This window comes from Haloarcula mannanilytica (assembly GCF_005406125.1).
GTDB lineage: Archaea > Halobacteriota > Halobacteria > Halobacteriales > Haloarculaceae > Haloarcula > Haloarcula mannanilytica.
This window is the reverse complement of the sequence record NZ_BIXZ01000001.1, coordinates 1,226,775-1,282,291: the sequence shown is the minus strand read 5'-3', so window position 1 is coordinate 1,282,291 and position 55,517 is coordinate 1,226,775. Positions and strand designations below refer to the sequence as shown.

At 63.9% G+C, this 55,517-nt stretch carries 57 protein-coding genes (2 of these 57 cut by a window edge); 32 read left to right on the top strand and 25 right to left on the bottom strand.

Annotated features, from left to right (window positions below):
• Together Harman_RS06550 and Harman_RS06545 are read left to right on the top strand one after the other, a co-directional pair.
• Positions 1–845 carry the 3' portion of a signal recognition particle protein Srp54 gene (locus tag Harman_RS06550; RefSeq protein ID WP_137682990.1) on the top strand. Its footprint begins 568 nt before the window's first position, so only the last 845 of its 1,413 coding nucleotides appear in the window; its start codon lies off the left edge, out of view; its stop codon occupies positions 843–845.
• 109 nt (positions 846–954) lie between these two features.
• On the top strand, positions 955–1,353 hold the full coding sequence (locus Harman_RS06545) for a universal stress protein (RefSeq protein ID WP_137682989.1): 399 nt from the start codon (positions 955–957) through the stop codon (positions 1,351–1,353).
• 8 nt (positions 1,354–1,361) lie between these two features.
• On the opposite strand, the gene Harman_RS06540 is transcribed toward Harman_RS06545, so the two are convergent.
• The 6 genes from Harman_RS06540 to Harman_RS06515 form a co-directional block, all read right to left on the bottom strand.
• Entirely contained in the window at positions 1,362–2,045 is a 684-nt protein-coding gene (locus tag Harman_RS06540) for a thioredoxin family protein (protein ID WP_137682988.1), read from the bottom strand.
• Positions 2,046–2,789: an ABC transporter ATP-binding protein gene (locus tag Harman_RS06535; protein WP_137682987.1), complete on the bottom strand. Its 744-nt coding sequence runs from the start codon at positions 2,787–2,789 to the stop codon at positions 2,046–2,048.
• Positions 2,786–3,544, bottom strand: a complete 759-nt coding sequence (locus Harman_RS06530) for an ABC transporter ATP-binding protein (protein ID WP_137682986.1) — start codon at positions 3,542–3,544, stop codon at positions 2,786–2,788. The genes Harman_RS06535 and Harman_RS06530 overlap by 4 nt, the downstream gene beginning before the upstream one ends.
• The gene (locus Harman_RS06525; protein WP_137682985.1) at positions 3,541–4,632 is read right to left on the bottom strand and encodes a branched-chain amino acid ABC transporter permease; all 1,092 of its coding nucleotides are present in this window, start codon (positions 4,630–4,632) and stop codon (positions 3,541–3,543) included. Before Harman_RS06525 ends, Harman_RS06530 begins: the two co-directional genes overlap by 4 nt.
• Positions 4,629–5,567: a branched-chain amino acid ABC transporter permease gene (locus tag Harman_RS06520; protein WP_137682984.1), complete on the bottom strand. Its 939-nt coding sequence runs from the start codon at positions 5,565–5,567 to the stop codon at positions 4,629–4,631. Before Harman_RS06520 ends, Harman_RS06525 begins: the two co-directional genes overlap by 4 nt.
• A 130-nt stretch (positions 5,568–5,697) precedes the next feature.
• Entirely contained in the window at positions 5,698–7,092 is a 1,395-nt protein-coding gene (locus Harman_RS06515) for a substrate-binding protein (RefSeq protein ID WP_137682983.1), read from the bottom strand.
• 130 nt (positions 7,093–7,222) lie between these two features.
• Here Harman_RS06515 and Harman_RS06510 point away from each other — a divergent pair, with 130 nt between their 5' ends.
• The 4 genes from Harman_RS06510 to Harman_RS06495 all read left to right on the top strand — a co-directional run bounded on the left by Harman_RS06510 (position 7,223) and on the right by Harman_RS06495 (position 10,413).
• Entirely contained in the window at positions 7,223–8,071 is an 849-nt protein-coding gene (locus tag Harman_RS06510) for a hypothetical protein (protein WP_137682982.1), read from the top strand.
• Between the two features lie 55 nt (positions 8,072–8,126).
• Positions 8,127–8,705: a magnesium transporter gene (locus Harman_RS06505; protein WP_137682981.1), complete on the top strand. Its 579-nt coding sequence runs from the start codon at positions 8,127–8,129 to the stop codon at positions 8,703–8,705.
• Positions 8,706–9,272, top strand: a complete 567-nt coding sequence (locus tag Harman_RS06500) for a magnesium transporter (protein ID WP_137682980.1) — start codon at positions 8,706–8,708, stop codon at positions 9,270–9,272.
• A 94-nt stretch (positions 9,273–9,366) separates the two neighbouring features.
• Complete coding sequence (locus Harman_RS06495; RefSeq protein WP_137682979.1) at positions 9,367–10,413, top strand: nucleoside recognition protein; 1,047 nt, start codon at positions 9,367–9,369, stop codon at positions 10,411–10,413.
• A 20-nt stretch (positions 10,414–10,433) separates the two neighbouring features.
• On the opposite strand, the gene Harman_RS06490 is transcribed toward Harman_RS06495, so the two are convergent.
• Positions 10,434–11,168 (bottom strand): GNAT family N-acetyltransferase, encoded by a 735-nt coding sequence (locus tag Harman_RS06490; RefSeq protein ID WP_137682978.1) that lies wholly within the window; start codon positions 11,166–11,168, stop codon positions 10,434–10,436.
• Between the two features lie 133 nt (positions 11,169–11,301).
• Positions 11,302–12,195 (bottom strand): CBS domain-containing protein, encoded by an 894-nt coding sequence (locus tag Harman_RS06485; RefSeq protein ID WP_137682977.1) that lies wholly within the window; start codon positions 12,193–12,195, stop codon positions 11,302–11,304.
• An 87-nt stretch (positions 12,196–12,282) separates the two neighbouring features.
• On the opposite strand from Harman_RS06485, the gene Harman_RS06480 reads away from it, so the two are divergent.
• The 3 genes from Harman_RS06480 (at position 12,283) to Harman_RS06470 (ending at position 14,920) form a co-directional block, all read left to right on the top strand.
• Positions 12,283–13,245 (top strand): lamin tail domain-containing protein, encoded by a 963-nt coding sequence (locus Harman_RS06480; RefSeq protein WP_200830833.1) that lies wholly within the window; start codon positions 12,283–12,285, stop codon positions 13,243–13,245.
• A gap of 51 nt (positions 13,246–13,296) precedes the next feature.
• Complete coding sequence (locus tag Harman_RS06475; RefSeq protein WP_137682975.1) at positions 13,297–14,352, top strand: molybdopterin-dependent oxidoreductase; 1,056 nt, start codon at positions 13,297–13,299, stop codon at positions 14,350–14,352.
• 220 nt (positions 14,353–14,572) lie between these two features.
• A complete protein-coding gene (locus Harman_RS06470) occupies positions 14,573–14,920 on the top strand; it encodes a hypothetical protein (protein ID WP_137682974.1) in 348 nt (115 codons plus the stop codon).
• A 29-nt stretch (positions 14,921–14,949) separates the two neighbouring features.
• Here the strand turns inward: Harman_RS06470 and Harman_RS06465 are convergent, their stop codons facing one another.
• The 8 genes from Harman_RS06465 to Harman_RS06430 all read right to left on the bottom strand — a co-directional run bounded on the left by Harman_RS06465 (position 14,950) and on the right by Harman_RS06430 (position 21,494).
• The gene (locus Harman_RS06465) at positions 14,950–15,855 is read right to left on the bottom strand and encodes a hypothetical protein (protein WP_137682973.1); all 906 of its coding nucleotides are present in this window, start codon (positions 15,853–15,855) and stop codon (positions 14,950–14,952) included.
• A gap of 162 nt (positions 15,856–16,017) precedes the next feature.
• Positions 16,018–16,641, bottom strand: a complete 624-nt coding sequence (locus Harman_RS06460) for an HAD family hydrolase (RefSeq protein ID WP_137682972.1) — start codon at positions 16,639–16,641, stop codon at positions 16,018–16,020.
• The gene (locus Harman_RS06455; protein WP_137682971.1) at positions 16,638–17,060 is read right to left on the bottom strand and encodes an RNA-binding domain-containing protein; all 423 of its coding nucleotides are present in this window, start codon (positions 17,058–17,060) and stop codon (positions 16,638–16,640) included. Before Harman_RS06455 ends, Harman_RS06460 begins: the two co-directional genes overlap by 4 nt.
• Complete coding sequence (locus Harman_RS06450; protein ID WP_137682970.1) at positions 17,057–17,620, bottom strand: AAA family ATPase; 564 nt, start codon at positions 17,618–17,620, stop codon at positions 17,057–17,059. The genes Harman_RS06455 and Harman_RS06450 overlap by 4 nt, the downstream gene beginning before the upstream one ends.
• 45 nt (positions 17,621–17,665) lie before the next feature.
• Entirely contained in the window at positions 17,666–18,508 is an 843-nt protein-coding gene (locus tag Harman_RS06445) for a polyprenyl synthetase family protein (RefSeq protein ID WP_137682969.1), read from the bottom strand.
• 61 nt (positions 18,509–18,569) lie between these two features.
• On the bottom strand, positions 18,570–19,520 hold the full coding sequence (locus Harman_RS06440) for an electron transfer flavoprotein subunit alpha/FixB family protein (protein ID WP_137682968.1): 951 nt from the start codon (positions 19,518–19,520) through the stop codon (positions 18,570–18,572).
• On the bottom strand, positions 19,520–20,311 hold the full coding sequence (locus Harman_RS06435) for an electron transfer flavoprotein subunit beta/FixA family protein (RefSeq protein ID WP_137682967.1): 792 nt from the start codon (positions 20,309–20,311) through the stop codon (positions 19,520–19,522). The genes Harman_RS06440 and Harman_RS06435 overlap by 1 nt, the downstream gene beginning before the upstream one ends.
• 85 nt (positions 20,312–20,396) lie before the next feature.
• The gene (locus Harman_RS06430; RefSeq protein WP_137682966.1) at positions 20,397–21,494 is read right to left on the bottom strand and encodes a helix-turn-helix transcriptional regulator; all 1,098 of its coding nucleotides are present in this window, start codon (positions 21,492–21,494) and stop codon (positions 20,397–20,399) included.
• Positions 21,495–21,648: 154 nt separating this feature from the next.
• Between Harman_RS06430 and Harman_RS06425 the strand changes: the two genes are divergently transcribed.
• A complete protein-coding gene (locus Harman_RS06425) occupies positions 21,649–22,881 on the top strand; it encodes a DUF7094 domain-containing protein (RefSeq protein ID WP_137682965.1) in 1,233 nt (410 codons plus the stop codon).
• A gap of 219 nt (positions 22,882–23,100) precedes the next feature.
• On the opposite strand, the gene Harman_RS06420 is transcribed toward Harman_RS06425, so the two are convergent.
• Positions 23,101–23,721 (bottom strand): methyltransferase domain-containing protein, encoded by a 621-nt coding sequence (locus Harman_RS06420; RefSeq protein ID WP_137682964.1) that lies wholly within the window; start codon positions 23,719–23,721, stop codon positions 23,101–23,103.
• A 114-nt stretch (positions 23,722–23,835) separates the two neighbouring features.
• Here Harman_RS06420 and ahaH point away from each other — a divergent pair, with 114 nt between their 5' ends.
• From ahaH to Harman_RS06365, 11 genes are all read left to right on the top strand, one after another.
• Positions 23,836–24,168, top strand: coding sequence for an ATP synthase archaeal subunit H (ahaH, locus tag Harman_RS06415; RefSeq protein ID WP_137682963.1), 333 nt, complete (start codon positions 23,836–23,838; stop codon positions 24,166–24,168).
• Positions 24,155–26,407 (top strand): V-type ATP synthase subunit I, encoded by a 2,253-nt coding sequence (locus tag Harman_RS06410; protein WP_137682962.1) that lies wholly within the window; start codon positions 24,155–24,157, stop codon positions 26,405–26,407. The genes ahaH and Harman_RS06410 overlap by 14 nt, the downstream gene beginning before the upstream one ends.
• A 221-nt stretch (positions 26,408–26,628) precedes the next feature.
• Positions 26,629–26,889 carry a F0F1 ATP synthase subunit C gene (locus Harman_RS06405; RefSeq protein ID WP_137682961.1) on the top strand — a complete coding sequence of 87 codons (261 nt, stop codon included), beginning with the start codon at positions 26,629–26,631 and terminating at the stop codon, positions 26,887–26,889.
• Positions 26,890–26,911: 22 nt separating this feature from the next.
• A complete protein-coding gene (locus Harman_RS06400; RefSeq protein WP_137682960.1) occupies positions 26,912–27,496 on the top strand; it encodes a V-type ATP synthase subunit E in 585 nt (194 codons plus the stop codon).
• Positions 27,493–28,566, top strand: a complete 1,074-nt coding sequence (locus tag Harman_RS06395) for a V-type ATP synthase subunit C (protein WP_137682959.1) — start codon at positions 27,493–27,495, stop codon at positions 28,564–28,566. Before Harman_RS06400 ends, Harman_RS06395 begins: the two co-directional genes overlap by 4 nt.
• Entirely contained in the window at positions 28,563–28,886 is a 324-nt protein-coding gene (locus Harman_RS06390; RefSeq protein ID WP_008311106.1) for a V-type ATP synthase subunit F, read from the top strand. Before Harman_RS06395 ends, Harman_RS06390 begins: the two co-directional genes overlap by 4 nt.
• A 2-nt stretch (positions 28,887–28,888) precedes the next feature.
• Positions 28,889–30,649, top strand: coding sequence for an ATP synthase subunit A (locus Harman_RS06385; RefSeq protein ID WP_137682958.1), 1,761 nt, complete (start codon positions 28,889–28,891; stop codon positions 30,647–30,649).
• A 2-nt stretch (positions 30,650–30,651) separates the two neighbouring features.
• Positions 30,652–32,070 carry an ATP synthase subunit B gene (locus Harman_RS06380; RefSeq protein ID WP_137682957.1) on the top strand — a complete coding sequence of 473 codons (1,419 nt, stop codon included), beginning with the start codon at positions 30,652–30,654 and terminating at the stop codon, positions 32,068–32,070.
• 99 nt (positions 32,071–32,169) lie between these two features.
• Entirely contained in the window at positions 32,170–32,922 is a 753-nt protein-coding gene (locus tag Harman_RS06375; RefSeq protein ID WP_137682956.1) for a bacteriorhodopsin, read from the top strand.
• Between the two features lie 97 nt (positions 32,923–33,019).
• Complete coding sequence (locus Harman_RS06370) at positions 33,020–33,712, top strand: V-type ATP synthase subunit D (protein ID WP_137682955.1); 693 nt, start codon at positions 33,020–33,022, stop codon at positions 33,710–33,712.
• Positions 33,713–33,768: 56 nt separating this feature from the next.
• Positions 33,769–34,161, top strand: coding sequence for a DUF6276 family protein (locus Harman_RS06365; protein ID WP_137682954.1), 393 nt, complete (start codon positions 33,769–33,771; stop codon positions 34,159–34,161).
• A 33-nt stretch (positions 34,162–34,194) separates the two neighbouring features.
• Here the strand turns inward: Harman_RS06365 and Harman_RS06360 are convergent, their stop codons facing one another.
• Together Harman_RS06360 and prf1 are read right to left on the bottom strand one after the other, a co-directional pair.
• Entirely contained in the window at positions 34,195–36,579 is a 2,385-nt protein-coding gene (locus Harman_RS06360) for an RICIN domain-containing protein (protein ID WP_137682953.1), read from the bottom strand.
• Positions 36,580–37,063: 484 nt separating this feature from the next.
• Positions 37,064–38,320: a peptide chain release factor aRF-1 gene (gene prf1 / locus Harman_RS06355; RefSeq protein WP_137682952.1), complete on the bottom strand. Its 1,257-nt coding sequence runs from the start codon at positions 38,318–38,320 to the stop codon at positions 37,064–37,066.
• Between the two features lie 238 nt (positions 38,321–38,558).
• Between prf1 and Harman_RS06350 the strand changes: the two genes are divergently transcribed.
• Complete coding sequence (locus Harman_RS06350; RefSeq protein ID WP_137682951.1) at positions 38,559–39,377, top strand: MinD/ParA family ATP-binding protein; 819 nt, start codon at positions 38,559–38,561, stop codon at positions 39,375–39,377.
• Positions 39,378–39,433: 56 nt separating this feature from the next.
• Here Harman_RS06350 and Harman_RS06345 read toward each other — a convergent pair whose 3' ends face one another.
• Positions 39,434–40,120, bottom strand: a complete 687-nt coding sequence (locus Harman_RS06345; protein WP_137682950.1) for a helix-turn-helix domain-containing protein — start codon at positions 40,118–40,120, stop codon at positions 39,434–39,436.
• Positions 40,121–40,250: 130 nt separating this feature from the next.
• Here Harman_RS06345 and Harman_RS06340 point away from each other — a divergent pair, with 130 nt between their 5' ends.
• A complete protein-coding gene (locus Harman_RS06340) occupies positions 40,251–41,042 on the top strand; it encodes an alpha/beta fold hydrolase (protein WP_137682949.1) in 792 nt (263 codons plus the stop codon).
• A gap of 69 nt (positions 41,043–41,111) precedes the next feature.
• Here Harman_RS06340 and argS read toward each other — a convergent pair whose 3' ends face one another.
• Both argS and Harman_RS06330 read right to left on the bottom strand, forming a co-directional pair.
• The gene (argS, locus tag Harman_RS06335; RefSeq protein WP_137682948.1) at positions 41,112–42,851 is read right to left on the bottom strand and encodes an arginine--tRNA ligase; all 1,740 of its coding nucleotides are present in this window, start codon (positions 42,849–42,851) and stop codon (positions 41,112–41,114) included.
• Positions 42,852–42,899: 48 nt separating this feature from the next.
• Positions 42,900–44,666: a site-2 protease family protein gene (locus Harman_RS06330; protein WP_137682947.1), complete on the bottom strand. Its 1,767-nt coding sequence runs from the start codon at positions 44,664–44,666 to the stop codon at positions 42,900–42,902.
• Between the two features lie 125 nt (positions 44,667–44,791).
• Between Harman_RS06330 and Harman_RS06325 the strand changes: the two genes are divergently transcribed.
• Positions 44,792–45,688, top strand: coding sequence for a universal stress protein (locus Harman_RS06325; RefSeq protein WP_137682946.1), 897 nt, complete (start codon positions 44,792–44,794; stop codon positions 45,686–45,688).
• Positions 45,689–45,761: 73 nt separating this feature from the next.
• Positions 45,762–45,938 carry a hypothetical protein gene (locus tag Harman_RS21430; RefSeq protein ID WP_200830832.1) on the top strand — a complete coding sequence of 59 codons (177 nt, stop codon included), beginning with the start codon at positions 45,762–45,764 and terminating at the stop codon, positions 45,936–45,938.
• Between the two features lie 134 nt (positions 45,939–46,072).
• Here Harman_RS21430 and lysS read toward each other — a convergent pair whose 3' ends face one another.
• Both lysS and pyrH read right to left on the bottom strand, forming a co-directional pair.
• A complete protein-coding gene (lysS, locus tag Harman_RS06320; RefSeq protein ID WP_137682945.1) occupies positions 46,073–47,710 on the bottom strand; it encodes a lysine--tRNA ligase in 1,638 nt (545 codons plus the stop codon).
• Entirely contained in the window at positions 47,711–48,397 is a 687-nt protein-coding gene (pyrH, locus tag Harman_RS06315; protein ID WP_137682944.1) for a UMP kinase, read from the bottom strand.
• Positions 48,398–48,815: 418 nt separating this feature from the next.
• On the opposite strand from pyrH, the gene Harman_RS06310 reads away from it, so the two are divergent.
• Both Harman_RS06310 and Harman_RS06305 read left to right on the top strand, forming a co-directional pair.
• On the top strand, positions 48,816–49,064 hold the full coding sequence (locus Harman_RS06310; protein ID WP_004518404.1) for a DUF7123 family protein: 249 nt from the start codon (positions 48,816–48,818) through the stop codon (positions 49,062–49,064).
• Between the two features lie 96 nt (positions 49,065–49,160).
• Positions 49,161–50,396, top strand: coding sequence for a site-2 protease family protein (locus tag Harman_RS06305; RefSeq protein WP_137682943.1), 1,236 nt, complete (start codon positions 49,161–49,163; stop codon positions 50,394–50,396).
• 30 nt (positions 50,397–50,426) lie between these two features.
• Here the strand turns inward: Harman_RS06305 and thiL are convergent, their stop codons facing one another.
• A complete protein-coding gene (gene thiL, locus Harman_RS06300; protein WP_137682942.1) occupies positions 50,427–51,293 on the bottom strand; it encodes a thiamine-phosphate kinase in 867 nt (288 codons plus the stop codon).
• Between the two features lie 96 nt (positions 51,294–51,389).
• Here thiL and Harman_RS06295 point away from each other — a divergent pair, with 96 nt between their 5' ends.
• The 5 genes from Harman_RS06295 to hisS all read left to right on the top strand — a co-directional run.
• Positions 51,390–52,424, top strand: a complete 1,035-nt coding sequence (locus Harman_RS06295) for a lysylphosphatidylglycerol synthase transmembrane domain-containing protein (protein ID WP_137682941.1) — start codon at positions 51,390–51,392, stop codon at positions 52,422–52,424.
• A gap of 117 nt (positions 52,425–52,541) precedes the next feature.
• Complete coding sequence (locus Harman_RS06290) at positions 52,542–53,003, top strand: 30S ribosomal protein S19e (RefSeq protein ID WP_064287375.1); 462 nt, start codon at positions 52,542–52,544, stop codon at positions 53,001–53,003.
• Between the two features lie 86 nt (positions 53,004–53,089).
• Entirely contained in the window at positions 53,090–53,434 is a 345-nt protein-coding gene (locus tag Harman_RS06285) for a DNA-binding protein (RefSeq protein ID WP_137682940.1), read from the top strand.
• Positions 53,435–54,052, top strand: coding sequence for a DUF7411 family protein (locus tag Harman_RS06280; protein ID WP_137682939.1), 618 nt, complete (start codon positions 53,435–53,437; stop codon positions 54,050–54,052).
• 169 nt (positions 54,053–54,221) lie between these two features.
• Positions 54,222–55,517 carry the 5' portion of a histidine--tRNA ligase gene (gene hisS, locus Harman_RS06275; protein ID WP_137682938.1) on the top strand. It continues 12 nt past the right edge of the window, so the window shows 1,296 of its 1,308 coding nt (coding positions 1–1,296); it begins with the start codon at positions 54,222–54,224; the stop codon falls past the right edge of the window.

Genomic DNA, 55,517 nt, shown 5'->3' with positions numbered 1-55,517 from the left:
GTCTGAACGAGGAACTCATCGAGCAGATCGAGCGCATCGAGCAGGAGGTCCAGCCCGACCGCGACCTGCTCGTGCTGGACGCGGCGATGGGCCAGAGCGCCAAGAGCCAGGCCGCCGACTTCGAGGAAGCCATCGGCATCGACGGCGTCATCATCACGAAACTCGACGGGACGGCGAAAGGTGGCGGCGCGCTCGCCGCCGTCAACGAGACTGACTCCACCATCGCCTTCCTCGGCGCCGGGGAGACAGTCAAGGATATCGAGCGGTTCGAACCCTCCGGGTTCATCTCCCGCCTGCTCGGGATGGGCGACCTCAAGCAGCTCACCGAGCGCGTCGAGCGCGCGATGGAGGAGACCCAGGGGGACGACGAGGAGGACTGGGACCCCGAGGACATGCTGGAGGGGCAGTTCACCCTCAAAGACATGCGCAAGCAGATGCAGACGATGAACAACATGGGGCCGCTCGACCAGGTGATGGACATGATCCCCGGCCTGGGCGGCGGGCTGATGGATCAGCTCCCCGACGACGCCATGGACGTGACCCAGGAGCGGATGCGCGATTTCGATGTCATCATGGACTCGATGACCGAGGAGGAGCTAGAGAACCCCCGCGTCGTCGGCCAGTCCCGGACCGAGCGCATCTGCCGGGGCTCCGGCAAGCCCGAGGAGCGGGTACGCGAACTCCTCCAGCAGCACAAGCAGATGGAGCAGATGCTCAAGCAGTTCCAGGGCATGGGTGACGGCGACATGGAGCGGATGATGAAACAGATGCAACAGGGCGGCGGTGGCGGTGGCGGCGGCATGGGCGGCATGGGCGGCGGTGGCCCGGGACCGTTCGGCGACTGAGCTCTCTGTGTCGAGCTGATGGGTTGGATATCCAACGTTGTTTTTGATGATTTATGTTCGAAATCCGGGCCAGAACTAAGGGTTGGCCCGTCCTACGGACGAAGCGAGCATGTACGAAATTGTCGCTGGGATAGACAAAAGTGAGGCTCGTGGGACCGCTATCGCGGAAGCGATAACCGAGATACCGATGGACGCAAGCCAGGTTCGCGTCACACTGTTGCACGACTTCGAGGAAAACCCCGAGGGGGCGTCGGTCGATCAGGTGGCGTCCGTGCGCCGGGCAAGGGACGTTCTTGAGGAAGCCGACATCGAGGTGGCCCTGGAGGAATCAAGCGGCGAACCGGCCGACGCGATCCTCCGGCTGGCCGACGAGCAAGACGCCGACATGATCGTCGTCGCGGGCCGCAAGCGAACGCCGACGGGCAAAGTACTGTTCGGCAGCGTCACACAGAGCGTGATTCTGGGCACGGATCGCTCCGTGCTGGTCTGTAGCGGCGAAGAAAACTAACTCCGCAGTCAGTTCCCGTACACTTCTTCGACCCGTGCAGCGAGCGCTGAGGGGTCCGTCCGGCCGGTGATCCGTTCGACGGGTTCGCCGTTTTCGAACAGCACGAACGCCGGCGCTGCGTTGACGCCGACCGACTGGCAAAACTCTGGGGATCGCTCGCCGGCGACGCCGCCGACCGGAACGCCGTCCGGGAACGCGGCCAGCACGTCGTCTAACTGCGCTTTCATCGCTTCGCAGGGGTCACAGAACAGCTTCCACACCGTGACGACACACCGCTCGTGAGCATCGACGAAGGCCTCGTAGCTGTCGTCGTCTAAGTGTTCGACGCCGTCGGGGACCGGCGTCTCCGGTCCAAGTTCGGTCGCCATTTGTGCCATCGTCGTCAGTTCCGCGGTGGTGTAGGAGTCCTCGACGGTCGACCGCAGGGTCAGAAACGTCGCGAACTCCTCGCGGGAAACGCCGAGGTCCTCGACCCGCTCGGCCGCTTCCGCCGCCGAATCGAGGCCGAACACGTCTGCGACGGACTCGTGGAACTCCGCATCGGCCATCGTCACGTACGTGTCGTAGTACACCTCGCGGTCGGCCTCGAACGCTTCCGTCGTGCTGACCGCGTCCGTTTCCGCGTCGATGACGACGATCCCTTCCGTCTCCAGCGCGTCGAGCAGCGCCTCGGGGGACTGTGTTCGTGACATTTAGACACCGAGGTACTTGTCGCGGGTCTCTTGGTCGTTCTGCAGTTCCTCGGCAGGCCCCTCGAAGACCACTTGCCCGCGGTCCAGCACGTAACACCGGTCGGCGATCTTCATCGCTGCCACGGCGTTTTGTTCGACCAGCAGTATCGTCGTCCCGTCCTCGCTGATGCGCTCGATGGCGTTCTCGACGGACTCGATGATCTGCGGGGCCAGCCCCTCGTATGGCTCGTCGAGCATCAGCAGGTCGGTGCTCTGGTGGAGCGCACGCGCGATGGCGAGCATCTGCTGTTCGCCGCCGGAGAGTGTGCCCGCCTTCTGGGAGCGCCGTTCGTCGAGCCGCGGGAAGTACTCGTAGATCTCTTCGGTCGACATGCCCTCGTCGCGGAAGTCGAGTTTCCGCCGCCAGGTGTTCGATTTGTTGCGGACGGTGTCGGCGAGGTGGAGATTCTCGGCGACGGTGAGATCCGTGAACACGCGCCGTTCCTCGGGCACCAGCGAGATGCCACGGACGGCGATGTCCTCCGGCGGGTCGTTGGTGATGTCGGTCCCGTCGAAGCGAATCGAACCGCTGCGGACATCCGGCGGGGTCGCCCCCGAGATACACCGGAGCGTCGAGGTCTTCCCCGCGCCGTTGCGGCCCAGCAGGGCCGTGATTTCGCCGTCATCGACGTTCATCGATACGTCCTGAATGATGTGGCTCTCGCCGTAGTAGCCGTTGATGTTCTCGATGTCTAGCAGCGTCATTCCTCGACACCTCCCAGGTACGCTTCCTGTACTGCAGGGTCGTCCTGCACTTCGTCGGGCGTCCCCTTTGCGATCACCGAGCCGCGGTTGAGGACGACGATGCGGTCGGAGATGTCGAAGACGATCTCCATGTCGTGTTCGACCAGCAGGAAGGTCAGGTCGAGTTCCTGCTTGACCCGCTTGATGAGTTCGACGGTCGATTTCGTCTCGTCGGGGCTCATCCCGGCGGTCGGCTCGTCCATCAACAGCATGTCCGGTTCGGCGGCCAGTGCGATACCGAGTTCGAGCCGGCGCTTGTTCCCGTAGTCGAGACTGTCGGCTTGGTTCTCACGTTCGCTGTAGAGTCCAACCGACTCCAGGACTTCGTTTGCCAGCTCCTCGACCTCGGGGTAGCTGTTCTGGTTCCGGAAGAAGTTGAACCGGAACGAGCCGTGTTCTGCCGCCAGCGCAGCGATAGTGGCGTTTTCCTTGACCGTCAGCTCCGGGAAGATAGAGGCCGTCTGGAATGATTTGCTCATCCCCATCTGGACGACCTCGTGGGGGTCGAGTCCAAGAATCGAGTTCCCCTGGAAGGTTATCTCCCCGTGGGTCGGCTCCAGCCGCCTGGTGACGAGGTTGATGAACGTGGACTTGCCAGCGCCGTTGGGGCCGATAAGGCTCACGCCCTCGCCCTGTTCGATATTTAGGTTCACCTCGTCGACGGCCGTGAGGCCACCGAACTGCTTGGTGAGTCGCTCGGTTTCGAGAACCGTCATTTGTCTTCACCTCCGGCGACCTTGTCGCGGACGTAGTCGATACCGCCCCAGATGCCGTCCGGGAAGACAACCACGGCGACGACGAACACGACGCCGAGGATGAGATGCCAGAAGGGTCCAAGCGTCGGGAACCCGCTGACGATGTTCTCGATGTACAGGTACAGGCCGGCACCGAACAGCGGCCCGAACAGCGACCCGACACCGCCCAGCACAGTCATGATGACGATCCGCCCGGACTCGGTCCAGTACAGCGACTCCAGGGGCACGTAGTTCCCCTCGATGGCGAACAGGCTGCCAGCGATTCCGGCGAAGGCCGCCGAAATGATGAACGCCATCAGCTTGTACCGCCAAACATCGAGGCCGACAAACTCCGCCCGCCGCTCGTTCTCCCGAATCGCACGGAACACGGTTCCGTACGGCGAGTGGAGGATACGGTTCGCCATCGCGACAGACAGCACCGTCATGACGGCCACGAACACGTACAGCATGTTGTCGACCAGCATCGTCAGCGGGAACGGCACCCCGCCGTGGATGTCGATGACGCCCAGCAGGTGGCCGATGTCCACGGAGGTGAAGCCGTTTTCGCCGTTCGTGAGGAAGGCAAGCGGCGACGCCGCCAGGTAAAACGACATCTGGCCGAACGTCAGCGTCAGGATAGCGAAGTAAATCCCGCCGCGGCGCAGCGACAGGAACCCGACGATCCACGCCAGCAACACGGCAAACGCCGTGCCGGCGAGCAACACCAGCAGCGGCGAGCTACTGACGCTCGCGCTGAAGATACCGGCGGCGTAGGCCGCACCGCCGAAGAAGACGGCGTGACCGAACGACAGCAGGCCGGTGTACCCCAGCAGGATGTCGAACCCGACGGCGAAGATGCCGTAGATGAGCATCAGCGTCGCCAGCTGCGTGTAGCCGTCGAGGAAGTTGTTGAACAGGAACGGGAAGACGGCCACGCCCACGACCGTGAGCAGCACCGTCGATATCTCCCGGTCGCGGAAGCTGGCCCACCGGTCGGCGAGGCCGCCGGTGACCTCCGCGTCGGCGTCGGCCGCCGCCGTCGCGGTCGCGTCGCGCGGTTCGTCGCTCATGAGACATCCACCTCCGAGCCCAGCAGTCCCTGCGGACGCACCAGCAGGATAATCGCAGCGAGCGCGTAGATGCCGACCTGACTCCAGGCGGCATAGCCGGTCTGGATGAGGAGTACCTGTAGCGTCCCCAGCATCAGCCCGGCGACGACGGCACCCTCTATTTTCCCGACGCCGCCGATGACGACGGTCAGGAACGCCGGCACCAACTGCTCAGTACCGATGTTGGGGTTAACGTTGGCGAGCGGACCGCCGACAACGCCGGCCACGCCGGCGAGTGCGGCACCGATACCGAAGACGACGAGGTACGGTCTGCTCAGTTTAATTCCCAGGAGGCGGACCATTTCGCCGTCGAGGGTACCGGCCTGGACGATGAGCCCGAAGTCAGTGTACTCGACGAGGCCGTACACGCCCAGAACGAGAACCGCTGTAATTGCGATGACGCCGAGCCGCCAGCGCGGGAAGTTTCCGACCACGGGCAGCGCAATGGGGCCGGATGCCCACGAGGGCTGTGGGAACGGCTGACTGCTCCCGCCCAGCAGCGCCCGGAGCAGTTCCTGGACAATAATTGCGAGCCCGAACGTGACGAGAATCTGGTCGGTGTCGGGGCGGTCATAGAACGCCTGTGCGACGAACCGCTCCATCAGCAGGCCGATGACGAACACGACAATCGGCACGATGATTAACGCGGCAATGAAGCCGAGTCCGATGCCGTACGACTGGATGCCCCACTCCGCTAACTGGCCGTTGTTGAGCGGCACCTGGCCAGTTATGAACAGCCCCAGATACGCACCGAGGAGGTACAGCGCCCCGTGGGCGAAGTTGACGAACTTCAGCGTCCCGAGGATAATCGACAGTCCAACCGCAAGCAGAACGTAGATAGCGCCCTGCTGCAGTCCATTCAACAGGATGGTGAGGATATCCGCAAGTAGCGTCACGCCGGATTCCCCCCACCGCACTCTTCTCGACCTATTTGCTTATTCCTAATCATGCTAGTTTTTGTGTATCAAGTAAGGCGAACTCATGCACTATAAATTATGAGGAAGACGCCCGTGTCCGGATTGTGGCCTATTCGTCCCCGTACTCGCCGAGTTCGCACTCCGCGGCCGGCCCGGAATCGCATCCGTATCCGACATCGTCCCGCGACGTGATCTCGACAATCTCGATGAAGTTCCCGCCGCCCTGCTCGCTCTCCGGGAGCCCCCGGGCGACCGGAATGTCCCGCTGGGCCTGGTGGTCGCAGGCACGCATCGTTTCCTCGCCCATGCCGATGTTGCTGTACTCGTAGTCTTCCAGTTCGCGGATGACCTCCGGCGGGTAGAACGTGCCCGCTCGTTCGGCGGCGGCCGCGTACTGGAGCGTCTGTGCGTACGCAAGCTGGGCCGGCCCGGATGGGATGCGGTCGTACTCGTTCTGGAACACTTCGGTGAACGCGTTCGACGCTTCGTTGTCGATCTGGGAGTCCCAGGCAATCGTGCCGAACACGCCGTCAATGGACCCTCCAGCAGCCTGTGCCATCGGGCGGTTGTACAGCGGCACGACGATTTCCATGTCCTCGTCGATACCGGCGTCGACAGCCTGTTGCACGGAGTTCGCGCCGTCCAGCCCGTAGTGGTCCAGCAACAGCACGTCGGCGCCACTGTTTGCCGCCTCCGAGAGATACGACGAGAAGTCGCTGGTCCCCAGCGGCGTGGGTACGCTGTCGACCTGCTCCCAGCCGATCTCCGTGAGGAACTGGTTCATCGACTCCTGGACGGTCTGGCCCCAGGAGTAGTCGGCGTACAGCTGGTAGAACTGATTGTCCGACCCGTACTCGCTTTCGAGCACCGGCGCGAGTGCCTGCCCGGTCATGTAGGCGTTGAACATCTCCCGGAACCCGTACCGGGCACAGTCTTTCCCGGTGGTGTCGTTGGAGTGGGTCAGGCAGGCCATGAACATGACCCTCTCCTCCTGACAGAGGCCCTGGACGGCGATGGCCACTGCACTAGAGGAACCGCCCGAGATCATCACTACGTCGTCCCGGTTTATCATCCGCGAGGCGGACTGTCGGGCGGTGTCGGCGTCGGTCGCCGTGTCGCCGTTTACCGACTCGACCGTGTAGCCGAGCACGCCGTCGCCACTGAGGTCCTCGAAACTGTCCACCCAGCCACCCCCGTTATTGAGGTGCTTTTGCGCGAGTTCGTACGCCCGGAGCTCGTCCTGGCCCTCCGAGGAATACGGCCCGGACTGCGGGACATTGAACCCGAACGTGACCGTGTCGCCCTCGACTGGGAAGTTACCCAGCGATGGATAGTCCGTTCCGCCACCGTCGCCACCGTCACCACCACCGTCGCCGCCGTCGCCACCGCCATCGCCACCGTCGCCACCGGAACAACCGGCCAGTCCCGTCAGGCCTGCCACACCTGCAACGCCCGTACTCTTCAGCAACTGTCGTCGGTTGACCGAACTGCCATTAGTTGGCATGTTCCATACGGTGGCTCAATCTATCATAATAGTTTCGGTAGGTTAATCAACTATTTCACATGTAGGCACCGATATGGTCCGGCGGAACGGGGATGGGTAGCCTTATCTCACAAGAATGGTTTGTTATACCATGGCGAGGTGCACAGGACGGTACCTGCTCGTCATTGCGGTCGTCGTTACCGCCGGTTGTGGCGGGTTCGGGCTCACTGGCGGTGACGACCCGTCGGCAACGGTGACGCCCGCCCCAGTGCCGACCAGTGACGAGTCGACGTATCCTCCGGGCGTCAGATCGACCGGTATTACCAGCCCGTCGCTTCTCGGCTCGGTTCACGGCGACCACCTCAACGGCACCGGCTACACGCTGGTGTCGAACCGGACTGTCCGGTATGCAAACGGGTCGCTGCGCTCACAGCTCCGGATCCGCGTCGCAGTGGGCGCGAATCGGACGTATCTGGCAAACGTCTCCGTCCGCGGACCTGGGGCCCCGGTTCTCCTCGGCCGGCCGCCGGCGACGGCGTCGTTCTGGTCCGACGGCGACACCTACCTCCGCCGGCTCACGCGGGACAATCGGACTGTCTACAACGAGTACGACCCGCCGGACAGCTACGCCGGCACGTGGCGGTACTGGGTCCACACCGCCGCGTTGAACGGCCGCCCTGCCGTCGACGTGACACGGACGGTCGCCCCGTTTCACACCCGGACAGTGGAGGCCCGGGGGTCAGGGGAGACTGCCTACGTCGTCAGGGGCGACCGGCTTCGGGACGACCCACCGTCGGTGGCGTGGGAGTCCCGACACAACGCCTCTCTTGTCGCACACGTCACTCGGTCGGGGTTCGTTCGCGACTACCGGACCGCGTATACCATGACGGTGGACGGCGAGCGGGTCAACGTGAGCAGAACCGTCGAATTCACCGCGGTCGGGAACACGACGGTCGGGCCGCCGCCATGGGCCGACAGGGCTCGGTCGACCGCCGGCTGAGCCGTCGTCGTCGGTATCAGGGGGCTTTTTTTCGCTCGCTGCCGTTCGCCCTGCAATGACTGTCCGCGAGGTAGCACTCGAAGCCTACCGGGAAGCGCTCCCGGTACTGGCACTCAGTGCGGTCGGCGGTCTCTTCGCGGGCGTTGTTCTCGGCGGCATGGACGCGGAGCTACAGGAGGTCCCCGGCCTGCTCGTGTTGGTCCCGGCGCTGCTTGCCACACGAGGGAACGTCTACGGCTCGCTCGGCGCACGCCTCGGTTCGGCGCTCCACCAGGGGCTTATCGACCCCCGATTCTCGTTCGCTGACGACCGTATCAACGCCGCCGTCGCGGCGGCGCTGGCAAACGGCGTGCTCATCAGCGGCGTCGCCGCAGTGATGGCCGCCGTTCTGCTTGCGCTGGTTGGGCGGCCGTCGGCCCCGCTCGCAACGCTCGTCGCCATCGCGCTCATCGCGGGCTTTGTCTCCGGACTGTTGTTGACCATCGCCGTCGTGTCGGTCGTGTTCGTCGGCTACCGTCGCGGGCTCAATCCCGACACGCTCGCCGGCCCGGTTGTGACGACGACGGGCGACGTGGTCGGCATCGCGACGCTGCTCGGTGCGACCCGACTGGTCCTCGCGCTGGGGGGTGGCTGAATGGCGGATTTTGCCTCCCAGTGGTCGGTGTCGGGTATCGTTCGGACGATGTTCCCGATTCTGGTCGTACTCACCGCTATCGAACTCGGGAGCGGTCTCGTGCTGGATACCTTCGAGGGCACGCTGCTCCAGTACCCGTCGCTACTCGTGCTCGTTCCGGTGACAATCGGGATGGCGGGCAACCTCGGCAGCATCCTCGCGGCGCGGTACTCGACGGCCTTTCACCTCGGCCTGCTGTCCTTTGCCCCGAGCGACGACCGACTCGCCGGCAACGCTGTCGCAACCGTCGCCCTCGCGGTGACGCTGTTCCCGCTCGTCGGTGCGGGCGCGTGGCTCCTCCAGACCGTCATCGGCGGGACTGCGCTCCCGCTCCGGACAGTCGTCCTCGTCGCGTTCGTCAGCGGAAGCCTGCTGGCGGTACTGGCTATCGTCGTGACGACGGTGACGACCTACGCCGCCTACCGGTTCGAACTGGACCCCGACGACGTAGTCATCCCCGTCGTCACGAACGTCTGTGACGTACTCGGCGTGGTGGTGCTGTTCGGCGCTGTCCGCGTGTTCGTGTGATTGGGTGAACTCGGCTGTGGGACTCGCTGACGCGACCGCTCGCTCGACTGTCGCTACCGATGGGCCTTTGCCGGCCAGACTCCTACTTTCGGCCGTGCAGTCGCTCGTTGCCGCCGTGCTTGGTCACCCGGCTGTTGCGATCCTCGGTGAGGTCGCCGTCCGCGTCCTGCGTATCACCGTCTTCCTCTCTCTCGGCGTGTTCCTCGCGGAGCTTGCGGTCGCGTTCGGCCTGGTCGAGAAAATCGCTGTCGTGTCGCGCTATCTCACGTCGCCGGCGAACCTCCCGGACGAGGTCGGCACCGCTATCCTGACGACGACGGCGTCGACGACCGCCGGCTACGGGATGCTCGCCGACTTCCGGGAGTCAGGCGTGCTGTCCGACCGCGCGACGATAATCGCCGTGACCATCAACACGTTCTTCGGCTTCGCACAGCACATCATCACGTTCTACGCGCCCATCCTCATCCCGATCCTGGGATTTAGAGTTGGGGTGCTGTACGTCGCTACCCGGGGACTCATCGCGCTTGCGATAACGCTGACTGGCATCGCGGCCGGCGCGGTCCTGCTGGACGCGTCCAACGTCGGCCGGGCGACTGCGGGTGTCGGCCCGACCCCCGATGGTGGGACGGCAGAGGACGCAAGCGACGTGTTCGACGAGCGCCCGGCCAGCCGGCGAGCGGCGGTCAGAACAGCGTTCGATGCGACAGCGGAGAAAGTCCGGGACATCCTGCCGCGGCTGGCGGTCATCTACGCTATCGTCTCGCTGCTCGTGGCCTATGGCGATGAGATCCTCACCCTCGCCGGTAGCGACGGGGCCTCCGTGACGGCTGCCGCTGACGGGTTCGCGGGACTGCTCGGCCTGCCCGGTGCGGCCATCCCCGTTATCGCCGCCTACGCGCTGGATACGACCTCGGGGGCGACGGTCATCGCGCCGCTCATCAGAAACGGGACCTTCACCGCCCGGACCGCCGTGGCAACGATGCTCGTCGGCGGCATCATCTCCTTTGCCGTCTCGACGTTCAAGCGCTCGATCCCGTTCCAGTACGGCATCTGGGGCCGGGAGTTCGGCTCGAAAGTCATCGTCGTCAACACGGGACTGAAAATCGTCTGGATCGCGCTGGCGCTGGTCGTGTTGCTGTAGCCGAAAACGGTGTCTCGCCGCTAGTCGAACGTGTAGGCCATCATCACTTCGTCGACTCGCCTGTCGCCGATGGTGTAGTGGTTCCTGCGGATGCCCTCGGTGTGCCAGCCGTGGTCTTCCAGAAACACCATCGCGTTCTCCGTGATCGCCGGCACGCTGTTGTACAGCTTCCGGTAGCCGTTGGCCTTCGCCCAGTCCAGTCCCCGCTCCATGAGCTGGCTACCGATACCCTGCCCCCGCTGTTGCTCGTTGACACCGACGGTAAGCTGGGCGGTCTCTCGGAGCTTATCGAGCTGCGGGAGATCGAGGTGACACCAGCCGACGACCTCGCCATCAATCGTAGCGACGAAGAACACCCGCGATTCGACCGTGTTGTGCCGCGTGACGGCATCCTCGTACAGCAACTGCTCGGCGACGCTCTCGGCGACGACGTACGTGCCGTCACTGGAGACGTTCCGGATCGTCTGGACGAGCCCCTCGAAATCGTCGTTGCGGGCCGGCCGAATCGTGTACGTCAGCCCGTCCGCGGTGTGTTGCTCGACGGAGCCGACATCGAGTGCCAGCGCCAGGGTCCCGCCGTCGTCCTCGATGTACCCCTTTGACAGGAGGTGGGTCAGGGCCTCCTCGAACGCATCCGGCGAGAGGTCTGCCATCTCACGGACTCTGTGGCGCGCCGCTGTCCCGTGTCGCTCGACGTACTGATACACCTCCATCGCCGCGCTCGTTTCGAATGTCGGCCGTTCGACTGCGTCCATACCTGTGGTATCCGATGGCAGATGCTTAACCATTGCTGTTTGGTAACATGATACATGAATCGGCGTGGCTGTTCAGTAGCCCTCGCCCGGCCAGTTCTCGACAAATGCAGCGGTACGTGTCTGGATACCCGGTTCAGGCCGTTTCCGGAATCGGGTCGGAGATGACGACGGCGTCGCCTTCGATGATGCAGTTCCCATCGGCGTCGTCGACGGCCGTGGCCAGTCGGAACCGGTTGTCCTTGATCCGTTCGACGACCTCACAGTGGGCCGTGACCTTCTCGCCGATGTCGACTGGTCCCTGGTAACTCAGCTCCTGGGAGAGGTAGATCGTCAGCCCGGGGAGGCGGGCCAGGGCCGCACTGATGATGCCGGAAACGAGTGTCCCGTGGACGATTCGGCGGCCGAAGCGCGTCCCCTCGGCGAACGCCGCGTCGAGGTGGAGCCTGTTCGTGTCGCCGCTCGCCTCGGCGAAGGCCTCCACGTCTGCCTGTGTTATCGTTTTGCTGAACCGGACGTGGTCTCCCACGTCGATGCCGTCGGCGGTCCCGAAACTCTCGAACGTCCAGTCCTCGTTCTCGTACAGCGTGTCCGGTCGGGTGAACCGCTTTTGCTGGGACTGGCTGTCGGCCGTCGCCCGCGTCCGGGAGAGATGGGGGATGTAGTCCGAGAGATCCGTTGTCGTGACGATGCCCACGAGCGACCCGTCCTCGACGACGGGCAACTTCTTGATGTTGTTCGTCCGCAGGAGGTCCACCGCTGTTTCGATGTCCGCGTCGGGGCTGGTCGTCACCAGCGTCTCGGCCATCACGTCACTGACCGACAGCGCTCTGGTATCCCCCTCCGCCGCGGTGACCGCGACGATGTCGCTTTCCGTGATGATGCCGACACAGTCGCCGTCGTCCTCGACGACGAGCGAACCGATGTTCTCATCGCGGAGTCGCTTGGCCGCCTCGATGACCGGGGCGTCAGGGCTGATTGTCTTGACCGGTGTCCGCATTACCTCACTGACTGGCATCGGGACGAGCATCGTACCGAAGCCCACTCGTGGCAAACGTATAACAGTCCGCCCGACGACACCGGTATCCTTGTGTCTCCGGCCGTCAACGTTCGGACAATGCGACGGGTCGCGTTGGGTCTCATCGTCGTTCTCGCTATCGCCGCGGGCTGTAGCGGCTTCACTGGGTCGCCGTCCCAGCCGGCGGGGACTGCTGTTGACGGACAGTCCATGGTCGACGTGCCCGAGTCCGCTGTCACGGTGTCAGTCACGGCGGTGGTCGACGGCGACACGATACAGATCGCCTACGAGAACGGGACTACCGATACGGTTCGACTCGTCGGCGTCGACACGCCCGAAGTCCACGCCGAGAACGACCCGGCGGAGTTCGAGGGCGTCCCCGAGACGGACGCCGGGGCGTCCTGTCTCCGTGGGGCCGGCGCGAACGCATCGTCGCTCGCCAAACAGCACCTGCTTGGCGAGACGGTCGGGCTCGCGTTCGATCCGAATCTGGACCGGCGCGGCTACTACGACAGACTGCTTGCCTACGTCGTCGTCGACGGGACGCTGTTCAACTACCGACTCGTCGAAACCGGGCAGGCACGCGTCTACGACAGCGAGTTCACGCGGGCCGAGCGGTTCTACGCGGCTGAGGAGACCGCTCGCTCCGAACGACGCGGGCTCTGGCGGTGTGTGGACCCGAGCGCGGTGACCCGAACCGCTATCGCCGACGGGGGCACAACCACCGACAGCGCTAGCGGACTCGCAATCGCGACAATCCACGCCGACGCGGCGGGCAACGATAACGAGAACCTGAACGACGAGTACGTTACGCTCACGAACACCGGCGACGCCTCGCTTGACCTATCCGGATGGACGGTCAGCGACGAGGCGGGCCACCAGTATACGTTCACAAATCTGACCCTCGACTCGAACGCATCGGTAACGCTGTACACCGGCAGCGGAACGGATACCGACACCGAGCGGTACTGGAGCCGGGATAGAGCGGTCTGGAACAACGACGGCGATACCGTCTCCGTCCGGAACGCTAGTGGCGAGACGGTCCTGCGGCAGTCGTACTGACCCTGCCACGTCGTCACGGCAGTATAAACCGCTTGAGTGCTAACAGTCACCATGGCAATCCGCCGGCTAACGCCGACACCGCGGGCGGTCGACTGGGGGCTGTTCGCGGCGGTGGCGAAGCTGCTCGGGACTGGCGTCGCGACCATCTTCGCCGGCACACCGGACAGCGCGTGGATAATAGACGTTCACGCGCTCTCCGGCGTTCTTCTGGTCCTCCTGTTGCCGGTGAAACTCCGTCGCGTCTCTCACCGTGTGTCCCCGTCGCGGCTGACTGGCATTCGGGTTCTTTCGGTCGGCCTGGCCGTGGTGGTTCTGGGCGCGCTCGGAACCGGCGTCTGGTGGATTTTCGGCGGCACGCTCGATCTCGGGCCATGGGGACTCTTTCACCTCCACGTCGCGCTCGGTCTGCTGGTCCCGCCGTTACTGGTGGTCCACCTCCGCTCTCGGTTTCACTCCCCAACACAGGCCACCCGCGGCGGCCGCCGGGATGTCCTCCGGTACGCCGGCCTCGTGACGGCCGGTGCGCTCCTCTGGCGGGTGCAGGGGCCGGTCAACGACGCGCTCGATTCGGCCGGTGCGGACCGCCGGTACACCGGGTCGCGGGAGGACGGCACTAACAACGGCAATCGGTTCCCCGTCACCAGCTGGGTCGCCGACAACCCGGAGCCGGTCGACGGGGCCGACTGGTCGCTGTCAGTCGCCGGCCGAGTCGCCAGCGAAACCAGCTACGCCACGGACGAACTCTCGCCGGACACGACCGAATCGGCGATTCTCGACTGTACGAGCGGCTGGTACTCCGGCCATGAGTGGCAGGGTGTTCGCGTCGGTGACCTGCTTGACGCCGCCGACCCCGACGACGCGGCGGCGTGGGTCCAGTTCCGGTCGGTCACCGGCTACCGGTGGAGCCTCCCGCTGTCGGAGGCCCGCGACGCGATATTGGCGACACACGTTGACGGCGAGCGACTGGCTCACGGGCACGGGTATCCGCTTCGACTCGTCGCGCCCGGCCGCCGCGGCTTCCAGTGGGTGAAGTGGGTCGAGTCGGTCCGGGTCAGCAAGCGCCGCGAACTCGGCGAGTGGCTCGCGATATTCGTGAGTGGGCTCTAATCGCGGCGGATACTGTCCCGTTCAGCGACTGCCATCTAGAAAGTGGCAGCTACCAGTAGTATACGGCTACTTCGTCCCGTAGATTCCGCTGCTGTGGCGGGAACCGACGTTTGGGCTACGAAGTGCTGTTTCGGTCTTGACGGCGGAAAGGGTAGCCTACCACCTATAGATGTCAGTGAGGCGATTACTAACGAAATAGTGTGGATCGGTATCGGATGCTATGAACTGGCGGCAGCCCCCAAACCGCCTCACTGGTCCGTCGAACACCGCCGTCGCCCTGTGGGTAGTCGCCGTCGCCTTTTTTGGTGTCGGAGATCTCGTCACGACGTTCGTCGGCTACAGCATCACCGGCGTGACGGAACTCAGCCCCGTCGTCAAACTCCTGCTGGAACAGCACGCGCTGCTGGCGCTGACTGGCCTGAAAGCCGCCGTGTTCGTGGGGTTTTTTGCCATCTGGAAGTACGTCTCTTGGCCGTACTCCGTCGGCGTCCCCCTCGGGCTAGCGCTTCTGGGCGTCGCGGTGACGGCGTGGAACACCGGTGTCATCCTCACCGCCGTCATCGGCTGACGAGGGGTGTGTGCCACTGAACGAGCGCTTCAGCCGTCGAGATAGATTGTCAGCGTCGCCGACTCTCCTTCGTTGAGGTCGACCGTGTCGTAGTTGCGTAGCTCCTGCTCTTCGAGCGTTTCAGAGTTGTACTCCGTCTCCTCCTCGGGGAGCAGGTAGCCGGCCAGCGTGATCGTGCAGGGTCCGCTCCCCGACGACAGCGTTACGGTGACATCGACCGTGTTGTCGGCCTTGTTGAAGCCGAGACCCTCCCAGCTAATCGTACAGCCTCCTTTCGTCTCTTCTCCCGACTCGTCGAGGTTCTGCAGATTGCTTCCGTCCTCACAGACGCTGAAGTCCTCGAATCGCCGCGAGTCACCGTACCCTGTCTCGCCCGGATCGTCGTCACCGCCAAACTCTGTGATGACCTCCCCCTCCACGAGGTCGATCTGGTAACACTCTAGTTCCCCTTCCTCACCCCCGCTTCCGCAGAAGGAGACGTTGCTGATGGCCGCCTGCTGACCGCCCGGGTTTGTTGGCGCACACAGTTCCCCCTCTAGATCGCCGTCGTCGTACGTCGCGGTGTCCGGGCCGCCCTTGACGCACACCTGCTTGACCTCGTCGTCGGTGGAGAACTCGAAGCACGTGACTTCGCCGTCCGCTTTTTCAGTCACGCTCTCGATTGTCACGCTGAAACTGTCCCCGTCTGACTCGAAGGTGTACGTTTCGCCGTCTTCCGGCGCGCCCTCGATCTTCCCGCAGAACGTCCCCTCTGGACAGCCACCACAGGTACACGGACCGACGCCGTTGTTGCCGTTGTTTCCGTTTGCGTGATCCGGCTTTGCGGCACCGACTCCTGTCCCGAGCAACGCAGTCGCGGCTCCGCTACCGATCACTCCGAGGAGACGACGGCGGTTGATAGAATTTTCTTGGCTTGTTTGATCAAGGTTCCCCATGCTACCCCCTCTAAATCAGGGATTATTAGTTATTTTATGACTATTTCACTCCCCCGGTGATACTGCGATGGTACTATTGGCTTACTCACGGCCCAGAATATCGCCGACACAGTGTGTCTGTCCCCAGAAGGGGCTCGGCTACGGGCGGTCGACACCGTCTGGTTACAGCAGTGCGTCGATAGAGTCCCAGAGGTCCGGCCTGTCGTCGTCGCCGGGCTCGTAGTGAATCGGCACGAACCCGGCGGCGCGTGCGCCCTCCACGTCCGACTCGTACTCGTCGCCGACCATCACGTACTCGTCGGCCGGCAACTCGTCACGGACCCGGTCGAACGGCGCGCTGTCCGGCTTATGTGCGCCGACCTCATAGGAGGCGACGACGAGGTCGAATAGGTCGGTCAGGCCGTGGTGGTCGAGCTTGCCGACCTGCCAGTCCCGGACGCCGTTTGTGATGACCGCGAGCGTGTTATCCGCCGCGAGTGCAGTCAGGCTGTCACGGGCCGCGTCGGGCACAGTCGTCGCGGCGTACTCGTTCTCCCGCAGCGTCTCGACCAGCGTGTCGGGGTCTGCGTCCGACTCGGCGGCCTCGACAATAGCGGCCATCGACTGGCGGTACGGTTCCGGTTCCAGCGCGTCGAAGGCGGTCCGGAACGCGTCCTCGCTCATCGCCCGGATTTCGTCCGTGTACTCGATACCGTGGGCCGTGAGCGTCTCCCGGACCACGGTCTCGTATGGCTCGGGGAAGTGAACGAGCGTCCCGTCGAGGTCGAAGCAGATGACCGTCGTCATGGCTCGTCGTCGTACACCGGCTGGCCGTCCTCGGTTGGCGGCGCGACGTAGTCGATGTACTCCTCGGCGCTTGGCTCGTGGACGGTCACGGTCACGTGGATATCGCCCAGCTCCGAGGGCTCCCCGACGGCGAAGTTGATCCGACCCTCGAAGGCCGCCTGCTTCTTCACGTCGAAGGCGAAGGTATTGCCCGCCAGATTGTCGAAGAAGACCGAGCGGGCGGTGTCCAGAATCTCGCGGCGGTGAAGCAACTCGGAGAACCCGTCCATTGTATGGACCTCGGCGACGAGCTGGCCCTGCTGGTGGGTGGGATCGGCCTCCGGGAAGAGGTTCTGGACGGCGTCGGCGATCCGGTCAGTTACTTCGGTGTCGTTGACCGGCGCTTCGATGCGGATGTCGACGGAGTAGACGGCGCTCATTGGTCAATTCCCTCCGGTCCGTCCCGTATCAGTGTGCGGATCTTTCGCTGGAACGCGGCCAGCGTCTCCGTGTTCTCGATGGTGAGGTCGGCCATCTCCATCGCTTCGCCCATTCCGAAGCCGAGTTCGCGGGCGTCGCGGTCCTCTAGTGATTCGCCGCCGTCGTCGGCCGAGGCGTCCCGGCCACGAATGTCAAGCCGGTCCGCTCGCAGTTCGAAGGGGGCGTCAATCTCGACCAGCAGGAACGCGTCGCCGAACGCCGATTCGAACGCCTCGACCTCCACGTCCGACCGAATGCCGTCGACGAGAACGGTATCGTTCGCTTCGAGTTCGGCCTCGATCATCGGGAGTGAGCGCTCGGCGATGGCGGCCGGGCCGTTCTCCTCCCGGAGCGCCTTCGCGACCGTTCCGTGGTCCGACGCGGGGTCGAGCCCGCGGTCGCGGCACTCCTCGCGGATCACGTCGCCCATCGTCACGACCGGCACGCCCATTTCGGCGGCGACGTTCGCTGCCTCGCTTTTCCCGCTGCCCGGCAGCCCGACGATACCGATAACTGTCATTGCCGGGCGTAATCGAGCGGCGGGCAAAAGCCCTCCCGTTCGGCCTCACCGTTCGCGGACGACGACGAACTCCGCGAGGTCGCGCAGGTACTCCATCGACTGGGAGTCCGGCGCGTCGATGGTCGACAGCGACTCCAGAGCGGCGTCGGACTCGGCCCGCGCCCGTTCGTTTGCCTCCTCGGTCGTTAGCTCCGTCACCTCGACCAGGGACGGCCGCTCCATCTCCGCGTCGGTCCCGGCCGGCTTACCCAGCGTTTCGGCGTCGGCTGTCGCATCGAGCACGTCGTCGCGCATCTGGAAGGCCACGCCGACCCGTTCGGCGTACCGGCCGACCGCCTCGACCGTGTACGGGTCCGAGTCGGCGGCGATGGCCCCCAGCTCCGCCGCGGCACGGAACAGCGCACCCGTCTTCCGGCGGGCCAGTTCCATATACTCCTCCTCGTTGGTCGGCTCCGCGACCAGCTCCATCGCCTCTCCTTCCCCCAGTTCGACCATCGATTCGGAGACCGTCTGCATAGCGCGTTCGTCCGTCGAGAAGAGGTCGAACGCCTCGCCGAGCAGGCCGTCGGAGGCGATGATGGCCGGGCCGTGGCCGAAAGCCGCCCAGGCGGCCGGCGACCCCCGTCGGAGTTCAGACTCGTCGATGATGTCGTCGATGACAAGCGAGGCGTTGTGGACGAGTTCGATACCGACCGCGAAGTCGACGGCGTCGGCCGGCTCCCCGCCCAGCGCCTCACACACTAGCACTGTCACGGTCGGCCGTACCCGCTTCCCGCCGGAGAGTGCCACGTGGCGGACTTCGTCGGCGAGTTCGTCCGGTTCGACGCTGTCGAGGACGGCCTCCAACCGCTCCTCGACCTGGTCCCGCCGGCGCTCCAGATACTCCATTACCACCCCCTTAGGACTACCATAAAAAGTACCTTGTCACCCGCGATTCGGTGTGTGACGGCTACTGGAACTGTTCGATGAGCGCCGGGACGACCTCGAACAGGTCGTCCTGAATGCCGTAGTCGGCGATGTCGAATATCGGGGCGTTCGGGTCGGTATTGATGGCGACAATCGTATCCGAGCCTTTCATCCCGGCGACGTGTTGGACGGCCCCGGAGATGCCGATGGCGATGTACACGTCCGGAGTGACGACTTTCCCGCTCTGGCCCACCTGGCGGTCCTTCTCGAGCCAGCCGTTGTCGATGAGCGGTCGGGAGCCGGCGACGGTAGCGTCCAGCGCTTCCGCGAGGTCGTAGATGATGTCTAAGTTCTCCTCCTCTTCGATACCGCGGCCGACGGACACCAGCACGTCCGCATCGGTGATGTCGATGTCGCCGCCGCCGACCTCCTCGAAGCCCTTCACCGTGGACCTGACCGCGCTCTCGTCGATGGTCGGATCGAACGTCTCGATGGTGGCGTCTCCGTCCGCTTCGATGGTCGGCCACTCGGCAGGCCGCAACGTCACGGCAGCCTGCTCGGCGTGGACATCAATCGTCGTCTCGACTTTCGAGCCGTACAGCTCTCTGGTGGCAGTGAGCCCGTCCTCGGCGTCGATGTCGACCACGTCGGTCACGAGCGGCCGGTCTAGCCGATTGGCGACGGCCGGCGCGTAATCGAGGCCGTTGACGCTGTTTGGCATCAGCAGGACTGACGGCTCCAGTTGTTCGGTCAGCTGGGTGACGACCTGCGTGTACACGTCGTGGTTGAACTCCTCGCCGACATCGACGGTGTGTACGGTGTCGACCCCCTCGCGGTTCAGGGCCGCACCGAACGTCTCGACATCGCCGCCAATGACGGCGGTGTGTAGCTCACCGTCCGTCGCTTCGGCGAGGTCGCGGCCGGCCGCCAACTGCTCCAGACTCACGTCGCGGAGTTCGCCACGGCGGTGTTCCGCGATAGCGAGCACCGACATCAGCTGGTCACCCCCTTCTCTTCGAGCAGGGCAGCGAGTTCGCTCGCCGTCTCCTCGGGACTGCCCTCGAACACCGTCGCCTCGCCCTCCGTTTCAGGCTCGTACAGCGATGTCTGTTCGAGCGGGCTCTCGATCCCGGCCGCGTCGAGGCCGATGTCCGACAGGCTGTACGCCGCGAGTTCCTTGCTCTGTGCCTGTCGAATCCCTCGAAGGCTCGCGTACCGCGGATCGTTGATTCCGGTCTGTATCGTCAGGACGGCCGGAATTTCGATGTCGGTCAGTTCCTCGACACCGCCCTCCAGCTCCCGGTGAACGCCCGCGACGCCTGCCTCCAGATCCAGATCGAGGTCGTTGACGACAGCGCCCCACTCCATGCCGAGCTTGTCGGCCAGCGTGACGCCGGTCGCCCCGAACCCGTCGTCGGCGGACTGGACGCCGGTCAGGACTAGGTCGGGGTCTTCCTCGGCGGCAACGGCGGCTAGTACTTCGGCCTTCGTCTCGGGGTCTAGCAGGCCGGCGTCGTCGAGGGCATCGTCCCAGACACGGATCGCGCGGTCGGCCCCCTTCGCCAGCGCTTGTCGGATGGTTTCCTCCGTCTCGTCCGGACCGATAGTGACGGTGACGACCTCGACATCGTCGTGGGCCTCCTTGATCTGGACGGCCTCCTCAACGGCGTACTCGTCCCACTCGTTGAGGTCGGCCGTGACGTACCGGTCGTCGATTCCGAGCCCGTCTATCTCGAACTCGTCGTCGACGGCTGCCACCTCCTTCACTGTGACAAGGATTTGCATACCAGATCGTCCGCCCGGACAGCGAATAAACGTTTCCGAACCAGAAACCACACCCGAGTCGTTTACAATGAACTACGCAGCACGGCTACTCGTCGAAGTCGGTGATGTCCTCGTCCGGGAAGGAGATGAGGTTCTCCCGACCGATCCGGAGCTTGTCGATGCGGCCTTCCTCGTCCATCGACGAGAGCAGCTGTGACACCTTCGCGTTCGACCAGCCGGTCTCGGAAACGATACGGGCCTGTTTCATCCGCCCGCCGTTCTCTTCGAGGAGCCGTTCGACGCGCTCCTCGTCGCTGAGTAGCTCGACATCGACATCGTCCGTCTCGGTCTGCTCCCCTGCTGTCGCTGACGCCCCGGCACTGCTACCCCCGTCCTCTGCGGCCCCACCTCCAGCCGACGGGAGTACGTCGGTGTGGCCGGCTCTGAACATGTATCCCACGGCCCCGACCAGCAGGACCACCAACACGGCCCCGCCGACCCAGATAGAGTCGATGCCGCTGAATATCTGCTCGGGGGTTTCCGTCGGTGTCTGCGTACCCGGCTGTTCGCCGGTGTAGACGACAGCGAGATAGCCCGGTTCGAACGTTCGGGGCCCTTCGAAGATCAACTGTCCGTTTTCGACGGCGCTGGGGGCGCTTTTTACGCCATACCCTGGCGGCGGCGAGATGACGAGCCGCTGGTCCGCCGTGAGCGTTCCGAACCACGTCCCGTCCGTGGAGTTGAACGCGTCACCGACGACGATGTTCTCGCCGCTGACGACCGCGAAGTTCGTCCACGTGAACTCGAGGACGAGCTGTCCCTTCCGTTCGGACACCTCGTACTCACGGTTCACGTCGGTAATCTCCATCCCGCGGCCGGTGACAGTGCTGGCCTCGTCGTTTGCCTGTCGGAACACTGGCAGCCACGTCGTTTCACCGCCGCCGCTTGCGAACCGTTCACCGATATCTCTGAACGCGTCCGCTCCGTTCTCGTCAAGCGCGTAGGTGTCCGTTACCGTCCACGTAGCATCGCCGTTCGAGTGGATCTGTAGGGCGAACGTCGTGTTCTCCGCAACCGGTGTCGACGTACCGGGTGCCTGCTGAGCGGGAACGGCATCCGGCGTTGTCGCTGTCGCCAGCGGCGGGGTTGCCAACAGGGCAAACAGGACAAGGAGGAGGAGGGCACCTGATACCCGCGGGGTCATTCTCGTTCATCGATGAACGGCCTGGGGGCAAAACCCTTTCTATCCGAGAATAAAACGTCAGCGTGCGCTTTGAAACGTCTCGTGTCCTCTCAGGTAATAGTAGAGATATGGAGAATGGGGGGATTTTTGTACGGTGGGCGAGTACGTGACGGCGATGCGTCCCCTCCCCGCAGTCGGTGTGATCCTCCTCGTGGTCGCCTCCGTGGCCGCCCCGGCGGCTGGGTTCGACACACCGTCCCAGACCGCGGACGGCAGCGACCAGTTGCCACAGATCACGGTCGTGGACAACACGACGAACCACCTCTCGATTCCAGCCAGCGAGGTCCAGTCGACGACGTATAACCGGTCCTCACTGGATGTCGGCGTCGCAGTTGCGGCCGGCTCTCGTGAGCTCCGGAACGACTACGCGGCAACGAACTTCGAGCAGCGGTTCTTCCAGCGAGACAGCGAAGCCGCCCGTGATCGGCTCGTCGACGAGACGCTTGACGATATCGAGGCCCGGCAGACGAGCCTCGAACGGCGGAACCAGCGTGCGATCCGGCAGTACGCCGACGGCATCATAACTGCCACGGAGTTCCTCAGGCAGCGAGCGCTAGTCGATGCCGAATCCCGCCAACTGGGTACCCGGCTTGAACGGATTCGGACGGCCGCCGGCACTGCGCCGGGCTACTCGCTGTCACAGGACCAGCGGTTCCGGTTAGAAAACAACAGGGGTGTGCTCGAGACGTACCGCGGCCCGATAAGCCAGCGCGTCAGTGCTGAAATCGCCGGAGCGACCGAACCGAACGCGGTGTATCTCGAAGCGTCGTCGGAGGGGTACATGCTGTCGACGGTAGCCGACAACCAGTACACGCGCGAGACATACCTTGGGACCGAACGTGATCGGGACGCCACGGACCAGTTCGCACAGACCGATGATTCACTCAATGCAGTCAACACGCGGGCAGGAGAGCTCTATCCGTGGCTCTACAGCGAGCAGTACCCGGCCGTCCAGACATACGGGCGGAGCGCCATCTACGAGATCCAGGCCAACCATCCGAACGGCCAACTGACCGCCTATCTCGACGGTGGCACGACGAACGTCTTCTTCGAAACCCAGCACCTCGAACTGACGACGATCAGCCGGTCGGAAGTGGTGACGAACGTGAACCAGTCGGCTCGCATCCGTATCCAGCGGTCCTTCGAGTCGGGGCCGCTGCTCGTCACGGTTACCGACAACAGTACGGACTCCACTGCTAACGCGACCGTCAGGATAAACGGCAAACGGATCGGGACGACCGGCCCAGACGGCGCCCTCTGGACGGTCGAACCCCGCGGGGAGTATACGGTTACCGCTACCACACAGGACGGCGAACGCGTACGGGTCCTGATCGGTCGGTCAGTGTAGCGACGCGAAAGAACGGCTACACCTCTCGGGAACCGACTGCTGTTCCCGGCGACGGTCGGAACACTTCTACAATGCCCGTTACTCAGGGACGGTCGCAATCGTCGTAATCGCACGCGGACTCCCCGGTCGGGACTGCTAAACCACCTTTTTCCGGTTCGGGTGACCTTCGGTCACCGCTCACCGCAAAAACGTGGCACTCGCTTCGCTCGTGGCCGAGGGTTACTCAGGGACGGTCGCAATCGTCGTAATCGCGCGCGGACTCCCCGGTCGGGACTGCTGAATGTGGTGTTCGAACTCCTCGAACCCGGCTTCGGTGAACATCCGGTCGGCTTCCTCCTCGTCGTAAAACAGCATGATGGCGTCGGCCATCTTCTGGAAGATCGTCGAGTTGGGGTAGTCGGGGCCGACAATGAGGACCTTGCCGCCGGGTTTCGTCAGCCGACGACACTCCGCTAGGGCATCGACGGGGTTGGGCCAGTACTCGATGGACCCGGAGGACCACACCGCATCGAAGGTGTTGTCCTTGAACGGGAGTCGCTCGGCGTCGCCGAGATGATAGTGTACGTCGCCGAACTTACCGAACTTCTCGAAGGCCTTCGAGAGCTGGTGTGGGCTCTGGTCGAGTCCGTACACCGTATCGACGTGTTCGAGCAGTCCCTCAGTGGCAAAGCCGGTGCCACAGCCGACATCGAGGACCATATCGTCGGGCGAGAGGTCGAGCATCGCGATTGCCTCGTCGCGCATCCGCTCGTCCCAGATGAAGGGGTTGATCTGGTCGTACACCTTCGAGAGATACTTGTAGAACGTCCGCGCGCGGGCCTTGTTCTCGAGGACTCCCATTGCTCGCAGTTAGGACTTGGCGGTCATAATTCCCCGGATTTCGGGTTGTCCGGCACACGGGGAAACTTCGCAACTACCAAATAGCCGCTCTGGCAACGCTCACGTGATTAGAGAATGCCACGGCCAGAAGTTCTCGACAGGATACAGGAGGCCGAGCAGGAGGCCGACGAGATCGTCGCAGAGGCCGAACAAGACCGCGAGGACCGAATCGCGGAGGCTCGCGAGGAGGCCGAGGAGATCCGCGAATCTGCGCGGGAAGAGGCCGAGGCGGCAGCGGAGGACCGCCTTGAAGCGGCTCGCGAAGAGATCGAGGCCGAGCGTGAGCAGATCATCGAAGACGGTGAGAGCGCTCGCGAGGACCTCGAACAGCAGGCCAGTGAACAGATCGACGAGGTAGTCGAATACGTCACAGACCTGTTCGAGGAGGCGGTGCATGCTCAGACCTGAGAAGATGTGCCGCGTCTCGGTGACGGGGTCGAAGCGTGCGATGGAGCAGACTATCGAGGCCGTCCACGACCTCGATATGCTCCACGTCACCGAGTACGACGGCTCATGGGACGGGTTCGAACCGGGCAATTCGCTTGACGGAACCAACGAGGTCGCTGACAAGCTCGTCACCGTCCGTTCGCTGCAGTCCATTCTGGATGTCAGCGAGGAGGACGCCGGTCCGACGCGGGTCGTCACCGACGACGCAATCGAGGACCAGCTCGAAACGGTCCGAACCGAAGTCAACGAACTCGATGACCGTCGCGACGAGATCCGTGACGAACTCCGGGATGTCGAGGACCGGATCAACACGATGGCGCCGTTCGTCACGCTGGGTATCGACCTCGACCTCCTCCGTGGCTACGACTCGCTGTCGGTCGCCGTCGGCGAGGGTGACAGCGACGAGATCGAGGCCGTCCTCGCAAACAGCGACATCGAGACGTTCGAGCTGTTCACCGAGGACGGCGTCGTCGCCGTGTTCGCACAGGCCGAGGAAGACACCCTGCAGGACGCGCTGGTCGGGGCGACGTTCTCCCGGCTCGAAGTCCCCGACGGCGAGGGCGACCCGTCGACGTATCTCGAAGAGCTGGAACACGAGAAACAGCAGCTCGAATCGAAGCTCTCGACCGTCGAGGACGAACTCGACGAGCTCCGCCTCGATCACGCCGGCTTCCTGCTCGCAGCCGAGGAGAAGCTGGCTATCGAGGCACAGAAGGGCGAAGCACCGCTCACCTTCGCGACGACGGAGAACGCCTTCATCGCCGAGGGCTGGATTCCCAACGAGCGCTACGCGGAGTTCGAGCGCGCCCTTTCGAGTACCGTCGGCGATGCTGTCGACATCGACAGGATCGAAATCGCCGAGTACGACAGCGAGGGGCACGCGGAGTCCCACGAGGAAGTCGAGCGGGAAGGCGGCAACGGCGGCGAACCGGTCGGCAGCTCTGTGGACGCACCCGAACCAGAGAGCGAACGCCAGCCCCAGGAGACCGTGGCCGACGGCGGCGTCATCACGATGGGCGACGACGCGCCGCCCGTCATTCAGGACAATCCGAAAGGCGTCAAGCCCTTCGAAGACCTCGTCGAGGTCGTCAACCGACCGAAATACGGCGAGTTCGACCCGACGGTCGCCTTCTTCCTGACGTTCCCGGCCTTCTTCGGCTTCATGATCGGCGACCTCGGCTACGGGCTGCTGTACCTCGCGCTGGGGTACGGGCTGTACTCGAAGGTCGACAGTGACGTGCTCAAGAGCCTCGGTGGCGTCGGCATGTGGGCCGGTGGATTCACCGCGCTGTTCGGTGTGCTGTACGGTGAGTTCTTCGGGCTCCATCAGCTCGGAGAGATCGTCTGGGGCGGCCACCCACCGATGCACAAAGGTCTCCAGCCGGCCTATTCCAACTACGCGCTGGCCTGGCTAACACTAAGCCTGCTCGCCGGAACGGTCCATCTCGCTGCGGGCTGGATCTTCGATTTCGTCGAGAACCTGCGCCACGGCCTCTGGGACGCAATCACCGAGAGCGGGTCCTGGCTGCTGATGCTGTTTGGCCTCTGGGCGTGGGTGTTCTCCGGTGCGAACGGCGCAGCGCCGGACTTCCTCTACACCGCTGAGGCAGGCGTCTTTGCCGGGAACCCGTACGCGTGGGGCTTCACGGGACTGCCAGCCATCAACCTCTTCACGATTCCGGGCCTCGGTGCGCCGTTCTCGGCGTGGCTGATTCTCTTCTTCGTCGGCCTCGTGTTGCTGGCCCTCGCCGACCCCATTGAGGTCGTCGAGTTCCTCAACGTGCTGGTGAACGTCCTGTCGTACACGCGGCTGGCTGCCGTGCTGCTGGCCAAGGCAGGGATGGCCTTCGTGGTCAACCTGCTGTTCTTCGGGGCCTACGTCGACAGTAAGGGCGGTTGGCACTTCGGTATCGGTGGCATGCCGACGATACCCGAAGGGACGGAATCGGTGATGTACCACGGCTACGAGGTCACTAGCGTGACATTCCCCGGACTCATCCATTCCGGTATCGCTGCCGCGCTTGTCGGCGTCTTCATCCTGGTGATCGGTCACCTGCTCGTGCTGGTGCTGGGTATCACCAGCGCCGGCCTCCAGGGCGTGCGACTCGAATACGTGGAGTTCTTCGGGAAGTTCTTCGAAGGCGGCGGGAAGCGGTACAACCCGTTCGGCTACGAGCGCAACTACACGACCGAAGACTGAGCGCGCGCTTCCCCGTTTTTCGGATTAATACCGGTTGTTTACTGCTGGGTCTCCCTCTCGTACCGTGGGTGCCGACTGCTAAACGATACCAACCGAGCACATCTGAGTAGCTAAACCGCCCGAACAGCACACTGACGAACCGCTTTGGGAAGCTTTATGAACTACGTGGATTCACATACGCCTGTTCGGACACGAGCAATCCAAGAGACCACATCAAACCCATGATAAACATCATTGCATCCATTGTCACCGCAGTACTGCAGGAAGGTACCGCCAGTGCTCCAGCTATTCCGGCTTCGGCCGGTGCAGCCCTCGCAGTCGGGCTCGCCGCGCTCGGTTCGGGGTATGCGGAACGTGGGATCGGGGCCGCTGCCGTCGGCGCAATCGCGGAAGACGAGAGCATGTTCGGCCGTGGGCTCATCCTGACAGTCCTCCCGGAAACGCTCGTCATTCTCGCGCTTGTCGTCGTCTTCGTCGTCTAACAACACTCCGTCTTTTCCAATAATGAGCCTTCAAACAGTCGTAGAGGACATCCGCGACGAGGCCCGCGCGCGTGCTCAGGAGATTAGCGACGAGGCCGACGAACGTGCAGAGGAGATTATCGCCGAGGCCGAGGCCGACGCCGAGCAGATCCGCGAGGAACGCGAGGCCGAGGTCGAGCGGACCATCGAGCAGGAGCGAGAGCAGCGACTCTCCTCCGCGAAGCTCGAGGCCAAGCAAGCTCGACTCAACGCCCGGCGTGACATCCTCGAAGACGTTCGTGGCGACGTTGAGGACGCGCTCGCGGCCCTCGAAGGGGACAGACGAGAGGAACTGACACGCGCACTGCTTGACGCCGCCGTCGAGGAGTTCGACGACAGCGCCGAGCTGTCGGTGTACGGCCGTGCGTCTGACCAGTCACTTCTTGAGGATGTACTCGATGACTACGACGGCGCGACCTACGCCGGCGAGCGGGACTGTCTCGGCGGTGTCGTCGTCGAGAGCAGCGAGTCACGGGTCCGTGTGAACAACACGTTCGACTCCATCCTGGAGGATGTCTGGGAGGACAACCTGAAAGCAATCAGCGAACGCCTGTTCGAAAACCAATGAGTTCGCGAACGGGAACGAGCGGCCAGGGAAGCAACTACGAGTACGTCATCGCCCGGGTTCGTGCCCGCAGCGCGTCGCTGTTCGACGATGACGACTACCGGAAGCTGGTCCGCATGGGGACGGGCGAGATCGCCCGCTTCATGGAGGAAACCGAGTACGAGACCGAGATGAACGCGCTCGGCTCCCGGTACGACGGCGTCGACCTCGTCGAGTACGCGCTGAACCGCAACCTCGCAAAACACTTCGACGACCTGCTTCGCTGGTCCGAGGGGGCGCTGTACGACTACATCGCCCGCTACCTGCGGAAGTTCGACGTGTGGAACGTCAAGACCGTTATCCGCGGGCTCTACTCCGACGCCGAGCGGACCGAGGTCGAAGACGACCTCATCCGGGCCGGCGAGTTCTCCGACCGGCGCATCGAGAATCTGCTGAACGCCGGCTCCATCGAGGAAGTCGTCGAGCAGCTCGACGACACGATTTTCGGTGAGATGATGGCCGAAGCCTTCGACGTGTACGAGGAAAGCGGCGTTCTCGTCCCGCTCGAGAACGCGCTCGACCGCGCCTTCTACGAAACGCTGCTGTCGGGGCTCCCGGACAACCCGGAAATCGACAGCCCGACCGGGCTGTACGTCGAGTTCCTGGAGACGGAAGTCGACTTCCGGAACCTCCGGAACGCGCTCCGGCTGGCCCGCAGTGGTGCTGACATCGATCCATCGGAGTACTTCATCGAGGGCGGCCAGCTGTTCGACGAACAGGAGGTCGCACAGCTGTCGACGAACCTCGATCAGCTGGTCAGCGCCGTCCGCGAGAGCAAGTACGGCGAGGACCTCGACCAGGCGCTGTCGGCGCTTGAGGAAGCGGACAATCTCATCGACTTCGAGCGGGCGCTGGACGCGGCGCTACTCGAATACGCCGACCGGCTCTCGAACCGCTATCCGCTGTCGGTCTGTCCGGTGTTGTCGTACATCCTCAAAAAGGAGCGCGAGGTCGACAACATCCGGGCCATCGCCCGCGGTCGCGAGGCCGGCCTCGGCCCCGACGAGATCGAACAGGAGCTGGTGATACTATGAGCCAGGAGATCGCTGTCATCGGAAGCCCGGAGTTCACGACGGGCTTTCGGCTGGCTGGCGTCCGCAAGTTCGCGGACGTGCCTGCCGATGAGAAAGACGAGCAGCTCGACGACGCCGTCGAGGAGATGCTGAACGACGACGATGTCGGCATCGTCGTGATGCACGACGACGACCTGTCGCATCTCTCACGCGGTGTCAGGCAGGACGCGGAGACGAGTGTCGAGCCGGTGATGGTCACGCTCGGCGGTGGCACAGGTAGCGGCGGACTGCGTGAACAGATCAAGCGAGCCATCGGTATCGACCTGATGGACGAGGACTAACCATGAGTCAAGCAACAGACACAGACGTCCGCGAGGACGGCATTATCGAAAGCGTCTCGGGACCGGTCGTAACGGCTCGGGACCTCGACGCCCGGATGAACGACGTGGTCTACGTCGGTTCGGAAGGGCTGATGGGCGAGGTCATCGAGATCGAAGGAAACATCACCACAATTCAGGTGTACGAGGAGACCTCCGGTGTCTCCCCCGGCGAACCCGTCGAAGGGACGGGCTCGCCCCTCTCCGTGGACCTCGGGCCGGGCATGCTCGACGCCATCTACGATGGTGTCCAGCGCCCGCTCGACGTGCTCGAAGAGAAGATGGGGTCGGCGTTCCTCGACCGCGGTGTCGACGCGCCGGGCATCGACCTGGAGAAGACCTGGGAGTTCACCCCTGAAGTCGAGGAAGGCGACGAGGTCGAGGCCGGCGACATCGTCGGCACCGTCCCCGAGACGCCGAGTATCGACCACAAGGTGATGGTCCCGCCCGACTCCGAGGGCGGCGAGGTCGTCGCCATCGAATCGGGCAACTTCAACGTCGAGGAGACGGTCGTCGAACTGGACAGCGGCGAGGAGATCCAGATGCACCAGGAGTGGCCGGTGCGCCAGCAGCGACCGACCGTCGAGAAGGAGACCCCGACGGAACCGCTCATCTCGGGCCAGCGCGTGCTTGATGGCCTGTTCCCGATTGCGAAAGGCGGAACAGCCGCGATTCCCGGTCCGTTCGGTTCAGGGAAGACGGTCACCCAGCACCAGCTCGCCAAGTGGGCCGACGCGGACATCGTCGTCTACGTCGGCTGTGGCGAGCGTGGCAACGAGATGACCGAGGTCATCGAGGACTTCCCGGAACTGGAGGACCCGACCACCGGCAACGCGCTGATGGACCGGACCTGCCTCATCGCCAACACGTCGAACATGCCGGTCGCGGCGCGCGAATCCTGCGTGTACACGGGGATCACCATCGCGGAGTACTTCCGCGACATGGGGTACGACGTGGCGCTGATGGCCGACTCCACCTCCCGGTGGGCCGAGGCCATGCGCGAAATCTCCTCCCGACTTGAGGAGATGCCCGGCGAGGAAGGGTACCCCGCGTACCTCTCCGCTCGCCTGAGCGAGTTCTACGAGCGCGCCGGGTACTTCGAGAACATCAACGGCACTGAGGGCTCTGTCTCAGTCATCGGGGCCGTCTCGCCGCCGGGCGGGGACTTCTCCGAGCCGGTTACCCAGAACACGCTGCGTATCGTCAAGACGTTCTGGGCGCTGGACGCGGACCTGGCCGAACGCCGGCACTTCCCGTCGATCAACTGGAACGAGTCGTACTCGCTGTACCGCGACCAGCTCGACCCGTGGTTCGAGGAGAACGTCCGGGCCGACTGGCCGGAGACACGCCAGTGGGCTATCGACACGCTGGACGAGGAAGCGGAACTGCAGGAGATTGTCCAGCTCGTCGGGAAGGACGCACTGCCGGAGGACCAGCAGCTGACGCTCGAGATCGCCCGCTACCTGCGCGAGGCGTGGCTCCAGCAGAACGCCTTCCACGACGTGGACACGTTCTGTGAGCCCGAGAAGACCTACCGCATCATGGACGCCGCGAAGACGTACAACGACGCGGCCTTCGAGGCGCTGGATGCAGGTGTCCCTGTCGAGGAGATCACCGACATCGATGCCGCCCCGCGGCTCAACCGTATCGGCGTGCAGGAAGACTGGGACGAGTACATCGACGAACTCGAAGACGACATCGAGTCTCAACTGCGGGAGCTGTACTAACAATGAAAGAGTACCAGACAATCACGGAAATCAGCGGACCGCTGGTGTTCGTCGAGACCGACGAACCGGTCGGCTACGACGACATCGTCGAAATCGAGCTCAGCGACGGCGAGACCCGCCGTGGCCAGGTGCTCGAATCCGCGAGCGACTACGTCGCCATCCAGGTGTTCGAGGGGACCGAGGGTATCGACCGCGATGCCTCGGTTCGCTTCCTCGGCGAGACGATGAAGATGCCCGTTACCGAGGACCTCCTCGGGCGGGTCATGGACGGAACCGGCCAGCCCATCGACGGCGGGCCTGAGATCGTCCCCGACGAGCGCCGCGACATCGTCGGCGAGGCGATCAACCCTTACTCCCGGGAGTACCCCGAGGAGTTCATCCAGACCGGCGTTTCGGCCATCGACGGCATGAACACGCTCGTCCGTGGCCAGAAGCTGCCGATCTTCTCCGCCTCCGGCCTGCCACACAACGACCTGGCGCTACAGATCGCGCGACAGGCGACCGTGCCGGAGGAAGAGGAAGGCGACGACGACGAAGGGTCCGAGTTCGCCGTCATCTTCGGCGCGATGGGTATCACGGCCGAAGAGGCAAACGAGTTCATGGACGACTTCGAGCGCACCGGCGCGCTGGAACGCTCCGTCGTCTTCATGAACCTCGCAGACGATCCGGCCGTCGAGCGGACGATTACGCCGCGGCTGGCGCTCACGACGGCGGAGTACCTCGCCTTCGAGAAGGACTACCACGTGCTGGTCATCCTGACGGACATGACCAACTACTGTGAGGCGCTGCGCGAGATCGGTGCCGCACGTGAGGAGGTTCCGGGTCGGCGTGGCTACCCCGGATACATGTACACTGACCTGGCACAGCTCTATGAGCGCGCCGGTCGGATCGAGGGCCGCGAGGGCTCCGTGACCCAGCTGCCGATCCTGACCATGCCGGGCGACGACGACACGCACCCGATTCCGGACCTGACCGGCTACATTACCGAGGGCCAGATCTACATTGATCGGGACCTCAACAGCCAGGGCATCCAGCCGCCGATCAACGTCCTGCCCAGCCTGTCGCGGCTGATGGACGACGGTATCGGCGAGGGACTGACCCGCGCCGACCACGCCGACGTGAAAGACCAGATCTTCGCCGCCTACGCGGAAGGTGAGGACCTGCGCGACCTCGTCAACATCGTCGGCCGCGAGGCACTGTCGGAACTGGACAACAAGTACCTGGACTTCGCTGACCGCTTCGAGGAGGAGTTCGTCGACCAGGGGACCGACACGGCCCGCAGCATCGACGAAACGCTCGAACTCGGCTGGGATCTGCTCTCGATGCTCCCGAAGGATGCGCTGAACCGCATCGACGAGGACCTCATCGAAGAGCACTACCGCGAAGACGAGACCGCCGAAACCGTCGAAGCCGAAGCCTAGGTCTGACAACGGCCCTACATTTCACAGCCGGTCGCAATTTTTACCTCATATTTTGGGTACGCGACTGTTTACCGTCGACTACGTATATTGATATGCACTATGCCAGAACCAGGGAGTGAAGCGATATGGCTGTGGTTAGGTACAGCGGGCATGTTCCTCGGCATGCTATACTTCATCGGTCGCGGTTGGGGTGAGACCGACAGCAGGCGCCAGAAGTTCTACATCGCGACAATACTGATCACGGCAATCGCGTTCGTGAATTACCTCGCGATGGCGCTCGGGTTTGGGTTGACGATAATCGAGTTCGGCGGGTCGGAACACCCCATCTACTGGGCGCGATACACCGACTGGCTGTTCACGACCCCGTTGCTGCTGTATGACCTCGGACTACTCGCAGGAGCAGACCGCAACACTATCGCCTCCCTCGTCAGCCTCGACGTGCTGATGATCGGGACTGGCGTGGTTGCGACGCTGAGCGCAGGGAGTGGCGTGCTGTCGGCCGGCGCGGAACGGCTGGTCTGGTGGGGTATCAGCACCGCCTTCCTGCTGGTCCTGCTGTACTTCCTGTTCAGTTCGCTGTCCGGTCGGGTCGCGGACCTGCCCAGTGACACGCGTAGCACGTTCAAGACGCTGCGGAACCTCGTGACCGTCGTGTGGCTGGTGTACCCGGTGTGGTGGCTCGTCGGCACTGAGGGGCTCGGTCTCGTCGGTATCGGCATCGAGACGGCCGGCTTCATGGTCATCGACCTGACCGCCAAGGTCGGCTTCGGTATCATCCTGCTCCGGAGCCACGGCGTGCTTGATGGCGCTGCGGAGACGACCAGTACCGGCGCAACGCCGGCGGACGACTAACCGCCGCCGTTCGCGATTCCGTTTTTTCCGTGGCAGTCCGGAAGCGAGCCGTAATAACTGGAAACCGTTAACTGCCTACGTCGAAAAGAAGCCCGTAATGGCTAAGGACGTTAAACCCACGCGCAAGAATCTGATGCAGATCGAGGACCGCATCGAGCTGTCCGAGCGTGGGCACGACACGCTGGAGAAGAAGCGTGACGGGCTCATCATGGAGTTCATGGACATTCTGGACCAGGCCCAGGATGTCCGTGAGGACCTCGATGATTCCTACGACCGCGCCCAGCGTGCGATCAATATGGCGCGGGCGATGGAGGGTGACGTGGCCGTCCGCGGGGCCGCCGCGGCATTGAAAGAACACCCCGAACTGACGACCCAGTCAAAGAACATCATGGGCGTCGTCGTCCCGCAGATCGAGTCCAGTAAGGTCCGGAAATCCCTGGACGAACGCGGCTACGGCGTCATGGGGACCTCGGCCCGAATCGACGAGGCCGCCGAGGCCTACGAGGAACTGCTCGAGAACATCATCCTCGCCGCCGAGGTCGAGACGGCGATGAAGAAGATGCTCGAAGAGATCGAGACGACGAAACGCCGCGTCAACGCCCTGGAGTTCAAGCTTCTGCCTGACCTCTATGACAACCAGGAGTACATCGAGCAGAAGCTCGAAGAGCAGGAGCGCGAGGAGATCTTCCGCATGAAGAAGATCAAAGCCAAGAAGGAAGAAGAGGAGGACGAACTCGCGGCCGCCGAAGAAGCGGAAGAAGAGGCCGAGCCGGTCACTGCTGACGACTGACCGGAGCGCCCGTCCTGATCGGTATCGTTTTTGCGCTTTCCCGTTCGTACTTGCGTATGGCCTGTCCCAACTGTGGCGGCGACCTCGTTTCGTTTCCCGTCCCGGAGGATCTCCAGCGGTTTCTCCCCGGTGACGAACCGGGTGCCGGTGTCTGCCGGTCCTGCCTGGCGCTTCACCCGGAGACGGAGCCGCCCGCCGAGGTTCCTGATTTCGTGGCGCTGGGCGATGCGATTCCGGAGGACGACGCGGCGGCGATCCCGCTACTGCTGCTGGTCGGGCTACTCGATTCGCTCGCGATGCACCGCGAGGAGATCACCGCGTTGCTGGAGCGAGTCGAGGGCGAGGGCGTCGACCCACTGTTGGCCTTGGACCGCCTCGATGCCAGCTACGGCGAGGCGGCCCACATTGATCTCGGCCGCCGTCGTCGGCAACTCGAACAGTTGCTGTGATCAGATGAGTTGCCAGCGGCCGAGAGAACGGCCCTACGGTGGGCTGGCGTCGGGGGCTTCGACTGCTCGCGCCCAGGCGGCGAGCCACTCCCGGAGGCCGCTGTCCGGGACATCGAGCGAATGCGTGTTTTCCGGAAGGTCCGGGTATCCCCCGACATCGGTCTCGTCCCCGACCCAGTAGTCGTAGGGGGAGTCGAGCTTGTCGTTGCCGGCCCGATCTCTGATTTCGTCGACGATCCGCTGGTCGTTCGCCGTCCGGTCGGCGGGTCGCGCGCCCGCGTTGGCGAGGTTGTGTGCTTCGACTTCGGAGGAGGGCATGGCGTTGAGTCCGTCCGGCCACAGGGGACGAGAGCTGAGTTCGTTGCCGTCGCCGTACTTCGGCGTGCCAGCATCGAGCGGGGGCTCCGCGACCGTGTTGTCCGCCATGTACGCGTTGCCGCCTTCGAACACTCTATCGCTCGTGTCGACTTGCCCGAGATACGTGTTCCCGACGAACGTCGCCTCCGTATCGGCGTCCATGTTGCTGCCGCCGTCGAAGAAATACGCGAGGTTGTTGGCGACGACGGTCCTGGAGCCGGTTTTCAGCCGTGGCATTCGTCGACGGCATTTGGCCCAGACATTCCCGGCGAGCGTGACGTTGTCCGCGTCGTCGCCGACCAGTGTCGCGTAGTGGTGTTCGCTCTGCTCACCGAAGGGGTCGTACAGCGCCTCGTAGATGAGGTTGTTCGTGAACGTCGTCTCGCTGGTCTTGTAGCCGACTGACATGCACTCGTCGGTACCCCAGGACGCGGTCACGTGGTCGATGACGTTGTTTTGCGTTCCGTAGGCCGTATTGACCGAGTCTTTGCCCTGAATGTCCTCACCCGTACCCGGACCGATTCGCGAGCGGATGTGCTGGAGGACGCAGTTGTCGGCGCTTATCTGGACCCGACCGTTGATGAAGGTAATCCCGGGGGAGGGAGCCGTCTGCCCGGCGACCCAGCAGTCATCAACGGTGATCTTCAGCGGCGTGCCGCCCAAGTCAATCGTTCCGCTGGTCTCGAAGACGACCACTCGTGGCCCACTGCCGCCGATAGCCGCCTCGACAGCGCTACGCGTCGGTTCGGTGACGGTCCTGACCGAAACGTCGTCGTGGAGCCACGGTGCGGGGTCGGCAAAGCCGGAATCGAGACCGAACTGTGATGTCCCGCCGGTAGCCGTCTCTGTTGGCTCCTCGGTTTCGGGCTCGCCCAGGTCGCCGTCGAAGCGCCATCGCTGGCTGGCGGTATCGTTCCACTCCATCTGGTGGACGTTCGCGCCGTCGGCTTCGGAGCCGTCCGTCACGGACATCACCTTGCCGGAATGTACCGACTGGATACGGTACGTGTCGTCGCCGACAGGCTCGATGGTCCAGCGCTGGTTCGCGCTCCCGTGCCAGTCCCACTGGACGATGTTGGCCCCGTTTCTCTGTCGCCCCTTGTTGAGGTCGGCGGCCTTGCCCGAGTGCTCCGGTGTCAGGCGATAGCTGCCGTCATCGAGTGATTCGACGGTCCAGTGCTGGGACGGCTTCCCCTGATACGGTTGCTGGATCAGCGACGCCCGGTTCTCTTCGGACCCGTTCTCGACGGTGAGAGCCTTGCCGGAGTTCGCGTTTCGGACGCTGTAGGTTCCCGGGTCAATGGGTGCACCGTCGGTTTCGGTCGGCTCCTCATCCTCATCCTGCGTTTCAGTTTCCGTTTCGGTCGGCTCCGTACCGCCGCTTTCGGTCGGTGTTGCAGTCGGCGTCTCAGTGCCGGTGCTCGTGGCGACGCTGCCTGCCGGATTCACGTTCCCGATATCCCGGTTCTCGTCCGGGGAGAGACCAGATAGCTCGTCGAACGTCGCTGAACACAGCGTCCCCCAGTCGAAACTCGTGACTGTGAGACCGACGTACGTCTCGTCGCTGAAATCGATCCGGTTGCTGGGTAGGCGGCAGGTACGAGTCCAGTTGTTCCCGTCGGTGGACCCATAGCCGACGATAGCGTTACCCTCCCGGACCAGCCGGACCCAGTCACCGTCTGTCGTTCCGTTGCCAATGTCGCTCTGGGTCGTACTGTCTGTCTCACTGCCGGTACTGGGTCGCCACTGGACGGAGCTTTCGTTCTCCGGCGTGTACCGAACGAGGACGTTTTTCGCGTCTGGGGATAGCTCCTCCCTGACCATTATACCAGCTTTCGCCCAGTCGCCGGTATCTTCGATATCGTCGATGTGGACGGTTACGTCAAACGTCCCAGTGACCTGTTCGTAGTAGAAGTGACACTGGTCCTCGGTACCCCAGACGTCCGAACCACCACCGTCTATCGAAATCGTCGCTGGAGCCGCTAGTGATTGTCCATTCAGTACTGCAGTCCCCACACTCCCCGCTGTGAGTAACTGCAGGAATCCCCGCCGCGTATTCATTTATATCTCCTGCCTGTCATGACAGCTAGGTATATCGGAATAATTACTTATGTGTTTCTATATTATAGGCGGAACTGAATTACCACAAATATTTAACATAAGACATACATTATGTATCAACGGGAAGTGGTGGTTGCTTGCATTCTCAAACAGCCCACATATTCCTGAAATGGCTCGTATCTCTGATACTGGAATATTGAGATAAAAACATGGTATGAATATTAAAGTAATTATGTCGAGTCAAATACCTATATCGAAGCCGATACTGCGGCTATTCAAGACATGACACAATCTCGGCACATGAGAAATCTATTGACGACATTCGAGTAGATAATCCAATAATTGACATACGTGCTGGTTGTACTGCGTGGCCTGTCACCAGAACGGATGCGGGGTCCCACCCCGATGGGTACTTACTTCGGTAACAGTCGATAGGCGTACAGCTATCTGGGCGGTGCTACCTCCGGAAAACAAGCGACATGCCTTAGACGCCAGTGGAGTACCGCAGCAGGCCAGCAACGCCGCCGAAGGCTGTCAGGAGCTGTTCGCCTTTCTCGAAGTCCGTCGAGATGAACACCGTCTCGGTGCCGCGCTGATCGGCCAGTTCCATCAGGTGGTCGATGGCATCCTCGCGCTCGCCCTCGTCAGCGTCGACGGTGGCTCCGCAGCGGGAGCATTCGTGATCGTCGGTTCCGGCGCTGCTGTTGATGAGTTCGTACTCGTCGTGGCCGTTCTCGCAGGTGTAGGCGACCACGTCTTTCCGGAGGTCCTCGGATATGAGCAGCTGTTCGACCGCGCCCATGTTGAGGTTCTGGCGGGTCTGGTCGAACCCGTAGGTGGCCTTGTCACCGTTGTGCAGTTGCTTGAAGAAGTCCTCCATGAGCTCCTTGTCCCGGAGCATCTCGTGCTCAGCCAGCACCTCATCGGCCGCGTCCACGAGGTCGTACAGCCCCGACTCGTCGGTGTAGGCGACGTCGAACTTCCCCAGCACCATGTCTTGCAGTTCGTGGTGGAGGTAGTCGCCGTCGAGGAACTCGTCTTTCGTCGGTGAGGGACCGCCGACGAGGATGCCGTCCAGTTCGTGTCTGTCGGCGACGAACAAGTCGTTTGCCATGCCGGCGACCTCCTGATAGAAGTTGTCGATAGCTTCTAGCCGAAGGCGGGCGAATCGCTGGGCGGACTGGCCACCTTTCCGCTGCTTGCCCGGCACCAGCGAGGAGGCTGACTTGACGGGTTCGACCCGTTTGCCCTTCAGCCAGCCGACGTTGGCCTCGCGCCGGTCGAGCACGATGAGGCCGAACAGCCCCTTGTCGGCGAGCATGTGCTCTAGGGGCTCGGTCAGGAACTCCGAGTCACAGTGGTAGCGGAACGACTCGATGGGGTCCGGCGGGGATTCGAGGACTTTGGTCACCATGTCGGTCCGACCGCCGCCGGTGTCGAACGCCCCCGAGAACAGCACGAGACCGTTCTCCGGTGGCGTGTTGTCGTAGTACCGGAGCCGGTCCTTGAGGGAGGTGAGTGCGTCCTGCACCGCCGTCCGGGTGTCCTTCGATTTGATGTTCGAGGCTTCGGAGTGCTCCTGGGTGACGTGGGCGACGACATCGCTGATCTGCTTGTCCTCGGGCACGTAGATAGAGACGAGTTGGGTCCCCGAGCCTTGGTACCCTTTGAGTTCCTCGATTACCTTCCGGAACTCGTATTTCTGCTTGTCAGATTGGTCCTGTTCCTGCTGCTCGCTCATTACTCTCTGTTGGCCGAGGTGGCGTAAGAACCTGTTGACAGGGAGCGAAGGGCGCGCGAAGCGCGGCCTTCGGGCAAGCGAACAGCGAAGCCGAGTGACGATATATTCGCCAACAGAACAGGAGATTGAATTGTATGTGGTCTCGTCGACTACCTTAGCCGGAGACCGGCCCTCGGTAGTCTAACAAATGACAGTCGGGTTTATATGACTGCCTGCATTGTACCCAAGCAATCAGACTATGGCGGGGTATGTGTGTACGATTGCGGGCGGGAAAGGCGGCGTCGGAAAGACGACGACCGCGGTAAACGTCGGGGCCGTCCTCCAAGAGATGGGTTACGATGTCGCCGTCGTCGACGCGGATTTGGGGATGGCGAATCTCGGTTCGATGCTCTCGGTGGAGCCCGAAAAGAGCCTCCACGAGATTCTGGCCGGGGAAGCCGCCGTCAGCGAGGCATTAACCGATGCCCCGGGTGGCCTCACTGTGATTCCGGGCGAGCAGTCACTGGAGGCGTTCGCCGATGCCGACCCCGCGAAGCTCAGGAAAGTCATCAAGACGTTGCGAAACGCCTACGACGTAGTGTTGATAGACACCGGAGCCGGACTGAGCCACGAAGTCGCCGTGCCGCTCGGACTGGCCGACGGCATCGTCCTCGTCACGACCCCCGACGACGTTGCGGTGGGCGATACGGTCAAAACGGCACAGCTAGCGAACCGAATTGACGGACCCGTCCTCGGTGCGATCATCAACCGTGCGACCCGCCACACGGATGTCGCCGCCATCGCCGAGCAGATGGAGTTCCCGCTGCTTGCGGTCATCCCGGACGACCCGCAGGCGACGACTGAGGAACCGCTCGTGCTCAACGCTCCCGATAGCACGGCCGCAGACGCCTATCGGCGGCTAACCGAGGCGCTGGAGGGCGTGTTCTTCCAGGGCGAAAGCGTTGAGTCGGATATCGAGACGATACTGGACGACGAGTGGTTCCTCGACGACGCCGAGGACCACTCGGATGTCGACGACGACGACGATTCCGGCGGCGTCTTCGGGCTGTTTAACTGATTTTCGCACCTTGTCGGACTAATATCACTCCGCCGTTTCGGTCTAGCGCCGCCGGTTCAGTCCGGAAGCGGCGGCCACAGCGTTGCCACCGTTTCCTGAATAAGCTGGGTCTGTGCCCGGCGCAATCGCTCGGAGAGCGACGACGCTGAGATACCCAGTTCCGCTGCCACGTCATCCAGCGATGCTCGGCGTGGGATCTCGAAATGGCCCATCTCGTATGCTGTCCGCAGCGCCTCCTGTTGTCGGTCGGTGAGCCCGTTCCCGGGCGATTTGGGTTCCGCATCGCGGGTCAACCGCTCCAGTCCGAAATCCGCGTTTTGCTGCCAGAAGGTGGAGAACTCGGTGAACGCCGCTCGGTCGGCGAACCAGCCGATCTGCGTCCAACCGTCCGGGGTCACTGCTATCCGTTCGATGATGGCGTCAGCCGTGGCGAGCGCTTCGAGCCCATCGAGGTCGTCTATCGCTCCGCCGAGTTGCTCTTCGAAGCTCAGCGCCGGGACCGCCTGATACCGTCTGGTATCGCCTGCCGTGCCGATAAGCGTCCACGTCTGTACGTCAGCAGCCTCGGTGAGCGCTCGCTCGATAGCCTCTCTGGAACCGCCCGTCACGGTGGCGAGAAACAGCGGGTGGCGACCGTGGTTGTACTGCAAGGAGAGGGTAATTGCCGCCTCGGGGACCGCATCCGCGACCGACACGAGCGGCAGCGCGTCACAGTCGATCTGAAACTCGGCGATGAGCCCCATACGCTTTCGATACTCGGCGATGTTGAAGCGCCTGTCGAAGCAATCGTCACTCCGGAAATAGATACCCCGTTTTAAAGGGTCCAATCACTGAGAGAACGGCTTAGCCAGATTGGCCTCCACCGACTGTTGTATGCAGTCGACACAGTCTACAGCCGCGATGGATGTCGAGTTCGAACGCCACGGCGACGGCCAACCCCTGTTGCTCCTCCACGGCGGAATGGCCCCCGTGGAATACTGGGGACCGGTCCTTTCGGCGTTCGATGGATACGGTGCTGTCGTTCCCCAGCGCCCTGGTTTCGGGACCTGTCTCGATTCTCCGGCGGAAACGAGCGCCGACAAGGTGTTGGCCCGCGAGGTCAGCTATGTAGCGGCGCTCGCTGATGCCGTCGACGGCGATCCGATCTTATTCGGCCACTCGTATGGCGCACTTACCGCTATCGAGGCCGCGACGGAGACGCCGGTCGAGGCAGTGATCGCGTACGAACCGGCCGTACTTCCTGAGGGATACCGGACGGAGGCCGACCTCGCCGACCGGATGGCATCGCTCATACAGGACGGGGAGCGCAAGGAAGCGGTGAAACGCTACATCGAACAGGTGCTCCATCCCGATGGTATCGACGACCTCGACACCTGGCTGGCGGAGTGGCCTGTCTGGCCCGACTGCGTCGACCTCGCTGAGGAGGTCGTCCGGATGAACCGGTCCGTCGAGCAGTACCGACTCCCGGACCGTCTCGACGTGGACGCGCCCGCGCTCGTTCTATCCGGTACCGACGGCCCGGACTTCCTCCGGCGGAGTGCCCGAAACGTCCACGATGCACTCCCACACAGTCGATTCGTCGAGTTCGATGGCGTCAGCCACAGTGGCCCTGCGGAAGCATCCGACCTGATCGCAGCGGAAGTCGACGCGTTCCTGCAGAAATAGGCTGGTCTGCCGACGGCATTTTCTTCGCTTGTCGCGCCTGTCACACTGGAGTCCCGACGCGGACCGCCCCTACATCGAGGTCGGCGCTTCGACACCCAGCGCGTCTAAGGCGTTCGAAATCGTCGTTCGGGTCCCATCAACGAGTGCCAGCCGCGCGGCGCGGGTCTCGGGGTCGGCGTCGAGCACAGGACACTCCCGGTAGAAGGCGTTGAACGTCTCTGCGAGGTCGCGGGTGTAGGTGGCGACGGTGTGTGGCGTCAGGTCGTCCGCGGCCGCCTCGATGACGGCGGGGAACCGGGCCAGTTCGCGGAGCAGCTCGCGCTCTTCCGGTTCCGAAAGCGGGTCGAGCTCGGGCTCTTCGGGGATATCGGCCTCCACGTCGCTCAGGATGCCACAGCAGCGCGCGTGGACGTACTGGACGTACGGGGCCGATTGGGCCTCGAAGTCCAGCGCGCGGTCCCACTCGAAGGTGATGCCCTTCGTCGGCTGCTTCGAGACGATGTCGTAGCGCACCGCGCCGATACCGACCTGGCGGGCGATGCGGTCGATGTCGTCCGCGTCGAGGTCGCCGCGGGTCCGGTCATCCAGCCGGGACTCGACCTCCTCGCGCGCGCGGTCGATAGCCTCATCGAGCAGGTCGTCGAGGTCGATGCCGGTCCCTTCGCGGGTGCTCATTCCTCCTTCGGGGAGGTTCACCCAGGAGTAAAACACCTGCTGGAGCTGGTCGGTGTCGTTGCCGAGCAGGCCCAGTGCGGCGTCGAGCTGGTCGGCCTGGAGCTTGTGGTCCTCGCCAAGCACCGTGACGGCGCGGTCGTAGGTGTCGAACTTCCACTCGTGGTGGGCCAGGTCCCGGGTGGTGTACAGCGACGTGCCGTCCGAACGCAGGAACACGAGGTTCTTCTCGAAGCCGGGCAGGTCCAACTGCCAGGCATCTTCCTCGTAGACGGCGCAGTCGAGTTCCTTCAGGCGGTCGACCAGGTCGTCCGTATCGCCGTTGCGCATGAACCGCGTCTCCTTGACGAACTCGTCGAACTCGGCTGGGAGGCGGCCGAGCGTGGTCTGCATCCCGCCCAGCACGGTGTCGACGACCTCGGAAACCCGCTCGTAGGTCTCCTCGTCGCCGTCTTCGAGGCCCTGCAGAATCGACTGGATTTCGGCTTCGGCTTCCTCGACCTCGTCGGGGTCGCCGTCTTCGAGGACGGTGTTGCCCTTGCGGTAGTACCGGACCATCTCGTACTCGGGGGACTCGCGCTCTGGTTCGGGCAGGTCGGCCTCGTTGAAGGTCTCGTAGGCCCAGGTGAACACGGCGATCTGGCGGCCCGCGTCGTTGACGTAGTAGTGGCGGTCGACCTCGTAGCCGGCGTAATCGAGCACGCGGGCGACGGCGTCCCCGATAATTGGGTTGCGCGCTCGTCCGACGTGGACCGGCCCGGTCGGGTTCGCGGAGGTGTGTTCGACGACGACGCTGGTGTCGCGGTCGGGAAGCCGGCCGAACCCGCTCTCTGTGACCGACTGCAGGGTCTCGGCGAAGTACGCCTCGCTCGGGAGGAAATTGACGTACGGCCCCTGGGTCGTCACGGCGCTGACGTAGGTGAGGTCGTCGGTGTCAATCGCGGCGGCGATATCAGCGGCGACGTTCGGCGGCGCGGTACCGACCTCGCCGGCCAGCCGGAAGGCGACGCTCGATGCGAGCACGGCGTCGACATCCTCCGGAGGCTCCTCGATACCGAGGTCCTCGGACGGCAGGTCGAGGGTTGTGAGTGCGTCGGCGAGGGCGTCCTCGACCTCCGCACGGAGCTGCAGGAACATACGCCCGGCTTTCGCGGCGGGGAGTAAATGGGTAACGAAACCCCGGCCTCACGTCAGTAGCCGCGGCCCAAACACCATCAACAGGAGGCCGCTGATCATCGACACGGTGATAGCAATGGAGACGGCCGTCGTCACCCGCCGCCCGTCCGAGACGGGTAAGCGTGAGACGAACGACTCGGTCGCGGCCCGGAGAATGTGGCCGCCGTCCAGCGGGAACGTCGGGATGAGGTTGAACTGGCCGATGACGAGGTTGATCCAGCCGGTCCAGAACAGGACGTTCGCTAGCAGGAACACCGGCGTCGCTCCGAGCGCGCCGAGCGGGCCCTGGACGGTGTAGAAGTTCGTCGCGATGCCGGTGAAGCCGGCGAAGTTGTAGCCGAAGCCGCCGGCGACGCCGATGAAGGGGAGCAAAAGCGTGCTGAAAATCCGCTGAGCGAACGAGAACTCGGTGACTGACGTGGGTGTGTCAGGTGAGCCGCCGATGAATTCGAGGAACGCGGCGGCGGGGTAAGCGTCGATGCCGAAGTCACTGACCTGGATACCGCTGATACCCTGCTGGATGCTGACGCCGACGATACCGTTGTCCACCTGCTCGCTTTCGGCCATGGTCACCTCGTAGGTCTCGCGCTCGCCGTCGACGTAGCCGGTGATTGTCACCCGGTCTCCGGGTTCGCCGCCATCAAGGGCCGCCATTAGCGCCGTCCCGCTGTGCGTTCGCTCGCCGTTGACCTCGGTGATTATCATGCCCTCGCCGCTCGGTGCCCCTTCACCGGCGAGCGGGCCGTCCGAGGCGACCAGTACGTACGCGCCGAGGGGGGTCGTCACCGTTTCCCCGGATTCGGTTTCGAGCGTCCCAATGGGGTGGTTCCGGGCCGCCTGTTCGAACTCACTGCCGGTCGACACTGCGGTCCCGTTGACCGAAACTATCGTCTCACCGGTCCCCAGCGGCGCGCTCTGGAGGGCCGCCGAGACGACGACTGACCGCTCGACAGTGACGGTCTCAGCGTCTTTGCGCGCCACCTCGACGGTCTGGGCGTCGCTTTCGGCCAGTACCGCTTCGAGTTCCTGCTGGTTCTCGACTGACTGCCCGTCGACGGCTGTGATGACATCGCCCGACTGGATACCCGCCTCGGCGGCAGGGGTTCCGTTGATCGGGCTCCCGACCGGAACGCCGTCGACCACGGCGACAGCGCCAGCGACCGGCCCGAACAGCAACAGGAGCGTGATGATCGCCAGCGCGAAGTTGTTGGTCACGCCGGCCGTATACATCCGGGCCTGCGCGCCGCGGTCGGAGCGCAGCAGTTCGTCCTCGTCGGGTTCGACGAACGCGCCGATGGGAATGATCGCCAGCAGGGCAAGCCCCATCGACTCGATGTCGATATCCTCGACGCGACAGAACAGCCCGTGACCGCCCTCGTGGACGACGAGGCCGAGCAACAATCCGAGCACGATCTCGGGCGCGACCGACAGCGGGAGGAAGTCGTTGACACCGGGGATCGCCAGCGCGTTCCGGGGTTCGTTCAGCGCGGAGGGCTGCGGATTGACGAGCGCCTGGTAGGCCCCGAGGGCAACGAGGAGGAAGGAGCCGACCATCACCACGAGTCCGAACCCGACGCCGAGGTTCCCCCAGGCCCGCCAGAATCGCTTTGGCCGCGCGAGCCAGTCGAGCACGGCCTTGCCCTTCTGGGTGTGAATCGTCGTAATCGGGCCGCTAAAACGGATATACTCGGGGACAACGCCGCGAGTCCGGAGCGCCATCGCGAGGAGGGTGTAGGCGACAAGACCCGCAAGAACCCACGTCAGCGTACTCACCATTTGCTCGGAACTAGGCTTAGCCAAGCAAGAGGGTTTGGTTTGGGACACACCGCCGCCGTCACCGGGCGGGTACCGGCGACCGGCCCGGCCAACGGTGAAGTGAATGGGTGTCAAACAAACACACAATGTACGACCACATCTTGCTTCCCGTTGACGGGAGCGACGAGTCCACGGCGGCCGCGCGTCGTACCCTCGATCTGGCCCGGGACTTCGATGCGACCGTCGAGGCTGTCTACGTCGTCAAACAGAGCACACTCTCGCTCACGCGAACCGACGACGAGACCGAACAACTCCGGGACCACGGCGAGTCAGTCCTCGATGAGATCGAGTCGCTCGCCGCCGATATCGGCCAGCCCGTCACGACGGCACTGCTTGAGGGAAAACCGAGCGTACAGATTGACGAGTACGCACGGGAGACCGACGCATCCCTCATCGCCCTCGGTCGGCAGGGGATGTCCGGCCTCGGGAAGCGACTTCTGGGCGGTGTCACCGAACAGGTGTTGCACCGAACTGCGGTCCCCGTACTCGTTGTCTCGGGCGAGAGGCAGTCGGAAGCAGACGGATTTGACTACTCGCGGATACTCGTCCCGACTGACGGCAGTGCGAACGCCGAAACGGCGACGCGACACGGCGCAGCCGTCGCGAAGCGATACAACGCGGCGGTCCACGTCCTCAATGTCGTCAACATCCAGGCCGCCGGCGGAGCGTTCAACGCCGGTGGATTGAACGAGACGTTCATCGAACGGTTGGAGGAAAGCGGGCGGGAATCCGTTGATTCGGTCGCCAACGACCTCAAAGAGACAGCGCCCGATGTGTCGGTCGAAACCGCCGTAGCACGGACTGACTCGTTTGACGGCGTCGCTGCCGGTATCCGCGAGTACGTCTCCCACCGAAATATCGACCTCGTCGTCATGGGGTCACACGGCCGTTCGAACCTGAAACGCCAGTTACTGGGCAGTGTCACTTCACAACTGCTCCGAACAGTCGATGTACCCGTGCTCGTGGTCCCGCGCGCTCCCTGAGACGAACTGGTGTCGCTGCACGAACCGCCCATTCTATGTACTGTGAGAACGTATCACAAGCTAGTGTCCGGCGATGCCAGAAACCTGTGGTATCTGTGGCGAGACGGTCCCGTTTGACGCGACAGTCCATACCGTGATTCACACGCATAGCGAGGCCGGCGTACTCGATGCGTACGTCTGCCGACAATGCTACGACGAGCGACTCGGACCGATGTTCGAGCGGATCGACACGCAGGAACAGTCCCACTGATACGGATTATTGTAGCAATTTACCGGTGTCCGCCGACCCGGGTCGGCGTAATCCGAAAATAACCTACAATAACCCGTATAACAGCGTTCGTTTAAAGCCGTTTCACGGCCGAGTAAGGCCACCTTACTCCGGCGTTACTCGTTCCGGCGGAAGCGCTCGACGACGAACTCCCGGTCGAGCTTTGCGATGAATGTCCCGAGTTGCGGACCCTCGGTGTCGTCAAAGAGGAGCTGATAGCCGGCCGAGAAGAACTCGCCGATGTCGATGTCGTTTCGTTTGGCCGTTTCGTAGATTTCGGCCTGAATCGCCTCGCCGTCGTGGCCTTCAGCAATGAAATCAGCTAGTTCGTCCAGCGCGGCCGCCGTCGCGTCGTCGAAGGACACGTCGGGTATCTCGCTTCGCTTGAGTTCGTAGTTGAACTCGTTGTCCGTCAGACTGGCCCACTCCTGGGCGCGCTCGACGCGGGCAAGCGCCTGCTCGACGGCCCATTCCGGCGCGTCATCGGGGATGTGTCCTTCCCTGCGGGCGATTTCCTCCCGGAGTTCCGGGTCGTCGGCCATTCCGAGAACGGCCGCGAACGTGTAGGGAATCCGAACGCGCTCCGGGCGGGGCTCGTCGACGACCATCGGATAGGCCCGCTCGGCGAGTTCCATCTCGTCTTCGCTCCCGTCTGCCTCACCGAAGTACCGCCGCTCGAACCGGTCGAACTCGTCGACGAGCTGGTCGACGTTCTCGACGGAGAAGTCCCGCTGTTTCCGCGGGTCCTTCACGAAGAAGTACGTGAACACCTCCGGTTCGAGGATGTCGAGCACCTCGTCGACGGTGATGACGTTGCCCGATGACGAGGAGAGCGGTTCGCCGTCGAGCGTGAACCACTCGTACACCATCGGCACAGGCGGCTGGATATCCAGCACGTTCTCGGCCACGTCCTCGCCGGAGGGCCAGGAGCCTTCGGCGTGGTCCTTCCCGAACGGCTCGAAGTCGACGCCGAGAATCTCCCACTGGGCGGGCCACTCGAAGCGCCACGGGAGCTTCCCGTCCCGGAGCGTCGCCGTGCCCTCGTGGCCACAGCCCTCGATGGTCTGGTCGCCGGCCTCGACATCTGCACAGACGTAGTCGACTTCGCCGGCGTTGAGGTCGACGGCCGTGACGCCCTCGGTGATCTTCCCGCAGTTGGCACACTGGGGTAGGAACGGGACGTAGTCGTCGTCGACCTTGTTCTGGTACTCGGCGAGCACGTCGCGGGCCCGGTCGGCGCGTTCGAGCACGCGCCGCGTTACGGGTTCGAACTCGCCGTCGGCGTACAGTTCGGTGTTGGAGACGAACTCCACGTCGACGCCGACCAGGTCGGCGCTTTTCCGCAGGAGCGTCGTGAAGTGCGCGCCGTAGGAGTCACAGCAGCCGAAGGGGTCCGGAATGTCCGTGTACGGCTTCCCGAGGTTCCGCCCGAGTGCGCCGGCGTCGACCTCGCCGAGCCCGACGACGTTCCAGTCGAGGTCTGCGAGCTGGCGGGGGACCGCCCGGAGGCGATCCTTGTCGTCGGCGGTAAACACCTGCCGGACCTCGTGGCCGCGGTCCCGCAGCGCCTCGGCGACGTAGTAGCCCCGCATTATCTCGTTGAAGTGGCCGATGTGGGGGACGCCCGAGGGGGAGACGCCGCCCTTGATGACGACTGGCTCGTCCGGGTCCCGCGCCTCGATCGTGTCGGCGACGGAATCGGCCCAGAACGCTCGGCTGCCGCCGCGGCCAACCTCGTAGGGATCTTCCGCCATCTACGCCTCCGGGATGATCTCGGACCCGTCGAACTCGCCGTCTTCGACTGCGCGCACGACGCGCTCGGGGTCAGACCCGTCAAGCACTACCGTCCGAATACCGGATCGCTGGATGATTTTCGCGGCCAACAGGTCGACGGGCGCGCTGCTGCCGGCGTCCATCTCGATGTCGGCGATAACGTCGACGAGTTCGCTCGCACTGATTTCGTCGAACCGCGTCGCGTCGTCGTCCTCGTTCGGGTCGGCGTCGTAGACCCCCGGAACCGATGTCGCGTACACGAGTAGGTCCGCGCCCACGTACTCCGCGAAGGCGGCCGCCACGGCATCGGTGGTCTGTGCGGCCACGATGCCGCCGAGGACGGGGATGTCCCCACGTCGGATGGCTTCCCGGCCCTCGTCGTAGCTCTCGGCGGGCGTCGGAGCCGCGCGGTCGTCCAGGGCGGCGATGAGCAGCCGACCGTTCAGCCGCGTGACAGCGATACCGAGCTGATCGAGTTCGATCTCGTTCGCGCCGAGGTCGCGGGCGCTGCCGATGTACTCACGTGCGGTCGGGCCGCCGCCGACGACGGTCCCGAGCGTGTGCCCTTGTGAATCGAGTGACTGGATGGCGTCGGCGTAGTCGGCGACCCGGTCCGCGTCGAGGTCCGGGGCCAATACGCTTCCACCAATGGAGACGACGACTTTCATTAGCCCGCCGTAACCGCGATGCACTCTTAAGGGTTGTCAAGGCCACTGGTCGTCGCCTCTCCGGTCGGCCGCTGTTGTGACTTATTGTGACTGGTGCCGGCCAGATACCAACTGAACTGGCTGTCTGACGCGTGCCGGACGCGCTGACGCGCGTCTGACACATCCACGAAATACCGGCAATAATATCCGTTTATTGTCGCCACAGAAGGTGATATTCCTCTTTCACAGACTGTTCAAAACACATCAAGACTGGCTCCAATCTACTGGCTGAGAAAGGCTTGTAAAACGTCTAAAAGAATCTCAAACGGTCGTGAAAATTGCGTTTTAGCTCGATTTGTCCTGAAAGTGACCGAAGTGACCTGAAGGTTCCTTTCTTTATATACTCCCGGCGAGGTTACGGAGGAGTGAGGTGACAAAGATGAGCGCTACTGCAACGCCCTCCGGCGAGGAAGAGCCCTCCAAAGAAGAGCGACTGAAGTCGTTCCTCGCAGAGAAGGCAAGTGACGGCGAGATGTATTTCAAGAGCAAGTTCATCGCTGATGAAGTCGGTCTCTCCCCGAAGGAGATCGGTGCCCTGATGGTCAAACTCAAAGACAGCGCGTCCGAGATCAACGTCGAGAAGTGGTCGTACACGAGCGCGACCACCTGGCGCATCGAGCCGGCGTAGTGGTTTGGTCCCCGCGATCCGTTTTCCGCTATTCCATTCCATAGCGGCGGGTCTGTTCGCGGAGTATTTGTGCCCGCATCGTGTACGGGAAACCGAATGAGTGGCCCTGCCGGTGACCCTCCGTCCCCGGATCAACTGGCCGGCGTGTTCGCCGTATCGTCAGTCCAGCAAACCGACAGGACTGTCCGGTACGTCGGAGACCCGCTTGTGCCGCCCGACGCGGTCGTTGAGCAACTCCGGCCGGTGTTTCGACAGCGGGGGTACGACGTTCGGCTCGAAGGACTCGGCTCGGAGTCGCCCGCTGCGAGCAACGGCGGTACTGCTGTGGGCGGGACGACCGTCGACGGCTCGATTACCGTCTCGGGCAGGCCGGCGAACGCGCGACCGAACCAGTACGAACTGATCGCGGAGCCCGTCGACACCGACACCGGCGGCGTCCCGTGGCTCAACATCGGGCTCCTGCTTGCGACCATCGCCTCGACGCTGTACGTCGGGGCGAGCGCCTGGTACTACATCCCGGTCGCCGAGGACCCGCTTCGGATCTTCGAGGCGTGGCCGTTCGTCGTCGCAATGCTCGGTGTACTGGGCATTCATGAACTGGGTCACTACGCGGCGGCCCGCTATCACGGCGTCGACGTGACGCTGCCCTATTTCATTCCGTTTCCCTCGTACTTGGGAACGATGGGGGCGGTCATCAACATCCGCGGGCGCATCCCCGACCGGACGGCGCTGTTCGACATCGGTGTCGCCGGCCCGCTTGCCGGCCTTGTCGCGACGACAGTCGTCACGGTCATCGGCCTCTCGATAGACCCGATTACGGTCCCGGAGCGGGTGGCAAACAGCGACACCGGCGTCATCATCACGTTCAACTATCCGCTGTTGTTTCAGGCCTTAGAGGGGCTGGTGAACGCACTGGGGCTCGGAACCGAGGTCGGTCCCGGCGAGTCGGTCCACCCGATAGTGTTCGCCGGCTGGGCCGGGATGTTCTTCACATTCTTGAATCTGCTCCCGGTCGGCCAACTCGACGGCGGCCACATCGTTCGGGCCATCGTCGGTCAGCGCCAGGAAACCGTCGCCGCCGCCGTTCCCGGTGCCCTGTTCGCACTCGCTGGCTACCTGTATTTCACCCGTGACCCGCCGCCCGTCGGGTTCGGCGTCTGGGGACTGTGGGTGTTCTGGGGCCTGTTCGCTACCGGGCTCGCGTATGCGGGTCCCGCGAGGCCGACCGTAGATACGGCGCTGGACCGGCAGCGACGGCTCCTCGGGTTGTTCACGCTCCTGCTGGGACTGGCCTGTTTCACGCCGGTTCCGTTCGAAATCAGTGCGATCTGACCGTCCGCCCGCACCGCTGTCGGACCGCTCTCAGTGTGAGTAGCCTCGGTCTGGGAGCACCTCGCCGTCGAGTGTCACGCCGCGCTCGGTGACCGTTCCGATCTGGTGAAACTGGCACGGTACACCCTGTCTGGCTTCGGGAACATCCGATTCGGGCAGCGTACAGACCAGTTCGAAGTCCTCGCCGAAAAACACGCCCAGTTCGCTGCGCTCTTGGTCGGTCTCCGTGATCGCGTCGACCTGTTTGTCGATTGGGAGCGGTTCTTCGATAGCGAACCCGCAGCCGCTAGCCTCGGCCAACTGGTGCAGCGAGCGGGCCAGGCCGTCGCTTGAATCCATCATCGCCGTCGCGTACGGCCGGAGCGCGACGCCCGCATGCACACGCGGTTCAAACCGGAATAGCTCGTTCGCTCGGTCGATGTCGCCGCTATCGAACAGTTCCAGAGCGGCCCCCGTCCGCCCGAGCGTTCCGGTGACACAGACCGCCTCGCCGGGGGACGCTCCGGAGCGTAACACCGGGTCCGCGGCCGTGCCGATGGCCGTCGTCGCCACGGTGAACTCATCGTGGTTGTCCAGGTCGCCGCCGACGTACTCCGCGCCGACCGCGTGACAGACTTCCTGTGCGCCGTCGACGAAGGCCCCGAGCTCGTCCGGCTCGAACGACGGCGCGCCGTAGGCGGCCACCGCGGCAGTCGCGTCGGCCCCCATCGCGGCCACGTCCGACAGCGAGGCTCCGACAGCCCGCCAGCCGGCCGTGTAGCGGGTCGTCCCTGACGGGAAGTCCGTCCGCTCGTGGAGCATGTCGGTCGTGATGACCTGCTGGTCCACGACGGCGCAGTCGTCGCCTGCGTCGGGAAGCCGGTCGGCGAGGTCGGCGAGTGCAGCCCGCTCGTCCATACCCGGTCGTCGGTGCCCCGGGCCAAAACCCTCGGGGGTATCGGCCGACGGGTCAGGGTCGGTGGCTTGAAACCGGAGACTACCAATGCCATCCACATGGATGGGAACCGGGTGGCGACGGTCGTCGGGTTCGCGGCGACGCTCGCCGTCCTCGCGGGGCTAGTGTGGCTTGTCGGCATCGACGAGACGCTGGACGCCCTGATGACGGCGGACCCGGTGGCGCTTCTGGCCGTCGCGGGCATCGCCATGCTGTGGCTCGTCTCCTGGGGGCTGGCGCTGTGGACGGTGCTGCAAGCTCTCGGCGCGCCGATAGCGCCACACACTGCCGTTCTCGTGTTCGTCGCCGCCGTGTTCTCGAACAACGTCACGCCCTTTGGCCAGGCCGGCGGGGAGCCACTGAGCGCCCTGCTCATCTCGGCGGCCGCCGACACCGAGTACGAGACCGGGCTGGCGGCCATCGCCACCGTCGACACAGTCCACTTCCTGCCGTCGCTCGGCTACGCTATCGTCGGGTTCACGTTCGTCGCCGCCGGCGCGGTCCAACTGACCCGGAACCTGGCTTTTGCCGCCGGTGCCGTGGCGGTGCTCGCGGTCGGCATCCCGATTGCCGCTGTCCTTGGCTGGCACCACCGGTACCAGGTTCAGGCGGCAGTCATCAGGACCGTCGCACCGACCCTCGCCGCGGTGTCGAAAGTCGTACCCCGGTGGTCGCCGCCGTCCGCAGCCAGCATCGAGGCGCGCATCGAGGGGTTTTTTTCGGCTATCGAACGCATCGCAACCGACCGGCGGACGGTGCTCCAGACGTTTGGACTCTCGGCATTCGGCTGGGCCTGCCTGTCGGCGTCGCTGTGGACCTCGCTGTACGCCGTCGGGTCGCCGGTGTCTCCCGAGATCGTCCTGCTAGTCGTCCCCGTTGCGAGTATCGCCAGCGTTGTACCGCTCCCCGGCGGGTCCGGGGCTATCGAGACGGTGCTCGTGACGCTGCTGGTCTCAACGGCACCGATTTCGGCCGCCGTCGCCACGTCGGGCGTGCTGATTCACCGCGTCGGAAGCTACCTGTTGCCGACGGTTATCGGCGGCGGCGTCGCTGCAGCCCTCGGCGTGGACCGGGCCGCTTCGCCCGAGGAGTGACGCCCGGTCACCTCTGGCAGCGGATGGCAGCATCGCTGCCCTGCGGGCGAGTGAACGGTTCACGCCCGCCGACCGCGAACGACGCGTTTAAATGACGGCGACGGAAAGAAATCTGCAATGGCTACACTCTACGACGTTCCCCCCGAGGAACTCATCGAGGCACTCACGGAGACGCTCGCAGACGAAGACGACATCGAAGCCCCGGACTGGGCCGAGTACACCAAGACCGGTGTCGACCGCGAACTCCCACCCGAGCAGGAGGACTTCTGGGCGCGCCGCGCCGCCAGCCTCCTCCGGAAGGTCGCTGTCGACGGTCCGGTCGGCGTCAACGCCCTCCGCTCGGAGTACGGCACCTCGAAGCAGGGGACGACCCGCTACCGCGTCCGCCCACACCACAAGACCAAGGGCTCGGGCAACATCATCCGGACCGCGCTCCAGCAGCTCGAAGACGCCGGCTACGTCGAGACCAGCGAGAACGACGGCCGCCGCGTCACCGGCGAAGGTCGCAGCCTTCTCGATGACACCGCGGGCGACCTCCTGACGGAACTGGACCGTCCGGAACTCGAACGCTACGCGTAATTGGCGGTTTTCTCGCTGTTTATAGCTGACTCACAGCGACCGCTCCGAAATCGTTTTCCGACCGACTCCAGTACGTTCACACACCTATGAGTGGCGACCCCAGCGAGGAGGAACTCGAAGAACTCCGCAAAAAGAAGATGGAGCAGCTCAAGGAACAGCAGGGCGAGGACGGCGAAGCACAAGAAGCGGCCCAGCAGCAGGCCGACGCCCAGAAGCAGGCCGTGCTGAAGCAGAACCTCACCGACGGCGCACGCAAGCGGCTCAACACGGTCAAGATGTCGAAACCCCAGGTCGGCGAGCAGATCGAACAGCAGGTCGTGGCGCTGGCCCAGAGCGGCCGCGTGCAGGGCCGCATCGACGAGGACCAGATGAAGGAACTCCTCTCGGAACTGACGCCTGACTCCAAGAGCTTCGACATCAAGCGCCGGTAGATGCGCTGTGGTCTGTTGTACAGCGGGGGCAAGGACTCGACGCTGGCGGCGCTCTTGCTCGACCCCTTTTACGACGTGACGCTCGTCAGCGGCTCGTTCGGCGTCTGTGACACTGACCCCGCCCGAGAGAGCGCGTCGGCCGTCGGTTTCAACCACGTGACGGTCGACCTGGACCCCGACGTGGCCCACGAGGCCGTTGAGGAGATGCACGACGACGGCTACCCCCGCAACGGCATCCAGCGGGTCCACGAACACGCCGTCGAAACCGTCGCCCGCGGTGACTGGCTCGCCGATGCCGATGGTATCGACACGCTCGACGCTATTGCCGACGGCACGCGCCGCGACGACCGGGTGCCGACCATCGACCGCCCGCTCGCCCAGAGCGTCGAGGACCGCTTCGACGTGGACTACCTCGCGCCGCTCGCTGGCATCGGCCGCGGCGCTATCGACGCGATGGCCGCCGACCGATTGGTCGTCGAGAGCGGCCCCAGCGCCGAGATTCCGAAGGCTGACTACGAGGTGGAACTCCGCGAGATACTGCGGGAGCGCTACGGCGAGGGTGCTGTAGCTGATATTTTTCCCGAACACACCCAGTCTCGTGTGCGTGGGCTTCGGTAGGCAGGTGAGACAGCTAAACCGGATACGTAGGTGACACAACCGGCCGGGTGGGACTGAAAGGGGCTTTCTGGCTGTTCGATTTTGCTCCGATGGATGTTGTTCCTAGGTCCCCTTCTGATACTAGCCGCGAACGAACAGGTTCAAGCGCGCGCTCGCTGTAGGCGCGAGTATGTACGACTCCGTCAAGGGCTTTCGCGATTTCTACCCCGAGGAGATGCAGGCTCGGCGGTGGGCGATGGACACGCTGGAAGACGTAGCGCGGCGGTACGGCTTCCGCGAGATCGGCACGCCGGCGCTGGAACCGACTGAGATGTACGTCGACAAGAGCGGGGAGGAGATCGTCGAGGAACTGTACAGCTTCGAGGACAAGGGCGGCCGCGAGGTCGCGCTGACGCCGGAACTAACGCCGACCGTGGCGCGGATGTTCGTCGCCAAGCAACAGGAACTCTCGAAGCCCATCAAGTGGGTGTCCACGCGGCCGTTCTGGCGCTACGAGGAGCCCCAACAGGGCCGCTTCCGCGAGTTCTACCAGACCAACGTCGACATCTTCGGGTCGGCGGAGCCGACGGCCGACGCCGAGATCCTGGCCGTCGCCGTGGACATGCTCACCGATCTCGGGCTGACCGCCGAGGACTTCGAGATCCGCGTCTCGCACCGGGACATCCTCGCGGGCGTGCTGGAGTCGTTCGGGGCTGACGTTGACGTGCCCAAGGCGATTCGCGCGGTCGACAAGCGGGCGAAGATCGACCACGACGAGTACCTCGACGCGCTCGTCGAGGCGGGGCTCAACTACGGCCAGGCCGACAAGTTCGACGAGATGCTGCAGATCGACGCCGATGAGATCGAAACACTGGCGGACCTCACCGGCTCCGAAGACGTTCGGGCAGCGACCGACAACCTCCAGGCGGTGCTCGATGCGGCCGAGGACTTCGGCGTCCGCGAGCATCTCACCGTCTCGCTGACAACTGCCCGCGGGCTGGACTACTACACCGGCGTCGTCTTCGAGTGTTTCGACTCGACGGGCGAGGTCTCGCGCTCGGTGTTCGGCGGCGGCCGCTACGACGACCTCATCGAAGGCTTCGGCGGCCAGCCGACGCCGGCCGTCGGCTTCGCGCCCGGCCACGCCACGCTCCAACTCCTCTGTCAGCGCGCCGGCGTCTGGCCCGCCGAGGAGCTGTCGACGGACTATTACGTCCTGCAGGTCGGCGACACGCGCCCGACCGCGGCCCGCATCGCCCGGGACCTGCGCGAACGCGGCCACGTCGTCGAGAGCGACGTTGCCGACCGCTCGTTCGGTGCCCAGATGGGCTACGCCGACGGTGTCAACGCCGAGACGGTCGTCATCGTCGGCGAGCAGGACCTGGAAAACGACGAGGTGACGCTCAAGGAGATGGACGACGGCGAGCAGGTCAGCGTCCCGCTTTCTGAGTTCCCCGGCGACCACGACCGGCCGACGTTCGAGGAC

Excerpts from the sequence above, each read along its gene's own strand:
- Harman_RS06545 (WP_137682989.1), top strand. The coding sequence starts at position 955 with ATGTACGAAATTGTCGCTGGGATAGACAAAAGTGAGGCTCGTGGGACC.
- Harman_RS06540 (WP_137682988.1), bottom strand. The coding sequence starts at position 2,045 with ATGTCACGAACACAGTCCCCCGAGGCGCTGCTCGACGCGCTGGAGACG.
- Harman_RS06535 (WP_137682987.1), bottom strand. The coding sequence starts at position 2,789 with ATGACGCTGCTAGACATCGAGAACATCAACGGCTACTACGGCGAGAGC.
- Harman_RS06530 (WP_137682986.1), bottom strand. The coding sequence starts at position 3,544 with ATGACGGTTCTCGAAACCGAGCGACTCACCAAGCAGTTCGGTGGCCTC.
- Harman_RS06525 (WP_137682985.1), bottom strand. The coding sequence starts at position 4,632 with ATGAGCGACGAACCGCGCGACGCGACCGCGACGGCGGCGGCCGACGCC.
- Harman_RS06515 (WP_137682983.1), bottom strand. The coding sequence starts at position 7,092 with ATGCCAACTAATGGCAGTTCGGTCAACCGACGACAGTTGCTGAAGAGT.
- Harman_RS06510 (WP_137682982.1), top strand. The coding sequence starts at position 7,223 with ATGGCGAGGTGCACAGGACGGTACCTGCTCGTCATTGCGGTCGTCGTT.
- Harman_RS06505 (WP_137682981.1), top strand. The coding sequence starts at position 8,127 with ATGACTGTCCGCGAGGTAGCACTCGAAGCCTACCGGGAAGCGCTCCCG.
- Harman_RS06500 (WP_137682980.1), top strand. The coding sequence starts at position 8,706 with ATGGCGGATTTTGCCTCCCAGTGGTCGGTGTCGGGTATCGTTCGGACG.
- Harman_RS06490 (WP_137682978.1), bottom strand. The coding sequence starts at position 11,168 with ATGGACGCAGTCGAACGGCCGACATTCGAAACGAGCGCGGCGATGGAG.
- Harman_RS06485 (WP_137682977.1), bottom strand. The coding sequence starts at position 12,195 with ATGCTCGTCCCGATGCCAGTCAGTGAGGTAATGCGGACACCGGTCAAG.
- Harman_RS06480 (WP_200830833.1), top strand. The coding sequence starts at position 12,283 with ATGCGACGGGTCGCGTTGGGTCTCATCGTCGTTCTCGCTATCGCCGCG.
- Harman_RS06475 (WP_137682975.1), top strand. The coding sequence starts at position 13,297 with ATGGCAATCCGCCGGCTAACGCCGACACCGCGGGCGGTCGACTGGGGG.
- Harman_RS06470 (WP_137682974.1), top strand. The coding sequence starts at position 14,573 with ATGAACTGGCGGCAGCCCCCAAACCGCCTCACTGGTCCGTCGAACACC.
- Harman_RS06465 (WP_137682973.1), bottom strand. The coding sequence starts at position 15,855 with ATGGGGAACCTTGATCAAACAAGCCAAGAAAATTCTATCAACCGCCGT.
- Harman_RS06460 (WP_137682972.1), bottom strand. The coding sequence starts at position 16,641 with ATGACGACGGTCATCTGCTTCGACCTCGACGGGACGCTCGTTCACTTC.
- Harman_RS06455 (WP_137682971.1), bottom strand. The coding sequence starts at position 17,060 with ATGAGCGCCGTCTACTCCGTCGACATCCGCATCGAAGCGCCGGTCAAC.
- Harman_RS06450 (WP_137682970.1), bottom strand. The coding sequence starts at position 17,620 with ATGACAGTTATCGGTATCGTCGGGCTGCCGGGCAGCGGGAAAAGCGAG.
- Harman_RS06445 (WP_137682969.1), bottom strand. The coding sequence starts at position 18,508 with ATGGAGTATCTGGAGCGCCGGCGGGACCAGGTCGAGGAGCGGTTGGAG.
- Harman_RS06440 (WP_137682968.1), bottom strand. The coding sequence starts at position 19,520 with ATGTCGGTGCTCGCTATCGCGGAACACCGCCGTGGCGAACTCCGCGAC.
- Harman_RS06435 (WP_137682967.1), bottom strand. The coding sequence starts at position 20,311 with ATGCAAATCCTTGTCACAGTGAAGGAGGTGGCAGCCGTCGACGACGAG.
- Harman_RS06430 (WP_137682966.1), bottom strand. The coding sequence starts at position 21,494 with ATGACCCCGCGGGTATCAGGTGCCCTCCTCCTCCTTGTCCTGTTTGCC.
- Harman_RS06425 (WP_137682965.1), top strand. The coding sequence starts at position 21,649 with ATGCGTCCCCTCCCCGCAGTCGGTGTGATCCTCCTCGTGGTCGCCTCC.
- Harman_RS06420 (WP_137682964.1), bottom strand. The coding sequence starts at position 23,721 with ATGGGAGTCCTCGAGAACAAGGCCCGCGCGCGGACGTTCTACAAGTAT.
- ahaH (WP_137682963.1), top strand. The coding sequence starts at position 23,836 with ATGCCACGGCCAGAAGTTCTCGACAGGATACAGGAGGCCGAGCAGGAG.
- Harman_RS06410 (WP_137682962.1), top strand. The coding sequence starts at position 24,155 with ATGCTCAGACCTGAGAAGATGTGCCGCGTCTCGGTGACGGGGTCGAAG.
- Harman_RS06405 (WP_137682961.1), top strand. The coding sequence starts at position 26,629 with ATGATAAACATCATTGCATCCATTGTCACCGCAGTACTGCAGGAAGGT.
- Harman_RS06400 (WP_137682960.1), top strand. The coding sequence starts at position 26,912 with ATGAGCCTTCAAACAGTCGTAGAGGACATCCGCGACGAGGCCCGCGCG.
- Harman_RS06395 (WP_137682959.1), top strand. The coding sequence starts at position 27,493 with ATGAGTTCGCGAACGGGAACGAGCGGCCAGGGAAGCAACTACGAGTAC.
- Harman_RS06390 (WP_008311106.1), top strand. The coding sequence starts at position 28,563 with ATGAGCCAGGAGATCGCTGTCATCGGAAGCCCGGAGTTCACGACGGGC.
- Harman_RS06385 (WP_137682958.1), top strand. The coding sequence starts at position 28,889 with ATGAGTCAAGCAACAGACACAGACGTCCGCGAGGACGGCATTATCGAA.
- Harman_RS06380 (WP_137682957.1), top strand. The coding sequence starts at position 30,652 with ATGAAAGAGTACCAGACAATCACGGAAATCAGCGGACCGCTGGTGTTC.
- Harman_RS06375 (WP_137682956.1), top strand. The coding sequence starts at position 32,170 with ATGCCAGAACCAGGGAGTGAAGCGATATGGCTGTGGTTAGGTACAGCG.
- Harman_RS06370 (WP_137682955.1), top strand. The coding sequence starts at position 33,020 with ATGGCTAAGGACGTTAAACCCACGCGCAAGAATCTGATGCAGATCGAG.
- Harman_RS06365 (WP_137682954.1), top strand. The coding sequence starts at position 33,769 with ATGGCCTGTCCCAACTGTGGCGGCGACCTCGTTTCGTTTCCCGTCCCG.
- Harman_RS06360 (WP_137682953.1), bottom strand. The coding sequence starts at position 36,579 with ATGAATACGCGGCGGGGATTCCTGCAGTTACTCACAGCGGGGAGTGTG.
- prf1 (WP_137682952.1), bottom strand. The coding sequence starts at position 38,320 with ATGAGCGAGCAGCAGGAACAGGACCAATCTGACAAGCAGAAATACGAG.
- Harman_RS06350 (WP_137682951.1), top strand. The coding sequence starts at position 38,559 with ATGGCGGGGTATGTGTGTACGATTGCGGGCGGGAAAGGCGGCGTCGGA.
- Harman_RS06345 (WP_137682950.1), bottom strand. The coding sequence starts at position 40,120 with ATGGGGCTCATCGCCGAGTTTCAGATCGACTGTGACGCGCTGCCGCTC.
- Harman_RS06340 (WP_137682949.1), top strand. The coding sequence starts at position 40,251 with ATGCAGTCGACACAGTCTACAGCCGCGATGGATGTCGAGTTCGAACGC.
- argS (WP_137682948.1), bottom strand. The coding sequence starts at position 42,851 with ATGTTCCTGCAGCTCCGTGCGGAGGTCGAGGACGCCCTCGCCGACGCA.
- Harman_RS06330 (WP_137682947.1), bottom strand. The coding sequence starts at position 44,666 with ATGGTGAGTACGCTGACGTGGGTTCTTGCGGGTCTTGTCGCCTACACC.
- Harman_RS06325 (WP_137682946.1), top strand. The coding sequence starts at position 44,792 with ATGTACGACCACATCTTGCTTCCCGTTGACGGGAGCGACGAGTCCACG.
- Harman_RS21430 (WP_200830832.1), top strand. The coding sequence starts at position 45,762 with ATGCCAGAAACCTGTGGTATCTGTGGCGAGACGGTCCCGTTTGACGCG.
- lysS (WP_137682945.1), bottom strand. The coding sequence starts at position 47,710 with ATGGCGGAAGATCCCTACGAGGTTGGCCGCGGCGGCAGCCGAGCGTTC.
- pyrH (WP_137682944.1), bottom strand. The coding sequence starts at position 48,397 with ATGAAAGTCGTCGTCTCCATTGGTGGAAGCGTATTGGCCCCGGACCTC.
- Harman_RS06310 (WP_004518404.1), top strand. The coding sequence starts at position 48,816 with ATGAGCGCTACTGCAACGCCCTCCGGCGAGGAAGAGCCCTCCAAAGAA.
- Harman_RS06305 (WP_137682943.1), top strand. The coding sequence starts at position 49,161 with ATGAGTGGCCCTGCCGGTGACCCTCCGTCCCCGGATCAACTGGCCGGC.
- thiL (WP_137682942.1), bottom strand. The coding sequence starts at position 51,293 with ATGGACGAGCGGGCTGCACTCGCCGACCTCGCCGACCGGCTTCCCGAC.
- Harman_RS06295 (WP_137682941.1), top strand. The coding sequence starts at position 51,390 with ATGGATGGGAACCGGGTGGCGACGGTCGTCGGGTTCGCGGCGACGCTC.
- Harman_RS06290 (WP_064287375.1), top strand. The coding sequence starts at position 52,542 with ATGGCTACACTCTACGACGTTCCCCCCGAGGAACTCATCGAGGCACTC.
- Harman_RS06285 (WP_137682940.1), top strand. The coding sequence starts at position 53,090 with ATGAGTGGCGACCCCAGCGAGGAGGAACTCGAAGAACTCCGCAAAAAG.
- Harman_RS06280 (WP_137682939.1), top strand. The coding sequence starts at position 53,435 with ATGCGCTGTGGTCTGTTGTACAGCGGGGGCAAGGACTCGACGCTGGCG.